This is a genomic window from Bartonella doshiae NCTC 12862 = ATCC 700133 (assembly GCF_000278155.1).
Taxonomy (GTDB): Bacteria; Pseudomonadota; Alphaproteobacteria; order Rhizobiales; family Rhizobiaceae; genus Bartonella; species Bartonella doshiae.
Window position 1 is genome coordinate 230,685 of the sequence record NZ_JH725096.1, and the last position, 57,671, is coordinate 288,355.

Consider the following 57,671-nt stretch of genomic DNA (forward strand, 5'->3'; position numbering starts at 1 on the left):
GATAGTTAGAGGGGCTGTAACTTGATGCACCCCAAAATTTCTTGTTACGGTTGCGTAATTTGGTATCAATCCACAACCACCAAATGCGGAATGCTTTATCATCATTTTTGGTAATTTGTACCATAATAAACCACAACGGAACTGCAATAAGCCACAAAAAGATATTTATAGTCATAGCAACAGCAGCAACACTTATAACCATAAATATGAGGGGCATCATTGGTACACCCCAAACTGTTGGAACGCGCGTTGCTCCTTTAAACAAAGGAAATTCTTTTTGCCTTTGCGGTTTCATGAATAACTCCGATTAGGTGATGTGGAATAATATATGAGTAATATAAAATGCTGTACTAGCAATGATAACACTGAAAGCCCATCGTACGAATGTTGCTCGCGCGATGATGCGAAAAATACAAAGGATGAATAGAAGTAAAAAAAGAACAGCACCTACAATAGGAACAATCATACTTAGCCCGTATTGTATACCTATGAAAACATCTACATTATTAACTTTTTCTTTGGCAAACGCAGATTGCGTTGCTAAAGCTGTGATCAGAGTTACAAAAGAAGCACTGATTTTATGGTCAGATTTTGTTTGAAGAATATTTGGTCTTTTAAAATTTTTTATTCTCATTACGATTGAAGTAATCATAAACAATATCCTTTTTTACAGTATAATAAAAAATTATCATGGGTATATTTACAATGGATAGAGAATAGATGCAGACTTCGATTTTTAACAAACCTTTTTCATATTTGTTTCAATTAGTTAGAGGAAAACAACAGCTTAGCAAGTTCAGCAGCTGAGCCAGCGACAATAACGCCAATTGCCCATCGTATAAAAGTGTCTTTTTCGATGTATCGTCCAGCATAACCAATTGCTAAACCTAAAAGTATGACAGTAGCAGCAATAGGAATAATTATTTTTAATTGTTCCTCAAACTTCTCTAAAACACCTTTAGCATTTGCAAGCTGTGCATATGCAGGATGCGTTATAAAAAACACAGACATAGCTACAATAGTTGTGGCGGCTTTATTGTTAATCTTCATATTGTTTATCAAAGTTTTCATAAACAGTGTTCTTTCTTTGCAGCATAAAATTAATACTTAAAATTATTTACTATTAGCTTTATTTCTTAATAAAAATAGTAACTTATATTATGCATTTGCTTTAAATAACATCGTGGCAAGTTCAGCAGCTGACCCAGCAACAATAACGCCGATTGCCCACCGTATAAAAGTGTCTTTTTCGATGTATCGTCCAGCATAACCAATTGCTAAACCTAAAAGTATAACAGTAGCGGCAATAGGAACAATTATTTTCAATTGATCCCGAAATTTCTCTAAAACACTTTTAGCATTTGCAAGCTGTGCATATGCAGGATGTGTCATAAAAAACACAGACATAGCTATAATAGTTGTGGTGGCTTTATTGTTAATCTTTAATTGTTTCATATCGTTTATCCCAATTAATATTAAAGTTTTTAAAAAGAGTTTTTTCTATAGTAGAAGTAATGTTTCCACCATGTGGCATACAAAAATTAGCTTTTTCCGAATAAAAAATGTTTTTGTTATAGGGCTTCATTATTTTGTGAATAATAGATTCGCAAGTTCAGCAGCTGATCCAGCGACAATAACGCCGATTGCCCACCGTACAAAAGTGTCTTTTTCGATGTATCGTCCAGCATAACCAATTGATAAACCTAAAAGTATAACAGTAGCAGCAATAGGAATTATGATATCCAATTGGTCCTTGAACGATTTTAAAGTATCTTGCGCTTTTTTTAAACCGTTTGCTTGAGCAAATGCAGGATGCGTCATAAAAAATAGGGTCGTAATAGTAATAACTGTGGCGACTTTATTACTAGCTTTCGATTGAAGAATATAGGGTTGTTTCATGTTGCTTATCCTAATCAATAAATACACATGGCCTTTTTTAGTAGAAGTAATGTTTTCACCATGTGCACACAAAAATAGTTTTTCCTGAATAAAAAATGTTTTGTGTTACAGGGTTTCACTATTTTGTGAACAATAGATTCGCAAGTTCAGCAGCTGACCCAGCGACAATGACGCCGATTGCCCACCGTACAAAAGTGTCTTTTTCGATATATCGTCCAGCATAACCAATTGCTAAACCTAAAAGTATAACAGTAGCGGCAATAGGAACAATTATTTTCAATTGATCCCGAAATTTCTCTAAAACACCTTTAGCGTTTGTAAGTTGCGCATATGCAGGATGTGTCATAAAAAACATTGTCAAAGTTGCAGCAGTTGCAATGATTTTATTATGAACTGTCATTGGAAGAATCTTTAATTGTTTCATATTTTTTATCCTCATTAAGTTTAAAACTGCCATAAACCACTCCTCTTTCATGAAGAAACTTAAAAAGATATTTTGGGTCAGCCCAAGTTCTTAGTTTTCCTCTCTGTGTTAGAAGTGTATATCTATTTGGTTCTCCGGTTACTGGATCATCTGCAACAAACGTAAAATACCACTCTCTTTCTGAATGCATCACAACTGTAATTTCACGTGCTGCTTTCTGATTGAATGCTCTATCAACGCTGTTTTGTTCTATCATTTTCATTATTTCTGCCCTCAATTAGAAGAAATTTCGTTCAATCTTACTAATTAGAGCTTTAATATTTCTTTATCTACCTTTCATTACCGTATCTTATCAAAATTGTAGTTCTCATTCGTAAATGCAAAAATCATTATTCCTATTGTTTCTTCAATGGAAAGGCGCCTTTTGTTGTAAAAGCATCAAGGACACCACTTGATTGATGGGCAAATGCATCTGCAAGTTCTTCTGGAGAATCAGAAAAAGATTCTGTTTTAACCGTTCGTTCTGGTTCTCCTGCGTGAAGTTTTACAAATTTTTGCGATTCATTCCCTACGGATACGAGAGCAGGAACCTGCACTGCGGCATATGAAGTAATTTTTTGCATATAGAATTTTGTAAAACTGTTTTTGAAATCTCTCATACTGTAACAGCTCAGCGCTGCTTGTAATGCAGTTTGTTCAGAACTGTATTTCATTCTCGTACGTTCATAGCAATGCGTCAGAATAATCTGCAGAGCTTTGAGATTTTTACAGGGATCAAATAAATCAAAAAGGGACATATTAAGCCATTCCAAGTTTTTGACATTTATTTGTCCCAAACCTATGTCAAAATTATGTCCATCATGTTTAAGTTTTTCAGCAATGGTGATTGCTTCTGAAAGTGTAGAAGGTTGGTGTGATAGTTTATGATTGCCATTGATACCTATTGCATAAATGTGTCCCTGAGACTCTTGCATAACAATAGCTGAAAGTGTTGTAGGATGAATAGCGGGTGCACATGCAGCAGCAAGCATCATGAAATCTGGAATAGTCATAAACGATACACCCAGCGATTGAGATTTTTATTGATATAATTGCTCATTTTATGCAGATTTTCTGCTTGGTGCCATATAGTGTCGCTAGAGATTCGCGCAGTAAGGCTTTTTAGTGCAAAATTTTGTTTTTCACGATTATAGATTTTATTATTTTCAAATATATTTTTGGCGAATGTTAATTGGTATTTAGTCGTATTAATATGCGGGGTGAAAGCGGATATATCACGCCAATCACTATTACATGTACTGGCTTTATGAGAGAAAATATTATTGCTAAATAATAACCATTTCTTCTGATTTATTGAGGGTAACTGCACAGTATATTTTTCTGCGTATTTTGCTTTTTTTTGGGGAGTTTGATTTGAGACAGAGATCCACTGTATGTAAAAGTATTTTTTATTGGCGGTACGAACTTCTCTACAGTTACAGGTAGAGGGCTTGTTCTTTGTTATGTATTGCCATAATTTATAAGATGGCGATTTATATTCACTTTCGATGGCAGATTTGTAAGAATCAGGAAGGTGTAAAGGAGTGCATGTACTCAAAACCTTTTCAGCAATCGAATCGAAAAGAGGTACAGTAGTGTTAACTGAAGCACAAATGGAAAAACTTTTGCAGTTCAAAGCACATCTCCGTGAGAGTGATATATTCATCGCAGTTTTATTTCTGATAATAAATGGGCAAAAATTGTACATAATTATGTTTAAAATATGGCAAAGCATAATTCTTTTTTTGCAAGGGGAGTAAAAAGGTGAATGATCTCAAAAATATGAATCTTGATGAGCTACAGGAAATGCGTCTTCAGATTGATGTTGAATTGAAAAAACGGCAAGCAAAAGAGAAGTTAAATGCGCGGCGAAAAATCCTTGAAATTGCCAGTGCGCATGGAATTAATATTGCAGATCTTGTGAACAAAGAACGTTATTATAGAAATCCCAATAACCAATGGGAATTATGGAATGGGCGCGGGCGTAAACCTAAGTGGGTTAAAGCATGGTTAGAGAGCGGCTATTCGCTTGAAGAACTAGAAGTAACATAGCACATATATTTCATTTACAAGGCTAAGGTTCTTAAGAGATGTGAGCTTAGCCATGTGTATTTATCGATAGTTTGTGGATTAATGTGTCAAATATCGAATCGATATATTAAAATATTGTGGTGGTTGAATAGAGCCATGTAAAGTGTGAATAAATTTGTTTCACTATATACAGGTGTAGTGTTTATAGAGATGCATGTTTGCAATACAAATTTATAGGGCATTTGGGGTGCTTTTATGTATTTGTGATCTGGGATTTTTTCTTTGAAGCTTTATAGAGAACATTTACCTCAGTTTTTTTGTTTGCGTGATTTAGAGTTGTTTCGAAAAACGAATTCTTCTTACGGGTGGAATTTTTGTTTTTATATGTTTTTGCAATATTTGTTGTTGAAATTACCGTTGTATACCTCAATGGAAAAGAGGATTGTTGAGAATCGAAAAGGTTAGGCAGTTTTCTAACAGTTGTTTATTTACTTTGACAATATGGTAGATTTTGATTGTGTGGTAGATGGTAGATTTACATACATAATGCATTGTGCACTATAGTGATTGGTTGAGGACAATTTCATTGATGCTCATAGTGTGTTCTTTGAAACTCTTGTTCCTCAAATAGGCAAAGAGTTTATTTTGCACAAAGAGAGGTATGATTATAGGTAGCAAAAAGAGTATAAGGTACAGTTTATGCTTAGAGTGGGAGCCCACGTAACAGACGTGGGGCATTCGGAGTTAGACCAGCTGCTTCCTGAATGAAATATTTTTTCATTTTGGGCATTTTATTGACAAACCCAAGGCCTACATCGCGGAACATTCGCAAGAGGAGGTTATCATTAGAAAAGAGTTGGTTTAGCCAATCATTGCTCAGAGCCATACGTACAGTTTCAAAACGTCTCCAGCTTTGATAGCGTTCAAGTGTAGTGAAGGATCCAATATCGAGACCCAATCGTGCTGTTTCAATAATGATTTCGGCAAGTGCGGCGCTATCACGTAATCCTAAGTTGAGTCCTTGTCCTGCAATCGGATGGATTGTGTGAGCAGCATCACCAATGAGGGCAAAACGAGGTTTAACGCATTGGCGTGTTAGAGAAAGCGTGAGAGGGAAAGCTTGACGTTCGCCATTCCAAGAGAGTTTTCCAAATCGATGACCTATACGTTTTTCGATTTCTGTTTCGAAAATAAATGCATCAGTTTTGAGGTAATATTGAGCCGTTTTATGGTATTCATTCCAGACAATAGCAGACCGATTTCCTTTAAGAGGAAGTAGAGCGAAAGGTCCAGCAGGTAAAAAATGCTGGATTGCTTGACCATGATGAGGCTTTTCATGTTCAATTGTGCATATGATTGCTGTTTGTTTATAGGGATGAGAAAAGATTTTAAGTCCCGCTTTTGCGCGTAATTTTGAATGTGCTCCGTCAGCCGCAATCAGCAATTTTGTTTGCCAGTTTTCTTCATTGCTTAAGGTGATAATTGTTTGTTGATTTTCTTGGTAAAAATCAATGACACGTATGTTTTTGGTTACAGAAATATTAAGATCTTTGGCACGTTTTTTTAAAGCAGTGATGAGATCCCTATGTTCTACCATAGTTGCAAAGGGTTCATTGGGGGTAACCTCTCCCTCAAAGGTTAAAAGAGTTGGCTTGACAGGATCATTTGTGTATGCATCCGTAATTATCATGGAATGAATGGGTTGAGCATGAGGCTTTATATTTTCCCAACATTGTAATTGTTTGAACATACGAGTAGAAGCAGCAGCAAGGGCAAATGCACGCATATTGGAAGAGGGTTCTTCCTTTTCAGGAGCGGCATCAACAATGTTTATTTTCAGGTCAGGGGCTGCTTGTGTAAGTGCTATTGCGAGCGTCATACCGACAACGCCACCTCCTGCAATAAGAATATCGCATTGTTTTATATTTTTGTTGGGGTTTACAGCTCTGTTGGGATCAGAATACACAATGCTTTTTTCCGTTTTTTATGATTTGTTCGTTCCTATAAACGAAGGAGGTACTTTTCTTTTATATCATCTTTTATACAATATTATAAAGGAAATTATTATGATGATTGTGGTTAAAACGGTTTTAATATTTTGCGATCATAATTTATAACTTTAAACATAAAGATTTTGTATATGGAATAGATGAATGCACCGAAGTTCTTCTCCTTATGATTTATTAAAAGCGCAAAATTCTCAAAGCTCACGGCTTATTGAAATGTTTTTGCGCCAGATTGGTGTTTTCATTGGGCTTGGGCTTTTGGGTTTTCTCCTTTTTTGCGTTTTAGCATTGGCTACTTGGAGTGTGACGGATCCATCATTGACGCATGCAAGTGCAAATGAGATTAAAAACTTTATGGGATGGTTTGGTGCCATTTTTTCAGATTTTTTTATGCAGTTTTTTGGTTTGGCAAGTCTTTGCGTTTTGTTGCCGCCATTATTTTGGTCGTTTCTTTTATTGGCACAGAAGAGTATCCATAATTTGATTTTTCGTCTTTTTTTGTGGATTGTATCAACGATTTTCTTTTTGATTGCTTTTGCTTTTATGACACCTATTGCTTCTTTTACATATTGGCCGTTGCCAATAGGATTAGGAGGTGTTTTGGGTGATAAAATTTTAAATGCTGCTTTTTTCTTTTTCCCAGTCTTGTCCTCTCCATTTCAACGTGCGCTCTTGGGCATTGTGTGTGTTCTTTTAGGTTTTTTGACGGCTGCTTTTGCTGGCAATGTGGTATGGCGACGCCCAACAAGAAAAAGAAAAGAAAAAAGCAGACAGAAAACTGAAATTATAGAACCAGTTTTTGATTTACCAGAAGAAGATGATGAAGAATATTCTGTAGAGAGAGTACAGTACGGTTTTTGGGCTACGACTGTGGGGGCTATCTTACATCTTTTTTATTTTCTACAAGCTCGTTTTTTTCGTTTTTTTTTCTTCAAGAAGACGTCTGTAAAACAAGAAAAGTCTTTTGATAGGATTGATCCTATTTTCTTTGATGAAAAAACAAAAGGGGAGAACAGTTTTCAAGATAAGGAGCACATTTCTCCTGTTAAAAGACATGTTCTCAAAACTGTAATGGCCTCTTCAAAGGAAGGTTTTCTGCTTCCACTTTTGGATTATCTTTCAATTGCCCCTCCGACAGCAAGGGATGCAAAACTTTCTCCTGCTGCTCTCAAAGTAAATTCTCAAGAACTGGAGAAGGTTTTGTTAGATTTTGGGGTTAAAGGAAAAATTCTTGATGCGCGTCCTGGCCCGGTGGTAACTTTATATGAATTCGAACCAGCGGCTGGTATTAAATCTTCTCGTATCATTGGGCTTTCAGATGATATAGCGCGTTCAATGCGTGCAGTGTCAGCGCGTGTTGCTGTGGTTCCAGGACGTAATGTGATTGGGATAGAATTGCCAAATGCGACGCGTGAGATGGTTTATTTAAGGGAAATTTTGCAAGCACAGGAATTTATAGAAAGCAAAGCAAAACTAGGGCTTGCGTTGGGTAAAACAATCGGTGGAGAAACAGTTATTGCAGATTTAGCAAAAATGCCGCATCTGCTGGTGGCAGGTACAACAGGTTCAGGAAAATCTGTTGCCATTAATACAATGATTTTGTCGCTGCTTTATCGCATGACACCTGAGCAATGTCGTCTCATTATGGTTGATCCGAAAATGTTGGAACTTTCAGTTTATGATGGAATTCCCCATTTGTTAACTCCGGTGGTAACAGACCCTAAAAAAGCGGTTATTGCACTTAAGTGGGCGGTGCGTGAAATGGAAGAGCGCTACAGCAAAATGTCAAAAGTTGGTGTTCGCAATATTGATGGATTTAATGCGCGTCTCAAAGAGGCAAAAAGCCAGGGTGAAACAATAACGCGCACCATTCAAGTTGGATTTAATCACGAGACTGGAGAACCTGTTTACGAAACAGAAATACTTGATTTTAATCCCATGCCCTATATCGTTGTCATTATTGATGAAATGGCGGATTTGATGATGGTGGCCGGTAAAGATATTGAAGGGGCTGTACAGCGTTTAGCACAAATGGCGCGTGCTGCTGGTATTCATGTGATTATGGCCACGCAGCGCCCTTCTGTGGATGTAATTACGGGGACGATTAAAGCTAATTTCCCTACGCGCATTTCTTTTTCTGTGAGTTCAAAAATTGATAGTCGGACAATTCTTGGGGAACAGGGAGCTGAACAGTTGTTAGGACAAGGAGATATGCTTTTCATGATGGGAGGAGGACGTATCCAACGTGTCCACGGTCCTTTTGTTGCTGATGATGAAGTTGAGCAGGTGGTGATGCATCTTAAAGCGCAAGAACGACCCGATTATTTAGAAACCATTACACAAGAAATTACAGAGAATAATACAGATATTTCTTTAACTTCTCCTTCAGAAAATGATCCCTATCGCCAAGCAGTTGCTGTTGTGCTTCGTGACCGTAAGGCTTCGACCTCTTACATTCAACGTCGTTTAGGCATTGGCTATAACCGTGCTGCTTCGTTGATTGAGCGTATGGAAGAAGAAGGCGTCATTGGTCCAGCTAATCATGCCGGGAAACGGGAAATTTTGGTGTCTTCTGAAGAGGAAATTTTTTGAAGAATGCAATCTTTTGAGAGTTTTTCAGACAATATTTTAAAAAGAAGATATTTATGCGGCATTTGTTGCATGTGTTTAAAATAAATATGTATTGCTTAGGAGCATTTTCTATGAAAACATCTGTTTTACCACAGAGAAAAATATTTGGGTTTACGGGGATCTTTTTCTTTTTCTTTTTCTGCCCAACTTTTTTTGCTTTTTCGCAAACATCCAATAAAGTGGCATGGGCACAGAATATTATTAATCGTTTTGCGGCGATTAAAACAATGACTGGTGATTTTATCCAGTTTAGCCCAAAGGGAAAAATGTCCAAGGGGACTTTTTATTTAGAACGTCCAGGGAAAATTCGTTTTATGTATAAAAAAATACCTTTACAGATTATTGCAGATGGAAAATTTGTAGGTATTAATAACCGCGCTTTGAATACGTGGAATTTTTCACAACTCGCTCAAACTCCGATGCGGTTCTTGTTAGGTGATAAAATTGATGTATCATCATCAGGACGTTTGGTTGGATTGCGTGAAGATCCAGAAGCGGTGACAATTGTTCTGCGTGATAAAGCTATTGGAAGAGGGCAAATAAGAATGGTTTTTGATTCTAAAGGTACTGCTTTACGGCAGTGGACAATTGTTGATCAACAAAATTTGGAAACTACTGTTCAAATCATGAATGTACGGACGGGTGTTCGGTTTGCTGATGGAATGTTCACACTTCCCACGAAAAAATAGTGCTGTGTCAATGGGCGGGAATTGAAGTGAATGTTTTTTCGGATTGCTACTTGGAATATTAATTCTGTTCGTTTGCGTATTGAGCAGGTTTTGCGATATTTAGATCTCTTTGCTCCAGATGTTTTGTGTCTACAAGAAACGAAGTGTCCAGATGCTTTGTTTCCCTATGAAGCTTTTGAAGCAATGGGCTATAAATATAGAGCGTTGAGTGGACAAAAGTCTTACAATGGTGTGGCGATTGTTTCACGTGTGCCTTTTGAAAGTGTTGAAAAGCGTTCCTTTTGTCAAAAGGAAGATTGCCGATATATTTCAGTAATTGTTGAAGCTTATGGGAAGAAAATACGAATCCATAATTTGTATGTTCCCGCTGGAGGTGATGTACCTGATGCGAATATCAATGAAAAATTTCGTTATAAACTTGATTTTTTAGAAGAAATGTTTTCTATTCAAGCAGATAAGGGAGATGGTCTTTCTTCTCTTTTGGTAGGTGACTTGAATATAGCTCCTTTACCAGATGATGTTTGGTCGCATCGGCAATTATTGAAGGTTGTAAGCCATACACCGATTGAAACTGAATGTTTACAAGCTTTATGTCGTCAAGGGGGGTGGGTTGATCTAATGCGTATGCGTTTTCCTGTTCCGGTGAAGCTTTATACATGGTGGAGTTACCGCGCTCGCGATTGGGCACTTGCTGATCGTGGGCGGCGTCTTGACCATATTTGGTCTTCTCCAGATTTAGTACCTTTTGTTACTGATCTTGCAATTTTTCGTCAGGCACGGGGGTGGGTGTCTCCTTCTGATCACGTTCCAGTACAAACTGTATTTGATTTTTCATCCTAAATTTGAAATAAGTAGATAAATTTGAAATAAATCGGTAGAAGAGTGATTCTGAGTGAGTGGGAACATTTATGCAAATCAGAAATCTAAAGCGGGTTGCTTCCATAGGTACATTTTTTAGTGTTTTTTTGTGCTTTTTAGTGCTGTCAGGGTGTATGGTTGGCCCTAATTATAAAAAGACATTTTTTAAAGTACCTTCCGCGTGGGGACAGCAATCAGAACAAACATCCAAGTACCCTGTTGTCCTTGCAGGGTGGTGGCGGTCTCTGAAGGATCCTGTTTTAAATGCATTAGTGGATTATGCGATTTCTGGAAATAACAATGTTGCCATCGCAAAAGCGCGCGTTCGCGAAGCGCGTGCCAGTTTAGGGCAAGCTGCGGGATCTCTTTCTCCTAGTTTGTCAACTTCAATTTCAGGAACGCGCAGTTCTAAATCATCTGATAGTTCTTTGAATCAATATCTTGGTGGTTTTGATGCAAGCTGGGAGCTCGACTTTTTTGGTGGACGTAAGCGCGCAGTTGAAGCAGCACGGTATGGTCTTGATGCGGCTGAGGAAGATATGCGTGCCACAATGGTAACGCTATTGGGAGATGTTGCAACAAATTATGTTCAAGTGCGTGGTTGGCAACAAAAATTAGAAATTGTGCGGCAAATCGCTTCATCGCAACGAAAAACTTTTGAACTGATGCGTGTCAAATTGTCAGCAGGAGATGCTTCAGAGCTTGATTTTTCAAATGCACAAGCGCAAGTGGCAAGTACAGAAGCAGATGTATCACAGATGGAAATGAATTTGGCCATGAGTATTCATCGTCTGTCTGTTTTAACTGGTCAGGTTCCTTCAGCTTTGCAAGATCTTTTACAAAAAAGTGCTAAATGGGCAAAGATTCCACAACCGCAATGGCCTATACCGGCAGGAATTCCAGCTGATATTTTGTTAACACGTCCCGATTTACGGCGGGCAGAGCGTCAATATGCACAAGCTACAGCGCGAATTGGTCAGCGTGAGGCAGATCTTTATCCATCCCTTACTTTAACCGGTAATATTTCAACATCAGCAACGGCAATTGATCAATTATGGAAAAATTCAACAATTGGTTGGTCTTTTGGACCTAGTATTCGTTTTCCCTTTTTTAATGGCGGTCAAGTCGTTGCTTCTGTTGCAGCAGCACGTGCACAACGTGATCAAGCTTTTATTTCTTATAGGGCTGCTGTATTGGGAGCTTTGGAGGAAGTCGAAAATGCGCTTGTGAGATTGGCAAAAGAACATAAACGTTTAGAAGAACTTGTTGCTGCTAATACAGCTTCTTTGCGTTCATTAAGATTAGCAAAGCGCCTTTTTGAAAATGGAAATACTAGTTTCTTTGAATTGTTAAGTGCTAATCGTTCCTATTATTCTTCGCAAATGACACTTAAAGATAGCCGTATTGCTTTGGTTACCCAGTATATCGCACTGATGAAAGCGTTGGGTGGTGGTTGGGATGGTACGGTTGATGTGTCACGTCCGGAGGTTGTTGATGGTATTACAAATACACGTACGAAGGTAGGAAAATGAAAAAAGATTTAGTTAAAAACGTCATTATGAAACGCAAAAAGCTTTTCTTATTTTTAGCGGGTGTCGTTATTCTCATTTTTCTGTTGTGGTTGCGTTCTCTCATTTTTGGAACATCTTCACCAACTTACATGACAGCGGTGGTAAAGCGTGGGGATATTGAAGAAAGTGTTTTAGCTTCTGGTCTTGTACGTCCTTATCGATTGGTAGCTGTTGGTGCACGTGCGACAGGACGTGTAGTATCCATGCGTGTTTTCCCGGGGAGCGTTGTGAAAGAAGGGGATCTTTTGGCAGAGATTGATCCTACCGATCAGGAAAATGATCTGAAAAGAAAAAAAGCAGCGTTATCGCATTATTATGCAAATTTATTAGAACAGGAAGCTCATCTTTCTCTTGCTCAGAAGAATTTTGATCGTCAGAAAAAAATGTTTGAAGCACGCGCAATTTCACGGGCTAATCTTGATGATGCATCAACACAAGTAAAAGTACGCGAAGCACAAATTGCTCAACTTCGAGAGCAAATTATACAAGCACAAATTGATGTGGACAGTGCACAGGTTAATTTAGATTATACTCGGATAACCGCTCCTTCAGACGGAACAGTTTTAGCAACTGTTGTTGAAGAAGGGCAGAATGTGAATGCAGTTCAGTCTGCTCCAACAATTGTTATTTTAGGTGATTTGTCAAAGATGACGATCAAAGCGCAAATCTCAGAAGCTGATATTCTTAAAGTGAGTGCTGGGCAACCTCTTTATTTTACAGTTTTGGGCAATTCGCAACGCCGTTATGAAGGCACTTTAGAAAGGATAGAGCCGGCGCCTGAATCAATTCGCGCTGATGTAAGCATTAATCCTGGAGTCATGGGAGGGTCTAGCTCTCTCGTATCATCGGCTATCTATTATAACGGAATTGTGCATGTTGATAATGCAGACAATTTTCTGCGTACTTATATGACAGCTCAAGTTCATATTATTTTGGGGCGTGCTAAAAATGTTTTGTTAGTTCCAAGTGATGCTTTACGTGATGAAACAAAAGAGGGTAAGGCATGGGTTTCCCTTTTAGTAGGCCGAAATAAGGTGGTTTCAAAACAAGTGTTAGTGGGACTTAATAACAAAGTTGTGGCAGAGATTGTTTCAGGGCTTCATGAAGGAGATGTGGTTATCACTGGTTCGAGCGATGGGGTGATGCCTGATATTCCTGATGAACATAGCGAATATGAGAGCTAAAGCATGAAAACAGAGCAAGCAGATGCCGTCATTGTTTTGGAAAATATTGTACGCAAGTTTCCCGCGGGTGAAACATTTGTCACTATTTTAAAAGGCGTTAATCTTACCATTAAACGCGGTGAAATGGTAGCAATTGTGGGAGCTTCCGGTTCAGGAAAATCCACATTGATGAATATTCTAGGGTGCCTTGATAGAGCAAGTTCTGGGCGCTATCGTATTTCAGGAAAAGAAACATCTTCCCTTTCTGCTGATGAATTATCAGCTTTGCGGCGCAATCATTTCGGATTTATTTTCCAACGTTATCATTTGCTTAATGAATTGACGGCGCTTGGTAATGTTGAAATTCCAGCTATTTATGCAGGATGTGCCCCGGAAACGAGAAAAAAACGTGCCCAAGAGCTTTTAACACGCTTAGGTATGGGGGATCGTATAAATCATCGTCCAAATCAGCTTTCAGGTGGTCAGCAACAGCGTGTATCTATTGCAAGGGCATTGATGAATAATGCAGAGGTTATTCTGGCCGATGAGCCAACTGGTGCATTAGATAAACAAAGTGGACAAGAAGTATTACGCATTTTGGATGAGCTGCATCAAGAAGGGCGCACCATTGTTATTGTAACGCACGATATGCAGGTGGCCGAAAGAGCAGATCGTATTATAGAAATTAGTGATGGAGAAATCATTGCTGATAATATATCAAAAGTTACAAAAATAAAAACAAAAACGAATGATCAATCTTTTCATGAGAAACAAAATTTAAAAGATCAACAATTTCTCAGTTTTTTTCGTTCTTTTTCTGAGCGGTTTCGCGAAGCATTTATTATGGCGTTGTTGGCAATGAATGCACACCGAATGCGGACTTTTTTAACGATGCTTGGAGTGATTATCGGTATTGCTGCAATTATTGCAATGGTGGCTTTGGGAAATGGTACACAAGAAAAAATCTTAGAAAATTTTAAAAGTTTAGGTTCTAATACATTGACAATCTTGCCTGGAAAAGGCCTTTCTGATCCACAATCGGATAAAATAACCAGTTTGGTTGAAGCGGATGCAGAAGCTCTTTCAGGGTTGCCTTATGTTTCTGGTGTAACACCACAGGTTTCAGCAAGTTCTACGGTGCGTTTTGGGGCAGTCGAAGCCAATGCTATGATTAGCGGGGTAGGAGAACAATTCTTTCAGACACATGGATTGAATGCTGTTCAAGGTCGGTTGTTTGATCAGAAAAGTGTACATAATCGAGCAGTGGATCTTGTGATAGAAAAAGCAGCTATACCTATTCTTTTTCCTCATAGTCATGAGAGTCCACTTGGAAAAGTGGTCCATGTAGGAAAAGTTCCTGCACGTATTATTGGTGTGGTAGATCCCCAAAATAATGGAGGTGCATCAAATACGTTACAACTTTATTTGCCTTATACAACCGTGCAAACACGTTTTATTGGAACAACACAGGTTCAAGCAATTACAGTAAGAATTTCCGATGATGTTGATTCTCATTTAGCAGAGGATATGATCCAGCGTTTTTTAGTGATGCGTCATGGTGAGGAAGATTTTTTTATTAGAAATTCTGAGTTTTTTCGTGAACGTATCATGGAGAGTACACATATTTTAACGCTTTTGGTTTCTTCAATTGCCGCTATTTCGTTGATTGTGGGTGGTATTGGGGTGATGAATATTATGCTGGTTACAGTTTCGGAACGCATCAATGAAATTGGAGTGCGTATGGCAGTTGGTGCACGTCAGAGTGATATTTTGCAGCAATTTTTAATTGAAGCAATTTTGGTTTGTATCATTGGAGGTGGTTTGGGAATTCTGTTTGGACTTTCTATCGGTGGTTTGTTTATACTCTTTAAGGCACCTATCCATCTGATTTATACACTTGATTCAATCGTCGTATCCCTTACCTTTTCAACCCTTATCGGAATATGTTTTGGTTTTTCTCCAGCGCGGCAAGCTTCACGACTTGATCCTGTTGTTGCTCTCTCACGCGATTAAGTGTCGAAATTGCAGAAAATTATAGTGGTTATTGTATTATAAACTTTGATTTATAAGGATAAATTATCTTTTTGTACTTTTAATGAGACATTCGAATATCATAGGATTCTCTTATTTCAAATTCTTTTATGATGAATCTAAGAAGCATTTGTTTACACGTCATAAAAGTAATCCACTTGTGAATAAATATCTTTGAAGAAAAGGGTAAAAATGATTCTTATGAAGTATCTCAATGTAAGATTTGGTTGCGTCGCTATAGCAAATGTAATGTCATCATGATGTTTTGGGTGCGCTCCTCTTAAGCGTAAAGATGGTAATTCCCAGTAAATTTTCGTTATACCCTTCAAGGGTCGTGCTATGAGATGGGGTTGGGGATAATGAGAGATATTTTTTACAAGCGTGTGTGCAATGAGCAATACAATATTGTTCGTGAAGTGCATGATTCCTTTAAATAGTGCGGTAAACAAAAGTGTGAGGCAATATGTGAATTTTCTTATTGAAAATACATTGCTGTGGATGTTTTTGAAAATCATAAAATTGAATGAAAAGGTGACAGTAAAGATAAAAATGGGTTTTCATCTTTATGGTTTTGTGTTTTTTCATAAATGAGGTTGTCTATTCGTGTGAATATGAGGTGGTATATTCATGAAATAGGAGTTTTGCTTAAAAAGCTCTTTATGATAAGCCATGTATCGATTTTTTGTTATGCCTAATCCTTAGTGATGAGATGCTTTCTTTTTTAAGACTGCCTTCTGCAATCACAGTATCTTTCTTAAAAGCAGCTTTTAGTATAGCGTCATAATCATCTAGTATGAAGCTGTTTCAACTTTTTGATTGTATTTTAAAAGTGTTATTTCCGAATAAATTAGTAAAAACTTCAGTGATATAGCATTGTTTTTTTAAGAGAGGGGGTTTGAAGAAAAGATTCAATTTTAACATTTACTCTGTTGCAATGTGTTGATTGCAGAAAGTTTATTTCTATATCTTGTTGTGATTTACATTGTTGCAAAGTGGTTTGAAATTGCAAGCATCACTGTGATGCCTATGATCTATGATTGAAAATGTCGTATGCGTATAGTTAATATCGTGAAGAGATTTATTGAAAAATGCGCAGAAAATCCGTGTGCTAAGATCAAAATGCGGTTCTCATGTATACTTCGAGAGTTTTGATATATTGAAATATAAGAATACGTATTTGATTAGCTTGTTGTATAGGGCTTTCAATATCGTTCTTTTTAACTGGGTAAGCAATGAAATTAATATCAGGCATTAAATATTTTAGTTCGCGTAAAGAGCGCCACATGTGATAATCGTGGGTGACGATATAAAGTGTTTTATAGTGGTATTGTTTGATCCAATCTGCACTTTCCTCTGCGTTTCCTTTTGTATTAATCGCTTTATGGCCTATGTCAACGCAGCAGGCGAAGAGCTGGGGAGTTATATGCGTGTTGCGTATGTATCTATTGAGATTGGTTGCCGTGTTTACGCCACTGATTAAAAGCCGCGAACCAAGCCCTTGTTGCAAGAGATTAAGTCCCGTCTCTATTCGGTTTTCTCCACCGGTAAGAACGATGATTGCATCTGCTTTTGGCAAAGGGGTTGGTGGTTGAAGCCGTTCGGTTTTTTCAGAAAAAACAACAAAACCAGCGCAGAAGAAAAGAACTATACTTAAAAGAAAAAGTGCTGTGGGTGGCAAATAGCGAAATAAACGGTGAAGACGCCATATTCCGCATGAGGTATGCTTTGGAGGAGATGATTCTAGAGTATTTTTTATCAATGATTGGGAATCGTATAGATTGTGGGTCATGAAATTAAAATAAGCCGTTTTCGCATTGATCAATTTTTTTTAATTGTGCCAAAATAGTTATGCGATTTGTAAGCATTGTCAAAAAAGAAACGAAAAAAATAAGTCCAATAATTTTTCCATAAGGGATGGAACTGATGGAAACATGCCCAAACAAAGCGGTCACTTGGCTTGCTTCAGTTTTTCCTAGGCTGTAGTTGGTCCAGAAGGAAAAAACAGTAAATACAAATATACTTATAGCACCACCGTATAATGCACCGCGTAGTGCAGTTTTTAAAAAATGCCAATCAAATTGTTGGGAAATGAAAAGGCTTTCTGTACCAAGAAAATATAAGACATTAATGATATGCGCATTCTCTGCTAGCGCATTGCGTGTCGCAAAAATAATTGTGAGTACAAGTGATCCTAGAACCAGAGTTAAAATTATAAAGCCAATGAAAATAGTTATCTGTGCCATTGTTGTAAAACGATCGATCCAAACACGATGATCATCAAATTGACCTCCTGGAATTTGTGTTTTGATGGCTTGACTGATCGCGTTAAAATCGATCTTTTCATTCTCTTTTAGTGTTACAATAATGAGTCGAGGAAGTGGTAATTCCCTTAAGCTTAAACCTGTCCCAAACCATGGTTCGAGTAATTCTTCAGTGGCTTTTTGGTTAACAATTGTGGCATCCTGTACGCCATGAAATGTTTTCACCAATTTAACTGCATCGCGGAGGGATTTTTCAATATCAACATTTTCAATGGGGTGTATTTGAATTGTCGCTTCATAGCTAATTTGATTGCCCCAATTATAAGCAGCTCGTTGCATTAAATCAACACCGATTAATGTTAGACTTGAGAGAAATGTCATAATGGCAATCACTGCAACTAATGCTTTTCCAGAAATATTGTCACTGGGAATAATCGCTGTTGTATTTTTTTTATTTCGTGTAAAAATTAGCAAAGATTTATTCATGAATTGTCATCCGTCCGTTATGGAGAAGCATACGCCGTGCTGCGACTTGTTCCATCAGCGCAATATCGTGGGTAGCAATGATGACAGCTGTTCCAAAACGGTTTAATTCAATAAACAAACGTAATAAACGCTTTGCTAAAGGGGGATCAACGTTTCCTGTTGGTTCATCAGCTAAAAGAATTTCAGGTTGATCAATCAGTGCACGTGCAATCGCTACTCTTTGTTTTTCTCCGCCGGAAAGAACCGGTGGAAGAACATGAATATGATTTCCAAGGCCTACCCAACAGAGAAGATCTTCTACTTCACTGCGATATGTTGCTTCTTCTTGCCCTTTAATGCGTAAAGGTAAAGAGACATTTTCATAGGTGGTCATGTGATCAAGGAGACGAAAATCTTGAAAGACAACACCGATACGTTGTCGTAATGCAGGGAGCTCTTGTCGTTTGAGCAATGCTGTATCGTTTCCAAAAAGATCAATATGACCGCGGGTTGGTTTAAGCGCCAAAAACATAAGACGCATCAACGATGTTTTACCGGCTCCAGAGGCGCCTGTGAGAAATTGAAATGATCCTGGAGGAATATGAAAACTAATATCACGAAGAACCTCAGGCCCCATTCCATAGCGCAGGCCGACGTTTTCAAAATGAATCACTTGTCGTCACCACTTCTGCTTCTTATTTGTATGCCTGTAGAACTTTTTGCTCTCATTGTTTTAAGTTTTTGCAGACGCATATACTCTACAGTCTTCAATGCTTTCCCTGCAATCATTTCCTGTTTATGTTCAGAAATATTGTCTATTTTCAGAGACATTGAGAATATCATTTTTTGTTACGCTTCCCTTTTTTGAAAACTATTTTAGCAGGAATATCGCGGTGATTCTAGCAGAAACACGCAAATCATTTGACGTGTTTTGCATTCAGCTATGATTTTTCTTTGTTTTTGCAGTGAGTAAAGGGTATTTTGTGCTTATTGTATCCATTTGTTGTAGGTACATATACTTTACAGTTTTCAATATTTCTTTTGCAAATTTTACCGATTTATATTGAGAAGTGTTGTTTGTTGTAGAGATCTTGAGAATATTATTCTCTGTAGCATTTTCTTTTTGAGTAAAATTCACGGTGGCTCTGTCAGAGATGCTAGAGCCACCATGGATATTTTGATTTAAGCTGTAGCCTTTTTGTTTTGGCAGTTGGCAATCAGATCATCAATGACTTGTGGTTCAGCAAGGGTTGAAATATCTCCTAGATTATCAAAATTATTTTCCGCGATTTTTCGTAAAATACGTCTCATAATTTTTCCTGATCGCGTTTTGGGTAATTGAGGGGCAAACTGAATTTTGTCCAATAAGGCAATAGCACCGATTTCTTTTCTGACATGTTGAATTAGATCTTTGTGCAATTCTTCACTTGGAGTTATACCTTCCATTAAGGTGACAAAACTGTAGATTCCTTGCCCTTTAATGGGATGAGGATAGCCAACAATTGCTGCTTCTGAAACAGCATGATGAGACACAAGGGCTGATTCAATTTCAGCTGTTCCTAACCTATGTCCAGAGATATTGAGAATGTCGTCAACACGTCCAGTAATCCAATAATAGCCATCGCTATCACGTCTACAGCCATCGCCTGTAAAATATTTTCCTTTATAGGCTGAAAAATAGGTTTGAATAAAACGCTCATGGTCATTGTAGAGGGTGCGCATTTGACCAGGCCATGAGTCAATGATACAGAGATTACCTTCACCTTCACCTTCTAAAATATTTCCTTGGTTATCAATGATTTGTGGTTGAACACCAAAGAAAGGTCGTGTAGCTGAACCTGCTTTGAGCGCTGTTGCACCAGGCAAAGGTGTAATCATATGCCCTCCTGTTTCTGTTTGCCACCATGTGTCGAGAATAGGACAGTGGTTGTTGCCAACCTTATGGTAAAACCATTCCCATGCTTCTGGATTAATCGGTTCTCCTACAGTTCCTAGAAGACGTAAGGACGTTCGTTTAGAGTTTTCTAAAAAAGAATCACCAGCACCCATTAAAGCGCGAATGGCAGTTGGTGCGGTATAGAGCGTATTCACTTTGTGTTTATCAACGATTTCCCAAAATCTGCTACGATCAGGAAAAGTAGGGATACCTTCAAACATTAAAGTGGTTGCACCATTGCATAGAGGTCCATAAACTAAATAAGAATGGCCGGTAATCCAGCCAATATCTGCGGTGCTCCAGTAAACTTCATCAGGATGATAATCAAAAACATATTGATGTGTCATCGAGACATAAACAAGATAGCCAGCTGTTGTATGTAAAACACCTTTGGGTTTTCCTGTTGAACCAGAAGTGTAAAGAATGAAAAGTGGATCTTCAGCATTCATCTTTTCTGGTGGACAATCTGTTTGGGCATGAGAAATTTCTTCATGGTACCAAAAATCACGCCCTTCTACCCAATTTATTGTTCCACTGGTGCGTCGTATGACTATGACTTGATCGACATGCACATGATGGCGTGCTGCTATTTCAATAGCATGATCAACATTGTCTTTTAAGTTAATGCGTTTTCCTCCACGCAAGCCTTGATCTGCGGTAATAATGAAGGTTGATTCGCAATCAATAATGCGTCCTGCTATTGCTTCAGCAGAAAATCCAGCAAAAATGACCGAATGAATGGCTCCAATACGAGCACAGGCTAACATAGCGTAAACCGCTTCGGGGATCATTGGGAGATAAATGGTAACTTTATCGCCTTTTTTAATTCCATGGTTTTTTAAGATGTTGGCAAAACGACAGACATGTTCATAAAGCGCATTATAGGTTATTTTTTTATCATGATGTGGATTATCTCCTTCCCAAATGAGAGCAATACGATCACCATGATTTTTTAAATGGCGATCGATGCAATTATAGGCAACATTTGTTATTCCATCTTCGTACCATTGAATAGAAACGTTACCATCAAAAGAAGTATTTTTTACTTTTGTATACGGTTTAAACCAGTCAATGCATTGGCCATGTTTGCCCCAAAAGGTTTCTGGATCATGGATACTTTCTCGATACCATTTTTGGTAAGTATCATCATCAATAAAAGCATTTTTTTTGATATCTGTCGGTATTGGATATATTTTTTCAGACATAGTTCCCTCTCTTTATTTATTATTTTTATTTAGAAAAATCTGCCGCTGTATTTTGCCTCTTTTTAGCAGAAATTTCTTATAAGCTTTTCTTTAAATGAAAAACTTTATTTAGAGACTAAAATAAATTGCAAAGCTTTGTATAGTTAATTTTTTAAAGTTTAACGCAAATTATATTTATGCGCGCATTTTTATACTGTTTTTATGATTATTTTGTTGTAGAATGCTTAAATGTAGTCTTGTTTTGTCATGGAATTAGACTGAACGTTTTCCAAATAAAGCAGAGCCAATGCGAAGAACATTGGAGCCAAATTGAAGAGCTGTTTTAAAGTCATTGGACATTCCCATAGAAAGTTTTGTGAGACCAGCTTTTTGTGCTAATTTTGCTAAGAGTGCAAAATAGGGACCTGGATTCTCTTGGACTGGGGGAATTGCCATAAGACCAATAATATCAAGGCCATAGAGTTCTTTGCATTGGGTAACGAACTGTGTAACTTCTTGTGGTGCAAGTCCACTTTTTTGGGGTTCTAATCCAATATTGACTTGGACATAGCAGGGGAGATGTTTTTTTTGCTTTTGCATTTCTTCAGCTAAACTTTTGGCTATTTTTTCGCGATCAACAGTTTGAATGACATCAAAAATTTTTACTGCTTCTGCTGTTTTATTTGATTGTAAAGGGCCGATGAGATGAAGTTCAATGGTTTCAAACTGTTGACGTAGATGAGGCCATTTTTCAGCCGCTTCTTGTACGCGGTTTTCTGCAAAGAGAGATTGTCCAGCTTGTAAAAGGGGAAGAATGCCTTCAACAGAAACAGTTTTTGAAACAGCAATAAGTTGAACATCTTCTGCAGGACGCTGTATGTCTTGGCATGTTTGAAAAATCTCTTTTTGAATGTTTTTCCACGCTTCAATGGAAGAGTTGATGGGGGGAGTAGTGCATATACGCATATTTTCTCACTTTCTGTTTTTATTGAGGGGTTTTTGTTTGCGGGTTTAGCAATGATTTATAAGAGTTTTGTAAAATACTTAGTGAAATATTTACTGAAAATGTTGACGACGGGGTTAATCCATGGTGAAGCATAAAACAAGTTTTTTGATTTAATTTTATTATAAAGAGTATAATGGGAATGACGATTGAACGTTATAATTTAGGTGAACGCTATAATCCACGTGCTCAAGAACAAAAATGGCAAGCGATTTGGGATGAAAAGAAAATTTTTCAGATGGCCCAGGAAGATCAGCGTGAAAAATATTATGTTTTAGAAATGTTTCCTTATCCTTCTGGTCGCATTCATATGGGGCATGTGCGCAATTATGCCATGGGGGATGTTGTTGCACGCTATAAACGGGCAAAGGGATTTAATGTGCTTCATCCTATGGGATGGGATGCTTTTGGGATGCCGGCTGAAAATGCTGCATTGCAGAATAAAGTGCATCCAAAAGAGTGGACTTATCAGAATATTGCAGTCATGCGTGGTCAATTAAAACAATTAGGGCTTTCTCTGGATTGGACGCGTGAATTTGCAACTTGCGATGTGGACTATTATCACCGTCAACAAATGTTATTCCTCGATTTGTATCAAAAGGGGTTGGTTGCTCGCAAAGTGGCTAAGGTGAATTGGGATCCGGTTGACCATACCGTTTTGGCAAATGAGCAGGTTGTTGATGGGCGGGGATGGCGTTCTGGTGCGCTGGTTGAACAGCGTGAATTTACGCAGTGGTTTTTTAAAATTAGTGATTTTAGTGAAGATCTTCTGGCAGGACTTGAAGAGCTTGAACAGTGGCCAGAAAAAGTCCGCACTATGCAAAAAAATTGGATTGGTAAATCACAAGGCTTATTGATTCGGTGGGCTTTGAAGTCAACAGAGGAGGTTGATGAAGAGAAGGCGGAGTTTAAAGAGGTTGTCTGTTATTCAACACGGCCTGATACGCTCTTTGGAGCCTCTTTTTTGGCACTGTCTGTTGATCATCCTATTGCACAAGCCTTAGCGAAAGAAGATAACAAACTGAGCGATTTTATCGAAAATTGTCGCTGTGGTGGAACAACAACTGCAGCTCTTGAAACAGCTGAAAAACAAGGCTTTCGTACGTCGTTGTTGGCTGTTCATCCCTTTGATTCAACAGTACACATTCCCGTTTATATCGCCAATTTTGTACTTATGGATTATGGAACAGGAGTTGTTTTTGGTTGTCCTGCTCATGATCAGAGGGATTTGGATTTCGCACGTAAATATGATCTTCCCGTGCAACCGGTTGTTTTGCCAAAAGATATGGATGCGAAGGATTTCGTGATTGCTGAAACGGCTTATACTGGTGATGGGGTGATGATCAACTCCAGTTTTTTGGATGGTTTAACACCACAACAGGCTTTTGAAGAAGCAGCAAAAAGGCTTGAGAGACAAATGCTTAATGGTCAACCTCAGGGAGAAAGGACCGTGCAATTTCGTTTGCGTGACTGGGGAATTTCGCGTCAGCGTTATTGGGGATGTCCAATTCCTATGATTCATTGTGCAACTTGTGGGGTTGTTCCTGTACCGCGTGCTGATTTGCCCGTTGTGTTGCCTGATGATGTCACTTTTGATCAGCCTGGCAATCCGCTTTTGCGTCATGAAACATGGCAAATCGTTTCTTGTCCTGTCTGTGGTCAATCTGCAAAACGCGAAACCGATACTATGGATACATTTGTTGATTCTTCTTGGTATTATGCGCGTTTTACCGCACCTTGGGCACAAGAGCCCGTAGATAAAAAGGCGACAACGGAATGGTTACCTGTGCAACAATATATTGGTGGAATTGAACACGCTATTTTACATCTTCTCTACGCACGTTTTTTTATGCGTGCCATGAAATTGATTGGTCATGTCACTGTAGATGAGCCTTTTAAGGGGCTATTTACCCAAGGGATGGTCGTTCATGAAACCTATCGGGATGGTCAAGGTTGGGTTTCTCCAGAAGAAATTTCAATTGTTGAAAAAGAGGGAAAACGCTTCGCTTATAAATTAACAGATCAAAGTGAAGTGAAGATTGGTTTGATTGAAAAAATGTCAAAATCAAAAAAGAATGTCGTCGATCCTGATGATATTATTGCATCCTATGGAGCCGATACAGTGCGTTGGTTTGTGTTGTCGGATTCTCCTCCTGAGCGGGATGTTATCTGGACAGAATCTGGTGTGGAAGGAGCACATCGTTTTGTACAACGCGTTTGGCGCTGTGTAGCTTTGAGTGCACCAGTTTTAAAGAATGTTGTTCCATGTGCAGGGCATCAGGGAGCAGCTTTGGAACTTTCAAAAGCCGCGCATCGCACACTTTGTGCTGTAGAGGATGATTTGGAAAAATTTGCTTTTAATCGGGCGATTGCACGCCTCTATGAACTCTTGAACATTATGGTGCCTTTATTAAATAAAGTGGTAAGTATGGAAGAGGAAATGAAGGCATCTTTACGTCAAGCAATGGATTTTTTCCTTGCAATGATTGCGCCGATAATGCCTCATTTAGCGGAGGAATGTCATGCTGCTTTAGGAGAAACATCACTGCTTTCTGAGCTTTCGTGGCCAGTTTATGATCCTGCATTAACTGTTGAAGATTGCTATATTTTGCCGGTACAGATTAATGGTAAAAAACGGGGTGAGGTTACTGTTTTAGCAACAGCAAATGAGGCGATGATTCAAGAAGCTGTTTTGGCTCTTGATTTTGTTAAGGCGCATCTGGTTGAAAAAACTGTTAAAAAAATGATTATTGTTCCAAAAAGGATTGTTAATGTCGTTTTTTAAAAGCTTTATCCTTATAATTTTAGCTGGTTTATGTACATTTTTATCTGGATGTAGAATTGAACCACTTTATCACGAAATGTCGCAGATTTCGATGACAATAGACTCTGCTTCTTATGGAGATGCTGTGTCCGATGGTCAGCTTGCTGGTAAAAATTCTGTGGGGCTTACTGCAAAGCTTGCCTCTATAATTATTGAAGAACCTGTAGATCGCTTTGGTCAAATGGTGCGTAATCATTTGTTGTTTCTTCTTAATGGAAAGGGCATTAAACCTTCAGCTCCAGCTTATCAATTGGCATTGGAAACATCGGTGATGACGCGCAACTCTGTACATATAGAGATGGGGCACGAGAGCAAAAGAATTCGACCTACCATGGGAACCGTGGTGGGGGAAGCTTCTTATCGCTTACGAGATATGAAAAATGTTCCCATTGCACAAGGAATGGGAACGATACGTGCCTCTTTTGAACGTCTTCACCAAGAATATGCAACTTTGCAAGCAGAAGAAGATGCCAAAAAGCGTGTGGCAGAAGAACTCGCTGAACAGATTTTTATGCTGATTTCAGAAGATCTTGTAAAACATTAAGCGATATTTTGACTGGTTTTTTTCCAATCATTGAGGAATATTTGCAAGCCTTTGTCGGTTAAAGGATGTTGGACTAGCGTTTTTAAGACTTTTGGTGGAACCGTTGCAACGTCTGCTCCGCTTAGTGCTGCTTCTTTGACATGATTAACGGTGCGGATGGAGGCTGCCAAAATTTTTGTTTTATAGTCGTAGTTGTTATAGATTGTACGAATTTCATGAAGAAGTTCGCAACCATCTGTTCCGCAATCATCGAGTCTACCGATGAATGGTGAAACAAATGTTGCGCCTGCTTTGGCGGCTAATAAAGCTTGATTAGCAGAAAAACAGAGTGTGAGATTTGTCTTTAATCCTTGTGCTGTAAGCGCTTTACATGCTTTCAACCCATCAAGCGTTAGAGGAAGTTTAATGCAAACATTGTCAGCAATTGTTGCTAATACATTTGCTTCTTTCATGATGCTGTCAAAGTCTGTTGCTGCGACTTCTGCAGAGACGGGTCCATTGATAAGGGTACAAATTTCTTTTGTCACATCAAGAATATTGCGTCCCGATTTTAAAATAAGAGAGGGATTGGTGGTGACACCATCAACCAAGCCTAAATCTTGTAGTTCTCGGATCTCTTCAATATTGGCGCTATCCACAAAAAATTTCATCTCCAACCTCCTTGGTTTTTTCATTCTTTCTTCAAAGTTTGCGATGTTTCACCTTATTTTTGTTATGCGCTATTGTTTATTGCAAAAGCAAGGGGAAGGATGACTGTCTTAGTATGGTAAGATGAATTTGAGATGTAAAAAGGAAAAAATTTAAGTGTTAAGAAGAGAATAAATGTAGAAAAATATGCTTATATGTTCCCTTGAGGAATGTGTGCATGAATGTGGTCATCTTGGATAAAATGTTGTTGGTTATGATGCGATGAGAGGTCATATGAAAAAGGATTTCTTATAAAGGTATCAAAAAAGAAGAGATGCAAAACACTGTTGGTATAAAGTAGTCATATAAGTTGGTGCAAAGGATAAAGTCTAAAGTGACAGAGAAAAAGATTGTTTCAGTTGTGGTTCCTCTTCCTGTTGCGCATGCTTATAGTTATAAAGTTCCTTCTTCTATGAAGGTAGAGGTTGGTTCTTTTGTTCGCGTTCCGGTTATGGGGCGTGAAGTTTGTGGTTTTGTGGTAGATGTTGGAGAGCAGACAGCGAAAGCTGGTGAAATAGCTGCTCCTCCTGCTGTAGCGCCGGAGAAACTCCGTTCTCTTCTCCATGTTTTTGATTGTCCGCCATTAAAGACTGAAATGATTACATTTTTGCGTTTTGTCAGTCATTATACAATGGCGCCTTTGGGTCTTGTTGCACGATTGGTTTTGTGTGTATCGGCTGCTTTAGAACCAGAAGCACAAATGCCAGGTTTGCGCTATTGTGGAGGTGAAGTAGAGCGTTTAACGTCAGCACGATCACGGATTTTGGAATTGGTGCGCAATGGTGAGGTCTGGACACGTTCTGGTCTTGCGCATGCGGCGGGAACTTCTGTTTCCGTTGTTGAAGGCTTAAAATCTCTTGGGATTTTTGAAGATGTTATGATACCGGCACCTGCTCTTGTCGCGATGCCTGATGCGGATTTTTGCCCTCCCGTTTTGGAGGGAGCACAAAAGGAAGCAGCAGCACTTCTGCGTGAGGGGGTGTTGTCTTCTCAATTTCAGGTTTTTCTGCTTGATGGTGTGACTGGGTCAGGAAAGACAGAAGTTTATTTTGAAGCCGTTGCTCAAGCGTTGAGGTGTGGCAAGCAGGTTTTAATTTTGTTACCGGAAATTGCTTTAACACAACAATTTTTAGATCGTTTTCATGCACGTTTTGGAGCTTCAGCGGTAGAGTGGCATTCAGAGTTATCGCCGCGTCGTCGAGAGCGTGTGTGGCGGCAGGTTGCAGAAGGGCGGGTGCGAATTGTTGCAGGAGCACGCTCAGCGCTTTTTCTTCCCTTTCTAGATCTTGGACTCATTGTTGTTGATGAAGAACATGATGGTGCTTATAAACAAGAAGAGCGTATTTTTTATCATGCCCGTGATATGGCTGTTGCACGGGGGTCTTTTGAGCATTTTCCTGTTATTTTATCTTCTGCTACACCCTCTATTGAAAGTCAGGTCAATGTTTTGAAGGGACGATATCGGAAGGTACATTTGCCGTCACGTTTTAAAGCAGCAGCTTTGCCATATTTACAGGTGATTGATATGCGCCAAGGGGGGATGGATAAGGGACGTTTTATTTCCTTTACTCTTGAGCAGGCTTTGAAACAAACCCTCGATAAGGGAGAACAGGCTCTGCTTTTTCTGAATCGCCGTGGTTATGCACCTCTTACATTGTGTCGTGTTTGTGGGCATCGTTTTCATTGTACAGATTGTTCCAGTTGGTTGGTGGAACATCGTGCGCAAGGACAGCTTAAATGCCATCATTGTGGTTATCATCAACCGCTTCCAGAAGCATGTCCTGAATGTGGAACTTTAGATCACCTTGTGGCTTGTGGACCAGGTGTGGAAAGAATAGCTGAAGAAACACAAAGGCTGTTTCCTCAAGCCCGTTTGTTGATTCTTTCAACAGATCTTAAAGGGGGAATAAATCAATTACGGTATGAATTGGAAGCAATCGCAAAGGGAGAGGTAGACATTATTATCGGAACCCAGCTGGTAGCTAAAGGACACCATTTCCCTGGTCTTTCTCTTGTCGGTGTGATTGATGCTGATCTTGGGCTTGCCAATGGCGATTTACGTGCAAGTGAACGTACCTTTCAGCTGCTATCTCAGGTGACAGGAAGAGCAGGGCGTATGGGAATAAAAAGTTTAGGATTGTTACAGACTTATCAGCCTGATCATCCGGTGATACAAGCTTTGCTTTCCCATAAGCCAGAAGATTTTTATATGCGCGAGATTGCTGTACGACAGCATTATTGTCTTCCACCTTATGGGCGGCTTGTAGCTTTAATTGTGTCTTCAGAACAGCGCCAAGCAGCAGAACATTATGCACGTGCGCTGCGTCAAGCTGCGCCACAGGAGAATAATATTACGTTGATGGGACCTGTGGAAGCACAAATGGCTCTTGTGCGGGGGCGTTACCGTTTTCGACTTTTGTTACAGGGGCAACGCTCTTTTGATATGCAAGGATTTATACGTGCAATGTTTGCAAGAGTACCAAAAAAACCTGCTGCTGTACGGGTGCAAATTGATATCGACCCGCAAAGTTTTCTCTAAAATGCAATATTTAATAATTTATTGTTTTTCATGTTCAATGAAAGTTTCAAATGTTGTAGAATTTTCTCATTTCAAATTTGCTTAATTTATTAGTCAATCAAAAACCATTTGCCAAAAACCATGTTCTTGTACGTCACAAAAAAGATTTGTGTGTGGATAAAGTCATTAAAGAAATGTTTCTGATGAATCATTTCAATGTAAGAATTGTCACAATATTTTGAACTGACAAGTATAATGATAATGTTGGTTTGAGTGTAAAGATAGTGATGCCCAAAAGATTTTGGTCAAAAGCTAGGGTGTTCTTAAAACATAGAGCAATTTTTGCGTGATGTATCCCGTTTTTTTAAAATTATGCATAGATTGTCATTGGTTTTTTATGCGTTTTAGTAAGGGTGAAACTCTATGATAATGCTGATGCATTTTTGATGGATGAGTCTTTTAAAGAGAATGTCCTATTTTAAGGGGTAAGAAAAGCATTTTTCTTCAGGTTTTAAAGTGTTTGTGAAAGAAAGAGAGAAGACACTTGAAAAATCTGTCAAAGAATGTCAAAACAACACAGAAAAAACATGATGGTTTTGCGCTATATTCTGAAAAGATGTTTTGAGTATTTTATTTGAATTTTTTCAGAAAGCATTCATTTGTGGTGTTGCGAGTCAGTTATGTCTATGCTAGAAACCGAGGAGTTTTTTTGTTCTATGTTTTAAGAAAAATATTCTTAAAACATAGAGTGTCTGATCCATTTCATCTGGTAACTATCTTTATCTGATAACTATCAGAGATTCGCTCAAGGGAAAGAGGCAGTATTTCGTGTCGGATTCGTTTTCTCTTATTCCTCTGCCATTGGTAGATCAACGCTATGCGCAAGCACTTTTTGATTTCGTTCAAGAAGCGGGATCTGTTGAAAAAGTTGAAAAGGCAGTGGCGTCTTTTTTGGTTGTGTTGGATCAAAATGAAGAGTTAAAACGCTTTGTGCAGAGCCCGTTCTTTTCAGTAAAAGAACAGAGTAAGGTAATGCATTCTCTTCTTGAGCGTTTTAAATTTGCTGATGAAGGTGCTGGTCAGATTGTTCGTAATTTTTTACGCGTTATCACTATAAATCGTCGGCTTTATGCCCTGTCTGGTATTTTACATGCTTTTCAGCGCCGCGTTGCGCTCTCTCGTAGGGAAATTACGGCGCAGATTATTTCTGCGTATCCGTTAAATTCTCAACAGAAACAAGAGTTGCAAGTGGCTTTGGAAGGTGTCGTTGGGGGGGAAGTTTTGCTACGCATTTCTGTTGATCCAACAATTCTCGGCGGACTGATCGTTCGCGTAGGATCATTTCAGATTGATACGTCCCTTGTGGCGAAATTATCTTCGCTTAAGCTTGCATTGAAAAAAGAGGTCAGCTGATGGATATTAGACCATCTGAAATTTCAAAAATTCTCAAAGAGCAAATCAGAAACTTTGATCAAAAGGCTGAAGTTTCCGAAATTGGTTGGGTTCTCTCTGTGGGTGATGGTATCGCCCGCGTTTATGGTTTGGATAATGTCCAAGCGGGTGAAATGGTTTCCTTTTCAAATGGCATACGCGGTATGGCATTGAATTTGGAAGTCGATAATGTCGGGGTTGTGATTTTCGGATCTGATCGTGATATTCGTGAAGGGGATTCTGTTAAGCGATTGGGAACTATTGTGGATGTTCCTGTTGGTCCAGCTTTGCTTGGTCGTGTTGTTGATGCTCTCGGAAATCCTATAGATGGCAAGGGGCCTATTAAGGCAACAGAACGTCGTCGTGTTGATGTCAAAGCTCCAGGAATTATTCCACGTCAATCTGTGCATGAACCGATGTCAACAGGATTAAAAGCGATTGATGCGCTTATCCCTATTGGTCGTGGACAACGTGAATTGGTGATTGGTGATCGTCAAACAGGAAAAACAGCAATTTTGCTCGATACCTTTTTAAACCAAAAACATTTCCACGAAAAAGGTGTTGGGCGTGATCAAGATAAAGTCTATTGTATTTATGTTGCTATTGGTCAAAAACGTTCAACAGTTGCACAGTTTGTTAAAGCGTTAGAAGAACGTGGAGCACTTGAATATTCCATTATTGTAGCTGCTACGGCTTCTGATCCTGCTCCATTGCAATTTATTGCACCTCTTGCTGGTTGTGCAATGGGGGAATATTTTCGCGATAATGGTCAACATGCTTTGATTGGTTATGATGATTTGTCAAAACAGGCTGTTGCTTATCGTCAGATGTCTCTTTTGTTACGTCGTCCGCCTGGTCGTGAAGCTTATCCAGGAGATGTTTTCTATCTCCATTCTCGTCTTTTGGAGCGGGCTGCAAAGTTGAATGCTGAAAATGGTTCTGGGTCTTTGACAGCTTTGCCTGTTATTGAAACGCAGGCAAATGATGTTTCTGCTTATATTCCAACCAATGTTATTTCAATTACTGATGGGCAGATTTTTCTAGAGACGAATTTATTTTATCAGGGAATTCGTCCTGCTGTAAATGTTGGTCTTTCTGTTTCACGTGTTGGATCTTCTGCACAAATTAAAGCAATGAAGCAAGTTGCAGGTTCGATTAAAGGTGAATTAGCACAATATCGCGAAATGGCTGCTTTTGCACAGTTTGGTTCAGATTTGGATGCATCAACGCAGCGTCTTTTAAACCGTGGTGCACGCTTGACAGAGCTTTTGAAACAGCCGCAATTTTCTCCTCTGAAAACAGAAGAACAAGTTGTTGTTATTTTCGCTGGTGTGAATGGTTATCTTGACGCTTTAGCTGTTTCTGATGTTGGACGCTTTGAGCAGGGGCTTTTAACACTTCTGCGGAATGACCACCATGATCTTTTAAAGGCAATTGCGGATCAAAAGCAAATAACCGATGAGATTAAAGATAAATTGACTGTTGTTCTTAATACTTATGCGAAAACTTTTTCGTGATAAATTGAGGAAATATGTGAATGGCGTCATTAAAAGATCTTAGAGACCGTATCGCTTCGGTTAAGGCAACACAGAAAATTACCAAAGCCATGCAAATGGTTGCAGCGGCAAGGTTACATCGAGCCCAAGAGGCGGCAGAATCCGCACGTCCTTATGCTAGGCGAATGGCTGCTATTTTGGCTAATGTTGCTGCTGATGTTGATGCCATTGATGCTCCTCCTCTTATGCGAGGGACTGGTCGTGATGATGTACATCTTTTGGTGGTCTGTACTGCTGAACGCGGTTTGTGTGGTGCTTTTAATGTGCAAATTGCTCGTCGTGCGCGCGAACATATTGAGACTCTGCTTTCTACCGGTAAAGTTGTGAAAATCTTAACTGTAGGCAAAAAAGGTGCGGATATTCTGCTCCGTGATTACAAAGCTTTTATGGTTGATCATATTGATTTGCGTGCTGTAAAGCGGATTAGTTTCGCAGAGGCGGCTATGATCAGTCAGCGGATTGTTGATCTTTTTCATAAGGGTGTATTCGATGTTTGTACACTCTTTTACTCTGAATTTGTTTCTGTGATCAATCAACGTCCAACGGCTTTTGGCTTAATCCCTACAGTTTCTGCAAAAGAGACTGTTGAAGCAGTGGATGTCGCTGAAAAGACGGACAGAAGCCAAGGTTTGCAATCGACTGTCTATGATTATGAACCTGATGCAGTCTCTCTTTTGGATGAGTTGGTACCGCGTAATCTTTCCGTGCAAATTTTTCGGGCTTTGCTCGAAAATGTTGCGGGTGAAATGGGTGCGAAGATGAGTGCTATGGACAATGCATCGCGTAATGCGGGTGAGATGATTAATAAATTGACAGTGACTTATAATCGTCAGCGTCAGGCACAGATCACAACAGAATTGATCGAAATTATTGCGGGCGCTGAAGCGCTTTAAAATGAAAAGGTAAGGATTGATGGTAAAAGCAGTGACGTCAAGCAAAGGAGCAGAAAAAGTTGAGAAGAAAAAACCTGCTGCTCGTTCAGGCGTGAAAAAAGCCGCCTCGAAATCTCAAGATAGTGTGAAGAATTCTTCTGCTTCTGTGCATGCTTCTCCTAAAGATGCGCAAACAAAAGGAGCCGTTGGTGAGATCAAACAGGTGATTGGTGCTGTTGTTGATGTGCAGTTTGAAGGCGCGTTGCCAAATATTCTGAATGCATTAGAAACAGAGAATTTAGGCAATCGTTTGGTTTTAGAAGTTGCACAGCATTTAGGTGAAAATACGGTGCGTACTATTGCCATGGACACGACAGATGGATTAACGCGTGGTCAAAAGGTTTTTGATACAGGAACACAGATTCGTGTGCCTGTTGGAGAAGCGACGCTTGGTCGTATTATGAATGTGATTGGAGAGCCGGTTGATAACGTAGGCCCAATTGCGACAACAAAGACGCGTTCTATTCATCAGGATGCCCCTGAATATGTTGAACAATCAACTACATCAGAAATTCTTGTTACCGGTATTAAAGTCGTTGATTTGTTAGCACCTTATTCTAAAGGTGGTAAAGTTGGTTTGTTTGGGGGAGCTGGGGTTGGTAAAACCGTTCTTATTATGGAACTTATTAACAATATTGCAAAAGCACATGGCGGATATTCTGTCTTTGCGGGTGTTGGAGAACGGACTCGTGAGGGAAATGATCTTTATTATGAAATGATCGAAAGTCGTGTAAATGTTAATCCCAAAGAAAATAATGGTTCAACAGAAGGATCAAAATGTGCTCTTGTTTATGGGCAAATGAATGAGCCACCAGGAGCACGTGCACGGGTGGCGCTTTCAGGTTTGACCATCGCGGAAAGTTTCCGTGATGAAGGGCAAGACGTACTTTTCTTCGTTGATAATATTTTCCGTTTTACGCAAGCGGGAGCGGAAGTTTCAGCTCTTTTAGGGCGTATTCCTTCGGCTGTTGGTTATCAACCAACTTTGGCAACGGATATGGGGGCTTTGCAAGAACGTATTACCAGTACAAAAACAGGATCTATCACTTCTGTTCAGGCTATTTATGTTCCTGCCGATGACCTAACTGATCCTGCACCTGCAACGTCCTTTGCGCATTTGGATGCTACAACGGTTCTTTCGCGTTCGATTGCTGAAAAGGGAATTTATCCAGCAGTTGATCCGCTCGATTCTTTCTCACGCATGTTGGATCCATTGATTGTGGGTGAAGAACATTACACTGTTGCTTGTCAGGTTCAGACCATTTTGCAGCGCTATAGATCGCTCCAAGATATTATTGCTATTCTTGGAATGGATGAACTTTCTGAAGATGACAAGTTGTTGGTGGGGCGGGCACGTAAAATTGAACGTTTCCTTTCGCAACCTTTCCATGTTGCTGAGGCCTTTACCGGTTCACCCGGAAAACTTGTATCTTTAGAGGATACAATCAAGGGGTTTAAAGGTTTATGCGCAGGCGATTATGATGATTTGCCAGAAGCAGCTTTTTATATGGTTGGCTCGATTGATGAAGCACTTGAAAAAGGAAAGCGTCTCATTGCAGAAGCCTCTGCATAAGGAAAATTGGTAATGAACGCTTGTTATAGATAAGACAAGAGATCCTTGAGTGGATCTTGTGGAGGTCGCTGTGGATAACACTAAAGTAGAGCATTTTTTGTTTGAGCTTGTATCGCCTGAAAAACTTGTCTTTTCAGAACAGGTGCAATCTGTTGTGCTTCCTTCAGCGTCAGGTGCTCTTACGGTTATGGCGAATCATGCACCTTTGGTTGCGAGCATTGTATTGGGAGGTGTTCGCGTTTTGTCTTCTTCAGGGGAAAAACTGTTTGCTGTTCGTGGTGGTGTAGTGAATATTACTTTTTCAGGTTGCTCTCTTTTAGCAGAAAGAGTTGTTGCTGTTGAACATCTTTCCTTTGATAGTTTGGAACAGAAGATTTTACAGGTGCGCGCGACTTTAGAAGGGGAGGAAAGCGATAAAATAAGCCATAAGTTAGAAGACTTTTTTCATCAATTGACAACTGTTGGTGGTGTGTCGACGGAGGCATAACAGAACATGCAGGAAAAGGCGACATGAGCGGCAAAAACGGAACGGTTGTGTCTGCTAAAAGGGTTAGACCTTTTCCTCATCCTGGTGCTGTTTTTGCAGGGCCTTTGCCAAAATGTCTTGTTTATATTTTCGCTTCTTTTATTTTGCAGTGGGCTTATGGCTTAGGGGCCAATGTTGTTCAATCTAATATTGTTCAGCTTACAGGTGATTTTCACGCAACTTTGACTGAAACAACATGGCTGGTTGCTGCTTATATGGCGCCAAATGTAAGTGTTGCGATTATGTTGATCAAAATTCGCTACCAATTTGGGCTTCGTGCTTTTGCGGAATTATCAATCCTTGGATTCCTTCTGGTTTGTGTATTGCAGCTTTTCGTTACAGATTTGCGTTCCGCTCTGATTATTCGTTTTTTTGCTGGTATTGCTGCTGCACCATTGGCTTCACTTGCGTTGCTTTATATGATGGAAGCATTTGCACCAGCAAAGAAATTTACCATTGGTCTTAGTTTGAACTATATGAATGCAACTCTGGCTGCGCCTTTATCACGTTTGATTTCTCCTGATTTATTGGGAAATGGTGGATTTTCTAGTCTTTCAGCATTGGAAATGGGTTTGGTTCTTATTAGTTTGGGGTGTATTTTTTATCTTCCACTTACTCCCGTTGCTCGTAACAAGATTATTCGGAAACTAGACTGGGTAAGCTATAGTTTGATTGCACTTGGTCTTGGACTCAATGCTGTGATTATGTCTGTTGGTAAGTTGTATTGGTGGTTTGAGGCACCATGGATTGGTTGGGGACTTGCGTTGGCGGTTTTCTCTTTAGTTACTGCGACTATGGTGGAGCTTAATAGAGAAAAGCCTTTGATTGATTTACGTTGGCTTTTTAGCAAAGAAATGGTGCAATCTGTGCTCATTTTATTGGTTTTTCGTGTTCTTTTGTTAGAGCAATCAACTTTAGCAGCCGGTTTTTTAAACCTTTTTGGTTTGTTAAACCGTGAAATGGTGCCCATGTATCTTGCCGTTGTTTGTGGTACTGTTTTAGGGGGCGCTGTTTGTGTCTTTTTTTTACGTGCTGGGCGTGAAGATTATTTTTATTTGTTGTCTTTGAGTTGTTTGGCATTTGGGTCTTATTTAGACAGTTATGTAAATCAGTTTACGTGTCCAAAAGATATGATGTTGAGTCAAGGGTTGATTGGCTTTGGTTATGCACTTTTTTTACCACCTGCTCTTTTTAAGGGGTTTGTTATAGCCAATGAGCGAGGACCTAGCTATGTTTTAAGTTTTATTGCTGTTTTCTTGTTGACACAAGTGACGGGGGGGTTGATGAGTTCAGCTTTCTTTGGCAGCTTGCAGTTTTTTTTCGCTCATAAGTATTTTGAGCGCTTAACACATAATCTTGTTGTCACGGATCCACTTGTTGCAGGTGGGATGAATAGCTTGTTTGCACCTTCTTATGATGCTTCTGCTCCTCAAGCCTTTTGGGATGGGCAAGACGTTTCTATGTTGATTGAGAAGTTTAAGTTAATAGCAAACATTTTTGCTTATAGTGATGTTTTTCGGCTTTATTTTTATATTGCAACGGTTGTGTTTATTATTTTCGTTGCCAAAATATTTTTGAGATTGCGCTCTTTAAATTTATTTGGAAGCAAAGTCATATCCGTGGAGAGGAGTGAATAAAAATGATAAGAGCATTACGGTCAAGAGCGACGGTTATTGCCTTTCTATCGGGTATTGCTGGGGTTTTGCTTATTTTATGGGCTTGGAAACTTCCGCCCTTTGTCAGTAACGTTCAAATGACAGATAATGCTTCAATCAAGGGAAATGTTACGCTTGTGAGCCCACGGGTCTCTGGTGTTATTGCACGGGTTTATGTTCAAGATTATCAAAGAGTTGAACAGGGAATGATTTTATTTGAGCTCGATGATTCTGTCTTTCAGCAACAGCTTGCGCAAGCACAAGCCACTTTGGATTCAAAAAATGCAAAACTTGCAAGTGTCATTTTGCAGGCACAGTTTTTACAGGGAGAAATTAATACAGTAGAAGCTGAACTTGCACGTTCTCAACCGTTCTCTAATGTTCTTTCTGGAAGCAGAAAACAAGGACTTGGTGATGTTTCGAATTCTGTTTCTCGTCCTCTTTCGCAATTATTGGCATCACTTGAAACAAAACGCCAATTACAAAAACAATTAGATCTTGAACGGCAAAGTTTGCAGTCAGAGGTTAGCGGTGCAAAGGTTGGCGTTGAAATGGCTAAGCTTAATCTGAAACATACTAAGATCTTATCTCCAAGATCAGGGCATGTTGGATTGATAGGGGCACGGATAGGGCAATATGTTTCGCCTGGTACGCAATTGGTACCTGTCATTTCAGATGATATTTGGATTATTGCTAACTATAAGGAAACACAACTTTCTCAGATGCGTGTTGGGCAGCCTGTTATTTTTTCTGTGGATGCATTGAACAATAAGAGATTAACAGGGCGTGTGGTTCGTTTCGCACCTGCGACAGGTTCAGAATTTTCATTGTTGAAAACGGATACTGCAATTGGTAATTTTATCAAAATTGCGCAACGTATTTCGGTGCGTATTGCTTTAGATCCTGGACAGGAGGGGATTGAAAAGCTCATTCCTGGTATGTCTGTGGTCACATATGTAGATACTTCGCAACGTGCTTCTGGAGGTTAGGATTTGGATTTTTTGAGTTTGATTTCTATACCCTTTGCTTATAGCAAGTGGGCATTTACCTTAGAAGATTTTATTTGGCTTGTTATCCTTGGGCTTTTTAGATTCTTAAGATTCTTATTTTTGCATAAAAATAATCCTGATGTTTTGTACGTTGTTTTTGCCGATATGTGGTAGACTGCCCACTTTGAAGTGGGCATTGAAAGATTTTACTGTTGGTTATGTTTTTAATTTTTACGTATCAGCAAGATACCAGCTAAAATTAATCCTGTCGCTAATGCAAGGGCCGTTTTGGGGTTTTCTTTTGCTTTGTTTTTCCATACTTTTGCATGCTCATTGAGATGGTAAAACGCGTGATGTCCTTTTTGTTTCCATGTATCAAACATGTCAGAGATGTTTTCAAAGCTATCATTATGAGAACGCCAAGAACTTACTGGGACGAGTTGATTTTTTAATTGTGCGATGCGTTTTTTAATTTTAGCATTTTTGGCGCGGGTTGAAAATAGACTCATCTGTTAACTCCTTCATGTGTTATACTGTTTTAGGACAGTTGGAATTCTGTTTGGGGTTTGAGTATAACGGCTTGAAAATTGAAAGGTTGCATTCATCGTACAGCCTATTAGTAAGGGAAAGAAGTCAAGATTTTTGGTTCAATAAGGGAGTTTTTTCGTGCAGACTCTTACAAAATTTTTTCATAATGTGTGATTGATAGTGCGAGTGTTTAAAATTGAGGATTTTATGAGCAGCACGACATATTCCTTATCTAAGCCTTTAAAGCGGCGCAAATCTGTTGCTGTTAGTGTTGGCGATGTGGTTGTTGGTGGATGTAGCCCAGTTGTGGTTCAATCAATGACCAATACGGATACTGCTGATGTTGATGGAACTGTTGCACAGGTTGCAGCTCTTTGGCGAGCCGGTTCACAATTGGTTCGGATTACCGTTGATCGTGATGAAGCAGCAGCTGCTGTTCCAAAAATACGAGAGAGATTGGAACAGTTAGACATTTCTGTACCCTTGGTGGGTGATTTCCATTATATTGGTCATAAGCTTTTAAGAGAGCATCCTGCATGCGCAGAGGCGCTGTCAAAATATCGAATTAATCCTGGAAATGTTGGTTTTGGTGCAAAAAAGGATCGTCAGTTTGCTGAAATTATTAATATTGCTTGCCAATATGACAAAGCTATTCGCATTGGTGTGAATTGGGGTTCTCTCGATAATGTATTGTTAACACGGCTTATGGACGAAAATTCTAAGCAGGAAAATCCCTTAACTGTCGCTGAAGTGATGCGGGAAACGGTTGTACAGTCGGCTCTTCATTCAGCTATTTTAGCTGAAGAGATAGGATTGGGACCGGATAAAATTATTCTTTCTGCGAAAGTGAGTGATGTGCAAGATCTCATTGCTGTCTACAGCAGTTTGGCAGAACGTTGCGCGTATGCACTCCATTTAGGATTGACGGAAGCAGGGATGGGAACAAAGGGTGTTGTTGCTTCTTCTGTGGCTTTAGGGATTTTATTGCAGCAAGGGATTGGTGATACGATTCGTATTTCATTAACACCTGAACCCGGTGGAGATCGAACACGAGAAGTAAAAGTGGCTCAAGAACTTTTACAAGTGATGGGGTTCCGGCAGTTTTTGCCTGTTGTTGCTGCTTGTCCTGGATGTGGTCGAACAACTTCAACGGTATTTCAGCAATTGGCACAAAAAATTGAGGCAGATTTATGTAAAAATATGCCGGTGTGGCGTGAAAAATATCCTGGTGTTGAAAGCTTAAAGGTCGCAGTGATGGGATGTATCGTCAATGGTCCAGGAGAATCAAAACATGCCGATATTGGAATTTCTTTACCGGGAGTAGGCGAAAGTCCAGCAGCTCCTGTTTTTATTGAGGGACAAAAGGTAAAGACTTTGCGTGGAAATAATATTGCTGAAGAATTTGAAGTAATGCTTGGTGATTATATTCACACGCGTTTTGGAAAAGGTTAAAACATTTTTGACAAAGCTGAAACAGCTGCAATTATTTTATTCTGGCGCAATGGTAAATGAAGCCATTAACTTTTGCGTGTTGCACTAAAGCATGCTGCTTGTTGAAGAGGTTTTGCTTTAGCTCCAAAGGGGAGCAGAAGTTCTTCTGCTTTTGTGATGAATTCATTTCGTCTTTTTTGTGTTTCTTCAATTCCATAGAGACGAACAAAAGTCGCTTTATGCGCCGTTTCATCTTTACCAGCTGTTTTTCCTAGGGTTTCCGTTTTTGCGGTGACATCAAGGAGATCATCGGTCAATTGAAAGGCTAAACCAAGATATGTTCCAAAAGCAGCAAGTTTTTCCGTCAATTCTTTAGATGCATTGCCGATAATTGCGCCTGCTTGGCATGCAAAACTTATAAGCGCAGCCGTTTTCATACGTTGTAGAGTGATAATGTCAGTGCTCTCTAGAGGTTTTTTTTCTGCTTCAAGGTCAAGCATTTGGCCACCTAACATACCACCAAGTCCTGCTGCTTGTGCAAGAGCGGTTATCAGCTTGATTCTGGTCTCAAAAGAGAGCATGTAGGCTTTATGGGCAATAATTTCAAAGGCAAAAGTGAGCAAAGCATTGCCCGCTAAAATTGCTGTTGCTTCATCAAATGCTATGTGGACAGTGGGTTTCCCGCGTCGAAGTGTGTCGTTATCCATGGCGGGAAGATCATCATGAATAAGAGAATAACAGTGAACACATTCTAGAGCACATGCGATTTCAAGAGCATGTTCAGCAGGGATATCAAAAAGTGACGCACTTTGAATCACAAGAAAAGGACGTAAACGTTTTCCACCATTCAGAACACCATGACGCATGGCCTTAATTAATATTTCAGGACGGGCAATTTCACTTTTTTGGGCCTTATCATTTAATAATACGTCAAGGCGTTTTTCAACGGTGCGGCCATGTTTTGCAAGAAGAGTGGTAAATTCATGCATTCTTGCTTCCTTTATTTTTTGCAAGATGAAATCTTGAGATTTACAAAAGAGATGTTTTTTATTAAAAAATTAATTACTCATTTGTACTTAATGTAAGCAGAAGTTTTTGTTAAAGCCAAACAAAAATTGAATAAAATTGCATTGAAAGGCTTCTAATCAGTATATGAAATTGTCAAATTATTGATAGTATTATTGTTATTTTAACATTGCCTCTTCTTTTTTATAAGTGTATAAGAATACCAATTTTTATGATTTTTGATACAGGCTCTGTCATTTTTGGCATTGCCTCTTCTTTTTTAGTGGATTTGGAGTGTTTCTCTATGGCTGTACCTAAACGAAAAACCTCTCCGTCGAAGCGGGGTATGCGCCGTTCGGCTGATGCCTTGAAGGCGCCAACTTATATCGAGGATAAAAATTCTGGTGAGTTGCGGCGTCCTCATCACATTGATTTGAAAACTGGGATGTATCGCGGTCGTTGTGTATTAGTACCTAAGGATTGAGATTTTTATTTCTTTATCAATGGTAAGGTTTATTTAATTGCATAAAGCAGATTAGGGCATGTGAAAAGTGTCCTTTCTGCTGTTTTTTTGAGGATAATTTCCCGTGTTCTTTATGTGGAATATGCTTTCGTGTAAAGGCTAAAGCTTTCTTTTAGTTGGTGTCGAGAAATACTCTTGAAGGAACTCTTTCCAAATTGTGTTTTAGAATACATTTGACGAAGGATAAAAAGGAAGTTGAAATATCAATTCAATCAAAAGACTTAATAGCGCATGTTGAATCTTACTGCATGATAGTTATAGAAAACTTGGTTGATTTTTTCTAAAATATTCTTCTGTTTATAAAAGTTTGTTGATAAAAATAAAACCAGCATAGAGCTGGTTTTATTTTATTATCAAAGGATTTTACTCTTATTAGGCAGCAAAAACTGCACTGCTGTTTGCATTCGCTTCATCTCTTTCAGTTTTGAATTCGCGCTTTGGCTTATTAGAGAGATGCATCTCTATGAGATTGACAGCTTCTGTTTCAGAAAGATTTTTGATAACAGCAATTTCACGAGCCATCCTGTCAAGCGCAGCAGTGTAGAGCTGGCGTTCAGAATAAGATTGTTCAGGTTGTAGATTTGAACGAAAAAGATCACGCACCACTTCGGCGATGCAAAGAAGATCACCTGAATTGATTTTAGCATCATATTCTTGAGCGCGACGCGACCACATGGTCCGTTTAATCCGTGCTTTTCCTTGTAAAATTTTTAATGCGCGTTCAACGGAATCAACCGCAGATAATTTGCGCATTCCAACGGAAATAGCTTTTGCAACAGGAACTTTTACATCCATTTTATCTTTAGCAAAATGAATAACAAAAAGCTTTAATTTATGTCCTGCAACCTCTTGTTCTTCAATAGCTATAATCTGTCCTACGCCATGAGTAGGATAAACAATATATTCAGAGGTTGAAAACCCTTTAGTATTGGAGGAAATTCCGTGTTGGGACGCCATATCTTACTTTACTCCCTTTATGACCAACAAATGTGCCGGAAAATAGGCTATAAAGCCTAAACGCTGAGTGTTCTTTAACCAAGTATATTACACTAATTTAATGAGCATAAAAGTTGAGTATTTTTAAATCCAACAAAAATACCTCGCCTTACAATAAAAAAGCAAAGAAAAAATACTTAGAAAGATGATCATGTTAGAATAACACTAACATCAAACATCAGAAGAATCAATCATTTCACGTGGAAATTTTTATTTGTACATAGAATAAGTTTAAATTTTGAAGGAGCGTAGTGAAGGCTTCCTTGTTATTATTCGCCACTGCCTGGTTTTTCTGAAAAATACTTTTCTAATTTATTCGGAACGCCATCCATTTCTTTTGCCTGAGGTAGAGGATCTTTTTTTGTTGTTAAATTTGGCCATTTATTTGCATAATGAAGATTGAGTTCTAGCCATTGTTCTAATCCCGGTTCTGTATCAGGCTTAATAGCTTCTGCTGGGCATTCTGGTTCACAAACACCACAATCAATACATTCATCTGGATGAATGACGAGCATATTTTCACCTTCATAAAAACAGTCAACAGGACAGACTTCGACGCAATCCGTATATTTACAGTGAATGCAATTGTCAGTTACTACATAGGCCAAAGACGAACTCCATTTTATTTTATGACCTTTGAAAGGAAATATGCGCCTGTCTTCGTTATTTATTCTTTGTAAGTTGATCGCGTAGCGCTGCTAATTTTGCAAATGGTGAATCAAGATTAAGACGTTTCTCTTTCTGAGATGATTTATAATGTGTTTGTTTGATTCGGGGTTTGTTTGACTTGTGCGAACGTTTAGTGTGGGATATTGTTTCTTGAGAACTGCTTCCATTCGCATCTGCTTCATTCTTAAAAACTTTTTTCTGTTTGTTGTTCCACCTTTGTCCAGATTTATCACGGGGTTTTTGTGTGTGATGATTAAATTGATGGTTATAACGCCAGAGTAAAACGATTTTACCTTCTGCAGTATCATGTTTTTGTTTGGCAAAATTGCCAACAAGTTCAGCTGCTGGTACACTCTCTAGGGTGTCAGATTGTGGTGCGACAGAAGTAGGCAAAGTATCCTTTTCTTCCTCTGTTGGTTCCGATATATCCATCGTTTTCCATAGGTCACCAACGCATTCCGCAGCAGGAACATCTTGTGTTATTATGCGTGTATGTGAAGAGGTTTTATTTTTAAGGGAGGGGTGTTCAAGAATAGCAATGCTGTTTGGATGTGATTGATAGCCAAGTCCTTTAAGAATTTCTTCCATATCAGTTCCATTGGCTCCAAGAATAGACATCATCGTTGGCGTGACAAAAAAACTTTTGCCATCATATGCCCCTTCAGGTTTTGGTTCACTCCCTTGTTTCCAATGAAGGGCTGGGCGGATCAGGTTAGCAAGACGCTCTAGAATATCAATGCGTACAGCACGCTGCCCTAAGATTCGATAACCAGCTAGCTGATAAAATTGGCGGTTATACGTGGGGTCAACAACCAAGGAGGTTCGCCCAGCTGATAAAGCGGTAAAAATTTCGTTTAAACCTGTTTGGTTATGACCTTCATTTTGGAGATTCCATAGCAGCGTAATTGCTTGAACTGGAGCAGGCTTAAGCATTCCTGCAACATAGATATGAAAAGCACCAAAGCGAACACCTAGCCGCCGTAACACTGCGCGCGATTCTTGGTCAAGAGTTTTTACAACAGAAGCTATTTCTCGTCGCGGTATAATACCTAAAGAGTGGACAAGCTGCGAGGCAAGGTTTTTTGTTGAATCTGTTAAGGTATCAGCATTGCGCAAATCAAACAGTGGCTTTAAGGCTGTTTCAAGATGAAAGGTGGCAAAACGTTCTAACCGTGCTATTACATTATCGCGGGCTTCTCCTGAAAGTTGCGTATCTGCTAAAAGAATAAGTTTGGGTTTTAAAAAATCTTCTGTTGCAACAAGTTGTCCTACGGGTTGCCCAATCCAGCGTACAATTCCATCAGAACTGAGTGTAAAATCTCCATTGGCACAAGCACAAAAACGCGTTGCACGTTTCGAAAAGGCAATAACTAAGTCTTCATTCTCTGTTAAGCTTTGTGTATTTTCTGCTTGATCAGGGTTATTCTTATTGGCGTAAAAACGAAACCCTTCGAATTTTCCTTTTCCATGTTTTTCAATAAGAATATCATCTTGAAAAATATCCTTCTGTTGAAAAATATTGCTGTCCATGATCTTTTTCTTTCTCAGTACCGTATTGGTAAAAAGGTTATTTTCTACAATTCTATAATTGTGCTGTCCCTTTAGCATGTTTGTTGCATTTGCTGCAATCATTCTTGTCGTTTTTTGGGACTCCTTTTTCATTAATTTTGAGATTCTTGGTATTTACGTCTACGCGTATTGGTTGTGCGAGAAAGCCGAAAGCATAAAATAAATTCTTCCGTTAAAAGTAAGATAAGCCAACGATCAAATAAAGCAAATGCTATTTTGAATAATTATTTATTTTTTTATTTTGTCAGAGAGGGGTGAGAAGAAAGGTTTTCCTAGTTTTTCTTGAAATGAGGTTCATGAAACTGTTGCTATTTTGTCAATAAATCGACTTATTGCAACCATAAGTTTAGTTATGTCATAAAAAACAATTGCGATTATAAAAATACACGTTAAAGTAGTGGTATGGAATTGAACAACTTGTGCGTTCTTTTTTGAAAGAGCGGTGATGTCTTTGCCAAATCAACTTTGATAATTTTAATCGCAAGGGGTTATTATGGGTAATCTTTCAAGTGCTGTTTATAAAAGTAGTAAAAATTATAGCGATGCGGATAAAAGTTTAGGGCGCAATATGATGCGTTCTGCTATGCAAGCGCCTTATCTTGAACGGCAAAAAGAGCATGATTTGGCTCTGCGATGGAAAGATAAGCGCGATGATGAAGCTATGCATCAAATTGCAGCAGCTCATATGCGTTTGGTGATTGCAATCGCTAATCGTTTTAAACGTTTCAAAATGCCATTGGGGGATTTGGTACAAGAAGGTTATGTTGGACTATTGGAAGCTGCGGCACGTTTCGAACCTGATCGTGAGGTTCGTTTTTCAACTTATGCAACATGGTGGATCCGTGCTTCTATCCAAGATTATATTTTACGCAATTGGTCAATTGTTCGGGGAGGAACAAGTTCTTCACAAAAAGCGCTTTTTTTCAATCTTAGACGTTTGCGAGCAAAATTGGTGCAAGATGATAGTGCTTTGTCAAAACAAGATGTCTTTCGCACAATTGCTGAAAAGCTTGGCGTTTCAATTCGCGATGTAGAAACTATGGATTTTCGTTTTTCTAGTTCTGATAATTCACTGAGTGTTGCTGTTTCTGAAAATGGTGATAATTCCATTGCTAAAATGGATGCTCTTGTGGATGATAGCCCACTTCCTGATGCTTTAATTGAGCAAGTGATTGATGGGCAACGGCGCACACAATGGTTGTATGATGCATTGCAAATCCTCAATGAACGAGAACTTGAAATTATCCGTTTTCGTCGTTTGAATGAAGAAGGAGCTACTTTAGAAGTCTTGGGCGAAAAGTTAGGAATCTCGAAAGAGCGAGTGCGTCAAATTGAAGCTCGCGCTTTGCAGAAATTGCGTTCTGCTTTGCTTACGGTGAATCCAGCAGATGTTTACGATGTATAAGTTGTAAGAAGTTTCTCGGGAAACAAATTCGAAATATAAAATGTGCAGTTTTGATCATGTGGGAGCGCATTTTGTTTTGTCCGCAGCTCATCCGGTTGACGCTTATAGGTATGTAAGCTGTGAACAGTTTCCCGAGAAACAGGTTGGGATATAAATCATGCGATTTTGGTTGTGTGAGAACATGATCATGATAAAGCTGGTTTAAAAGAAGAAACAAGGTCAGTGCTGGGAATGACTAAGGATATAGAGAACCTTTCAGAAAACACAACAGAATCAAAAATGCAGAAAATGGGGAAAATAGCTGATCTTACTCTGAGACAATCTTAATGCTTGTTCCTGCGTGTAACGTTTGGGTTTGCGGAAATGCATTTAGAATGCGAAAGAGCTTTTCTTTATGCGTTGTGTTTTGCATTTTATTTGCAAAGCTTGCGATACTTTCTTCCTGTTTAACGTATATAACACGGATTTTTAAAGGCTTTAGCTTGTTTAACTGTGACAATGAAAGAGGATGAAAACTTTGAATTGTTTTTTTTGCTACAGCTTCAAATTGTTGTGAATTATAAGGAGCTGCAGTGAGGAAGCGAAGGATGTATTTGTTATACATAATGACAACTATATCAAATTGCCATTGTTCATTGGTCGCATAGGCGTGAGCTGCTGGGAAACCTTGGATCATTGTGGGGAGGATAGATGATGTATCCAGCCCTACAATCCATCCGCTTTGCAAATAGTCGCTCGCAGACATTTTATCAGGACGCGGTACAGCATCAAAACGAATTGCAATTTTATCCGGTCCGCTAGCCCAAACAGTGTGCATAGAATTCTCTATTGTAAAATTGTTTGGAACAGAAAAAGTCATACGTAATTGTGGGTGAATAAATTGATTTCCGCGTACATATCCTGTACGAGGGCTTCCTCCAAAAATCATGCCATCAATAGCTTTAAGGAAAGAATCACGGTCAGTGTTTCTAGTGTAAGGTGTACTGATTTTACGTGCTTTTTCTATAGCAAGGCGAATCCGTTGTGGGGTGGTTGGATGCGTTTCTAGAAAATCTAAAGAAGCATTTGTGGTACCTGAAATGTTACGGAGAGCACTATAGGCTTCCATTGTTTGGAGAAAGCGCGGTGAAGCAAATGGATCATATCCTGCGTGTTTGAGCATTTCAATTGCAATTGAATCTGCTTGGAGTTCCTGATTGCGTGAAAATTGTGCGAGTTGTCGCTTGTTTTCGAGACTGGTGTGAAGTTTGCTTCTGGTGTGAGAAAGAAGACTTGATGACATGTGGTTTGCCATCTTCAATTCTGCTTCTTTTTGCAAACGTAAAATGCCGTGATGAGCAATAATATGTGCTATTTCATGGGCTAAAATTGCTGCAACTTCTGAGGAATCATTGGCTAATGCTAACATGCCACGGGTTATGTAGATATAGCCTCCTGGATGAGCAAATGCATTGACATTCTCTGAGTCTAAAATTGTTATATAATAGGTTTGGTGAGAACGAGGGGCAACAGCCGTGAGTTTTCGTACAATATTTGTTAACAGGTGTTCAAGCTTTGCATTACTATACGCCTCACCATAGATTTGTAAAATGCGAGGATGTTGGGTTGCACCTAACGTGGCGTAGAGATTGTTCTCGCTGATGCTTTTAGAAGATTCTAAAGAAGAAAGCATATCACTTGAAGAGTAACGTGTATGACAAGCAGAAAAAAGAAGCATTAAGCTTATGAGAGAAATTCTATATATTTTCACGAAGAAAAAAAATGTTCGTTGCAAAATCTGGTATTCCTGGCCATTGTGCACGTTATTTGCGGATAGTATTTTGACGAATTTCATGCGTATTTTGGGGCTTATCTGTTTTCTGTTTTATATTTGTGGGTATTCTATAATGAAGAGGATTTTGAGGGAAGAAGCTTTTTAGAAAGGATCCTTTTGGCTATATTAGAATTTTCTTTTATCAAAAAGCGTTATGTACGAAAGGCATAATATGTTATGGCAACATTCACAATATTATTAAATGGCGATGTCTGTATCACCGATCGTTTGCGTAATCAAATTCACAAAAGTCGCGTGATTGCTGCCGATGGTGGAATACGGCATGCTGCTGCCTTGAATGTTATGCCTGAGTTGTGGTTGGGTGATTTTGATTCTTCGGATCAGATTTTAATACAGAAATATAGCGATATTCCCCGTATGGTTTTTCCCGCGGATAAAGATATGACAGATAGTGCGCTGGCGTGTGAGAAGGCTCTGCAAAATGGTGCAAAAAAGCTTATTTTATGTGGTGCTTTTGGAGGGAAAAGAAGTGATCATAGCCTTTCTCATATAACTCAAGCTCTTATGATGGCCGAAAAAGGCATTTCAGTGTTGTTGACAAGTGGGTACGAAGAAGGATGGCCGATTGTGCCAAAACCTTTTTCTTGTGATTTGCCTGATGACTGTCTCTTCAGTATTATTGGTTTTTCTGATTTGAAAGGATTAACACTCTCAGGTGTAAAATGGCCAATTTCTAATAAAAATGTACCTTTTGGGTCCTCTTTGACGATTTCTAACCGTATTAATGGAACTTTCTATTGTCATTTATGTTCTGGGAAAGCGGTATTGTTGGCATCGGTACCTATTCCATAAAGGCTCTTGCGATATATTTAAGTAAAGGCAGAGGGGGTAGAGTTATAAGTGCTGGCATGAAGAATGTACTTTTTTAGAACGAAAGGTTTTTTATATGTTAAAATCAATTTTGAAAGTAACAGTTGTTTCAGCCATTGGTTTAAGTTCAGTGGCTTGTACTGTTAGTGATCAAAACGTTGCAGGTTATGGTGTTGGAGGAGCTGCATTGGGAGCTTTAGCAGGAACAGCGATTGCTGGAAGTAGTCCTCAAGCAGCTCTTACCGGTGCAGCTATTGGCGCAATCGCTGGGACAGTAACAGGTGCTGCAGCAAAGCAAAAGGCAGAGCGTCAGGTTATAATTCAGCAAGTTCCACAGCACGTGCACCAGAAAGCACCTCAACAAATGCCATTGTGTATATACCGTAGTCGTGCAGGTATGATGTATCGAGCGCCTTGTGTTAAAAAACCACAGGTACCACAATTGTGTACTTATCATGATGGAAAGGGCAAAATGTATAAGGCTCCTTGCTCTAAACATAGTCATTGATGGCGGTCCCGTTGCTGCGGCTTGACCGCATTTTCCTGACTTTTGGAACAATGCCCTTGCTCAACCAAGCGTGTTTATCGGTTGAGCAAGGGTCGCGTATTGCGTTAGTGGGGCGTAATGGGTGTGGAAAATCAACATTGCTCAAAATTGCAGCGGGAATGATAGAGCCGAGTGACGGCGAAATTTTTCGCCATCCTCGGGTCACTGTTCGTTATGTATCACAAAATCCTAATTGTTTGGGATTTGAAGATCTCCAAACCTATGTAAAAGCGGGTTTGGGTGAGACGTATGATGTACAATGGATCAAGACGCTCTTTGGAAAACTTGGCTTTTCAGGAACAGAGAGCTTGAAAACACTTTCTGGTGGTGAAAAACGGCGCGTTTCATTATTGCAAGCTATTGCTGCTAAACCAGATGTTCTTCTCTTAGATGAACCAACCAATCATCTCGATTTACCAACCATTGAATGGCTTGAGGATACTTTATGTTCTCTACATTCTGCTCTTGTTGTGATTTCGCATGATCGGCGATTTTTAGAAAATGTTACTCATTCAACAGTATGGCTTGATCGCGGTGTGACGAAAAGGTTGGAAAAGCGTTTCTCGGAATTTGAAAATTGGCGTGATAAGGCTCTGGAAGAGGAAGCACAAAATCAACATAAATTAGGGCGACAGATTGTTCGTGAAGAACAATGGTTACTTTATGGCGTGACAGCGCGGCGTAAGCGTAATGTAAGACGTTTGAATGCATTAAAAGAATTGCGTCGACTTCGTCGGACCTATAAAGGTCCCTCTGGAAGTGCATTGTTGGCTGCTACTAAAAGTCATGATTCTGGTCAATTAGTACTTGAGGCAAAGCGAATTTCAAAATCCTATGGTGAACGCGTTATTGTGAAGGATTTCTCTTTGCGTATTCAACGTGGAGACCGAATCGGCTTGGTTGGTCCCAATGGTATCGGAAAGACAACACTGCTTTCTGCTTTGATCGGGCAGGATGATGTTGATAGCGGAACCGTGAAGCACGGATATAATCTCTCTTTGGCATTTCTCGATCAGCAGCGTATTTTAAATGAAGAAGAAATTGTAGCACATTATTTAACGGGTGGTAGAGGCGACACTCTTCTGATTAATGGACAGGAGCGCCATGTTGTTTCTTATATGAAAGACTTTTTGTTTTTGCCTGAACAAATGCGCACACCTCTTAAAGAATTATCAGGTGGAGAAAGAGCACGCCTCATGCTTGCTCGGCTTCTTTCGCAGCCAGCAAATTTTTTGATTCTTGATGAGCCAACCAATGATTTAGATATGGAAACATTGGATTTGCTGCAAGAATTCATTGCTGATTTCGCGGGGACTGTGTTGTTGGTGAGCCATGACAGAGATTTCTTAGACCGAACTGTTACGCATATATTGGCCCCTCAGGGTGATGGTCATTGGATTTTATATGCTGGTGGTTATAGCGATATGATGGCACAGAGAAAGCAAGCTGCGTTAGCATGTAAAGAGCCTTTGAAACCTCGTACGCAGAATCATACCAGACAGGGGATATCGAGAGAAAAAACCGTATCCTGCAAATTGTCTTATAAGCAAGTTTATGCGCTGGAAAAGTTGCCTGAACAAATCGCTGCTTTGCAGGACGAAATAAAAAAAATTGAACAAGAACTTTCTGATCCAGCACTCTATAGCGGTGATAAAGCTCGTTTCGAGCGTCTTTCTACAATGCTTCAAGAAAAACAAACGCTTTGTATGCAAAAGGAAGAAGAATGGTTGGAGCTTGAACTTTTGCGCGAAGACGTAGAAAAAGAAAAGTCTTCGGGATCTCGTAAGGCTTGAAATTATCTTATTTTAATATTTTGTAAAAATACCTTATTCTGATCACTTGACGCAAACGTAAAAATCATTAATGCGAGAGGTTAGAATGTGATCTCTCCATTTGCCGGCAATCATCAGATAATCTCTGGCACGGCCTTCTTTCTCAAAATCAAGGCGCTTTAACAACGTTCCGCTTTTGATGTTTTCGGGCATGTAGTTTGCCATAATTCTATGCAAGCGATAGACACGAAAGACATGAACGATTAGGGTAGATAAAATCTCAAACATGAGGCCTTTACCTTGTTGTTTTTCATCAAGAGAAAAACCAAGATGACAGGCTTGAAAAACACCACGAACCACATTTGTAAAGTTAACGATGGCAATGATTGTGTTTTCATTTTTTAATCGTATAGCATATCGGTATGCTCGTTCTTGAATATTCTCACAAGCGAACGCATCTGCTCGTGTTTCCCAAGCTGTTAGAGTGTTGTAATCATCAGATTTTACTGGTTCAAAGGGACGTAAATAGTTCTCGTTGCGAAGGTAATAGGAAGACAATTCACCTGCATCTTCTAAACTGATCAATGTGGAAATTGTCCGTTTTGTTTTGATTTCCATAGTCTTCTCCTCCTAAAAGTGTATGCCTCCGTATATTTCTCATGTAAATTTTTTTGTGTTCTATTTTGGTTTTTATATCAGCTCTTGCCATTTGATTTGTGCAAAATACAATATAAAAGAAAAAAATTGAACAAAGGTTCTCTAAGCCAGCGCTGGATTGTTGCAATAAAGCGCAGTCTGAACGTTTGTCGATAGCGCTGGAAGAGAAATTTTTGCGTGCAAAGAAGGTACAGGTTGAAACTGGATCTTTTACGTGAAGAGGAAAAACACGCGCTTGTGTTAACTCATTCCAAGTGCTTCTTTATAAAGTTGAATAACGGCTTCTTCTTCTATTCGTTCATGATCTTCTTTTTTACGTAGTCGTATGATGCTCCGAACAGCTTTACTATCAAAACCAGATCCTTTTAGTTCAGCGTAAACCTCTTTAATATCATCAGAAATGGTTTTTTTCTCTTCTTCTAGTCGTTCAATACGTTCAATAAAAGCACGTAATTGGTTTACAGATATAGCATGTGTTTGATCGCTTACAGTGTCCATTGCGTTTTTCTCCGGATTGTATGTTTTTAATTGGTTTTCGATAATAAATTTGTGTTGGCGAGCTTGAAAAACAGAAAATTAATCAAGCTATACAGTTTTTTTACAAATTGATTTTAAATATTTTGTAAAAGTTTGGATATGTACATTGACAAAAGAGCTATAAGAAGCAGAAAAGAATAAAGACATATCTGTATACACTTGAAAGGTTTTTTAAAAAAGAGAAGAGAAGAAATGCATGTTTTGTTTTATGGCTTACGTCATAAGGGAGATTTTGTGGTTGCCAAAAAACAAGGACGAGTGTTTCAGAGAGGACTTTGGGGTTTTCTCTTGAGCGTTCTGCTCTTGTTCTCACTTGTTGATTTTGCAAAAGCTGATTTTCGGGTTTGTAATACAACCCAACAGTCTGTTGGTGTTGCTCTTGGGTATCGTACACTGTCAGGATGGGTGAGTGAAGGCTGGTGGATTGTGCCAGTTACAGAGTGTAAAACCTTGATCGAGGGGCCTCTTGCTTCGCGGTTTTATTATTTTTATGCAGAAGGTGCACAAAAAAAAGGAGGATGGCCTGGTTCTATCTCCATGTGTGTGCAAGATAGTCAATTTACTATTCAGGGGGTTCATGATTGTTTTCCCCGCGGCTATCAAAAGGCTGAGTTTAAAGAAATTGATACAGGTAATCAAACCAGTTGGATGGTACAGTTGACGGATATACCGTTGTTCAACGATTCTGTTGTGCAATCCCCTAATTTTTCAGGAGGTTCTCCACCGTGAAGCGTGCACGTAAAGTAAAGGTTATTGCAACACTTGGTCCTTCTTCCGTTTCAAGCACGATGATTGAAAAACTTTTTAGAGCAGGAGCAGATGTTTTTCGCCTTAATATGAGTCACACTGATCGTGAAACAATGAGTGATTTGGTTAAGCGTATACGTGATGTCGAAAAAAACGTTGGGAGACCAATTGGCATTTTAGTTGATCTACAAGGACCAAAATTGCGCATCGGCCGTTTTGCCAAAGGGCAAGAAGATTTGCGTATTGGGCAAAAATTTACATTAGATAATCATGATGTGCTTGGTGATGCACAGCGCGTTTTTTTCCCTCATGAGGAAGTGTTTACGGCTGTAAAACCAGGTGATCGGTTGTTGATTAATGATGGAAAATTAGAACTGCGTGTTGAAGTATGTGATAGCCATTCTCTTCAATGTCGTGTAGTTAGCGGAACCCATATTGCTGATCGCAAAGGGGTTAGTTTTCCTGATACAGTTTTGCCTTTTAGTTCTATGACATCAAAGGATAAGGTTGATCTTCAAGCAGTGTTGCAACAATCTGTTGATTGGGTTGCACTTTCTTTTGTTCAGCGCCCAGAAGATATTGTGGCGGTGCGTCAGTTGACAAAAAACAAAGTGTCTTTAATGGCTAAAATTGAAAAACCTCAAGCCTTAGAGCGCATAAAAGAAATTATTGATGTTTCCGATGGTATTATGATTGCTCGAGGAGACCTTGGTGTAGAAATTCCATTGGAGAAGGTTCCTGCCATTCAGATGGAACTTATAAAAGCCTGTCGTTTTGCGGGAAAACCCGTGGTGGTGGCGACACAAATGCTCGAATCAATGGTTACGTCATCCGTTCCTACACGGGCTGAGGTGTCCGATGTTGCGACGGCGGTTTATGCGGGGACTGACGCTGTGATGTTATCTGCTGAATCTGCATCAGGGCTTTATCCAGAAGAAGCTGTACTTATGATGGACCGAATTGCTCGGCAAATTGAACAAGATCACACGTACGTAGCTCAGGTTGGGGCACAGCATCCTGCACCGGAGTCAACGGGAACGGATGCGATTTCTCTTGCGGCGCATCAGATTGCTGAAACACTGCAATTGGCTGTTATCGTTGCTTATACTGCTTCAGGGACAACCGGTATGCGCGCTTCTCGTGAGCGTCCTAATATCCCCATTATTGCTTTATCGCCTATTGTGGAAACAGCACGGCGCTTGGCGTTGGTTTGGGGGCTTCATTGTGTGGTTACTGAAGATGCACGGGATTTAGAGGATATGGTTGATCGTGCTGCGGCAATTGCTTTTCAAGAAGGATTTTGTCGTACAGGGGAACAATTTCTTGTGACAGCAGGCGTTCCACTTGGAACACCAGGTGCTACAAATTTATTGCGTATTGCTTCTGTTTCTCAAGATGGAACAAAGGCTATTTGAATATTCATAAGTGATGTTTTTTTTCGCTGTTCCTTTATGGGAGCACTGTAACTGTATATAAAAGCTTTTGATGTGCACAGCATTTAGATTGGAAGCAATGCTAGTCTGTCGTCTTCTGAATCTGTATTTGCGCTTTATTTTGAAGAAGCTGTCCTGATAATGGAGCGGAATTTTCCAATAAATCAATCAAGAATATTTATTATGCTGGTTGGTAGAAGAGATGATTGATATTTCCGATTGGTGCGTCGGAGTCAACGGGGACAGATGTGATGCTTTTGCGGCATAACAGAGCGCTGAAGCACTTTAATTGATTGTTATTGTTGCTTACACCATTTTAGAGACGACGGATAAATATATCCACATCATTTGTCTGTTTGAACAAGCCTATTATTACTTTATCACCCATTGTGAAAACAGTACAGTGCTTTGTGTTGGTTTGGGAGAATTTATTGGTTTTCGGGCATTTACATTTAAAAGAAAAATTGCGTGATGCTCTTCTCCTTTTAAAAAGCTTTTTGTTTCTTCTTATGGTTTGCATGGTTCCTTTCATAAACATGCTACTTTTTGAGAATGATAGCATTGGTTTTTAGGCTCTGGAGTATGTTTATGAGTTTTCCTGTTCTTGCACATCAAAATTCTTTTGTTCATCTTTAAGCAATTGATTGGTAAGTTTTTCAATTCGCTCTGTAGTATCGCGCATAATTCTGCCCATGGTGCGATCTTTTTCATTATGGAGTCGTAAAAGATTTTCATAGTTCTCTTGTAATTTTTTATTTTCTCGTTTGAGTTCTTCCATTTCATCGATAATCATAATACCAGCCATAACAGATAATCGATGATCACCAATTTCACCAAAAGTGTTCTTCAAATGTGTGATATATTGATCCAATCGCGCTGCAAGTTCAGTGAGGTGGCGCTCTTGCCCTTTATCACAAGCCATACGATAAATTTTACCATCAATAGTGACGGAAACGGTTTCCATGCGTTCAAGCCTTTATCTATCAATTACGACACGAATCGTTTCCATTGCTTTAATGAGACGTTTGGAAACTTCTTTGTTTACTGCCTCTAAGCGCTCGACTTGAGCTTCAGCTTTATCAAGAGCTTGGGCAAGACGGCTACGATCAGCGTTCATTCGTTGAATTTCTTCTTCCCATTCGTTGTTTTTATCAATAACAGCGTTGCGGTTTATGATGGTAATCTCTAACGTTCTTAGCGCTTTTTCTAGTTGTTCTAGAGCGTGGGGAAGAACCGTGGTTTCGTGGTTCATAATGCTTCTGTCCTTTAGATGATTGTATCCTTTATCAGTTTTTTATGTAAAAACGAATCACTTATTTTCTTTTTTTGTGCAAATTTTATTTTTAAATATGTAGGATATTTTAGCAAGCAAAGCAGGAGATATATGCGAATTAAATGCTGGATTTTTTAAAAGTGTTGGCATACATGGTATGTGTGGATAGAGGATATGTGAGAGAAAGAATGCTTAAATGATCATTAATATATCTCACATTGATGAGTTAAAAATTTGAACTAATGATTAAAAAACTAGAAAATTATTCTCAGGAAGTTAAGAGAATACGGAAGAATCAACCCAAATTGAAGTGTTAAAAAATGGTCTATCATTCATGACAAATACTGAACAACAGAATCAGATGGCCAATGCTATCCGTTTTCTTGCTATTGATGCGATTGAAAAAGCAAATTCTGGTCATCCTGGTTTGCCAATGGGGGCGGCCGATATTGCTACTGTTCTTTATACAAAATTCCTTGCCCATGATCCCAAAAATCCTCGTTGGCCTAATCGTGATCGCTTTGTGTTGTCAGCGGGGCATGGCTCTATGTTGCTTTATGCTTTATTGTATCTCTCTGGCTATGAAGAGATCTCTCTTGAAGATCTGCGAAACTTTCGCCAATTAGGATCAAAGGTGGCTGGGCATCCAGAATATGGGCATGTTGCAGGAATCGAAACAACCACTGGACCATTGGGACAGGGGTTGGCTAATGCCGTAGGTATGGCTCTTGGTGAGCGCTTGCACAATGCGCGTTTTGGCAATCTTATCAATCATTACACTTATGCATTGGTTGGGGATGGATGCCTCATGGAAGGTCTTTCCCAAGAAGCAATTTCACTTGCTGGACATTTAAAACTCCATAAATTAATAGTGTTGTGGGACGATAATAATATCTCTATCGATGGTAATATTTCCCTTGTGGATAGTACAGATCAGATAGCGCGTTTTAAAGCATGTGGTTGGAATGCCTTCAACGTTGATGGACACGACCAAAATGCAATTGCGCGTGCTCTTGAAATCGCACGGGCATCCGATAAACCAACTTTGATCGCCTGTAAAACAACAATTGGATTTGGTGCTCCCAATAAAGCAGGAACCAGTGCGGCTCATGGCTCTCCTTTAGGCACACAGGAAACTGCTCTTACCCGTATGTCTTTGGGGTGGGATACTGAGCCTTTCGTTATTCCCGCAGATATTCTTGATAATTGGCGTTTGGCAGGGCTTAATGCTGCTAAAAAACGGCAAGAATGGGAAGCAAAATTTATGGCTCTTCCCGTGTTAGAGCGGGTGGAATTTGAAAGAGTGATGCGCGGTGATCTTGCAGGAGGATTTGAGAGTGCTATTGATGATTATAAACAGAAATTGATCAAAGATCGTCCTTGTGTTGCTACGCGGAAAGCTTCGGAAATGGCTCTCGAAGTGATCAATGAAGTTGTTGAGGAAACCATTGGAGGTTCCGCTGACTTAACTGGGTCCAATAATACAAAAAGCAGTCAGATGCAGAGTATCTCTGCTGATGATTTTTTAGGGCGCTATATCCATTATGGAATTCGCGAACATGCGATGGCAGCAGTGATGAATGGTCTTGCTCTTCATGGTGGATTTATACCTTATGGAGGAACATTTTTATGCTTTTCTGATTATATGCGTCCCGCAATGCGTTTGTCTTCTCTTATGAATTTGAGGGTTATTTATGTGATGACCCATGATTCAATTGGCCTTGGTGAAGACGGTCCTACACATCAGCCTGTAGAGCATTTGGCTGCATTACGCGCAATGCCCAATCATTTCGTTTTTCGTCCCGCTGATGCTATAGAAACAGTCGAATGTTGGCAATTGGCTTTGAAAGCACGTAAAACGCCTTCCACTTTAGCTTTGAGTCGGCAAAATTTACCGCTTTTGCGTCAAGACGATACAGAAGAAAATCTTTGTATGCTTGGTGCTTATGAGTTTTTGACAGCTAGTGATGATGCTCAAGTGACTTTGTTTGCCTCCGGTTCAGAATTGCAAATTGCTGTAAAGGCGCATGCGCAGTTAGAGGAAAATGGAATTCCAACACGTGTGGTTTCTGTACCGTGTTTTGAACTTTTTGCGCAACAATCTCTCTCGTATCAGCGTGCCCTTATTGGTGAGGCACCAGTTAAAGTTGCCATTGAAGCTGCTATTCGACAAGGATGGGACCGCTTTATTGGAAATGATGGTGTATTTATTGGTATGGAGGGGTTTGGTGCAAGTGGGACGATTGAAGCGCTTTATGCACATTTTGGTATTACATGTGAAAATGTAGTAGCAATTGTGAAGGAAAAGCTTGAAAAAATAAATGAGGAAAGTGAAAAATGACTGTTCGCGTCGCAATTAATGGGTTTGGTCGTATTGGAAGGAATATTTTGCGTGCACTTGTAGAAAGTGGTCGAAAAGATATTCAGGTTGTAGCCATTAATGATTTAGGAGCAGTGGAGACGAATGCCCATTTGTTACGTTATGATTCCGTTCATGGACGTTTTCCTG

General features: G+C 39.4%; 54 protein-coding genes and 1 pseudogene (2 of these 55 cut by a window edge). 28 read left to right on the forward strand and 27 right to left on the reverse strand.

Going from position 1 to position 57,671, the window contains the following annotated elements; all coding sequences use genetic code 11:
* The 9 genes from MCS_RS05755 to MCS_RS07970 all read right to left on the reverse strand — a co-directional run.
* Positions 1 to 295: the 5' portion of a VirB3 family type IV secretion system protein gene (locus MCS_RS05755; protein WP_004856338.1), read on the reverse strand. The gene continues 14 nt to the left of window position 1, outside the view; 295 of the gene's 309 nt are visible here — the first part of the coding sequence; it begins with the start codon at positions 293 to 295; its stop codon lies beyond the left edge, outside the window.
* Positions 296 to 307: 12 nt separating this feature from the next.
* The gene (locus MCS_RS08465; protein WP_004856339.1) at positions 308 to 652 is read right to left on the reverse strand and encodes a hypothetical protein; all 345 of its coding nucleotides are present in this window, start codon (positions 650 to 652) and stop codon (positions 308 to 310) included.
* Between the two features lie 113 nt (positions 653 to 765).
* Complete coding sequence (gene trwL, locus MCS_RS05765) at positions 766 to 1,071, reverse strand: VirB2 family type IV secretion system major pilin TrwL (RefSeq protein WP_004856340.1); 306 nt, start codon at positions 1,069 to 1,071, stop codon at positions 766 to 768.
* 87 nt (positions 1,072 to 1,158) lie between these two features.
* Complete coding sequence (gene trwL / locus MCS_RS05770) at positions 1,159 to 1,455, reverse strand: VirB2 family type IV secretion system major pilin TrwL (RefSeq protein ID WP_004856341.1); 297 nt, start codon at positions 1,453 to 1,455, stop codon at positions 1,159 to 1,161.
* A gap of 129 nt (positions 1,456 to 1,584) precedes the next feature.
* Positions 1,585 to 1,899: a VirB2 family type IV secretion system major pilin TrwL gene (gene trwL / locus MCS_RS05775; protein ID WP_004856343.1), complete on the reverse strand. Its 315-nt coding sequence runs from the start codon at positions 1,897 to 1,899 to the stop codon at positions 1,585 to 1,587.
* Positions 1,900 to 2,017: 118 nt separating this feature from the next.
* Positions 2,018 to 2,323: a VirB2 family type IV secretion system major pilin TrwL gene (trwL, locus tag MCS_RS05780; protein WP_004856344.1), complete on the reverse strand. Its 306-nt coding sequence runs from the start codon at positions 2,321 to 2,323 to the stop codon at positions 2,018 to 2,020.
* Positions 2,286 to 2,585 (reverse strand): KorA family transcriptional regulator, encoded by a 300-nt coding sequence (korA, locus tag MCS_RS05785; protein WP_004856345.1) that lies wholly within the window; start codon positions 2,583 to 2,585, stop codon positions 2,286 to 2,288. Before korA ends, trwL (MCS_RS05780) begins: the two co-directional genes overlap by 38 nt.
* 133 nt (positions 2,586 to 2,718) lie before the next feature.
* Positions 2,719 to 3,375 carry a lytic transglycosylase domain-containing protein gene (locus tag MCS_RS05790; RefSeq protein ID WP_004856346.1) on the reverse strand — a complete coding sequence of 219 codons (657 nt, stop codon included), beginning with the start codon at positions 3,373 to 3,375 and terminating at the stop codon, positions 2,719 to 2,721.
* Complete coding sequence (locus MCS_RS07970; protein WP_024864193.1) at positions 3,372 to 3,998, reverse strand: hypothetical protein; 627 nt, start codon at positions 3,996 to 3,998, stop codon at positions 3,372 to 3,374. Before MCS_RS07970 ends, MCS_RS05790 begins: the two co-directional genes overlap by 4 nt.
* A gap of 128 nt (positions 3,999 to 4,126) precedes the next feature.
* Here MCS_RS07970 and MCS_RS05800 point away from each other — a divergent pair, with 128 nt between their 5' ends.
* Positions 4,127 to 4,414 carry an H-NS histone family protein gene (locus MCS_RS05800; RefSeq protein WP_004856348.1) on the forward strand — a complete coding sequence of 96 codons (288 nt, stop codon included), beginning with the start codon at positions 4,127 to 4,129 and terminating at the stop codon, positions 4,412 to 4,414.
* Positions 4,415 to 5,096: 682 nt separating this feature from the next.
* On the opposite strand, the gene MCS_RS05805 is transcribed toward MCS_RS05800, so the two are convergent.
* Complete coding sequence (locus MCS_RS05805; RefSeq protein ID WP_004856349.1) at positions 5,097 to 6,359, reverse strand: ubiquinone biosynthesis hydroxylase; 1,263 nt, start codon at positions 6,357 to 6,359, stop codon at positions 5,097 to 5,099.
* A 187-nt stretch (positions 6,360 to 6,546) separates the two neighbouring features.
* Here MCS_RS05805 and MCS_RS05810 point away from each other — a divergent pair, with 187 nt between their 5' ends.
* From MCS_RS05810 to MCS_RS05835, 6 genes are all read left to right on the forward strand, one after another.
* Entirely contained in the window at positions 6,547 to 8,991 is a 2,445-nt protein-coding gene (locus MCS_RS05810; protein ID WP_004856351.1) for an FtsK/SpoIIIE family DNA translocase, read from the forward strand.
* 110 nt (positions 8,992 to 9,101) lie between these two features.
* Entirely contained in the window at positions 9,102 to 9,719 is a 618-nt protein-coding gene (locus MCS_RS05815; protein ID WP_004856352.1) for an outer-membrane lipoprotein carrier protein LolA, read from the forward strand.
* A 30-nt stretch (positions 9,720 to 9,749) separates the two neighbouring features.
* Complete coding sequence (locus MCS_RS05820; protein ID WP_004856353.1) at positions 9,750 to 10,559, forward strand: exodeoxyribonuclease III; 810 nt, start codon at positions 9,750 to 9,752, stop codon at positions 10,557 to 10,559.
* A gap of 68 nt (positions 10,560 to 10,627) precedes the next feature.
* On the forward strand, positions 10,628 to 12,109 hold the full coding sequence (locus MCS_RS05825; protein WP_004856354.1) for an efflux transporter outer membrane subunit: 1,482 nt from the start codon (positions 10,628 to 10,630) through the stop codon (positions 12,107 to 12,109).
* Complete coding sequence (locus tag MCS_RS05830) at positions 12,106 to 13,332, forward strand: efflux RND transporter periplasmic adaptor subunit (protein WP_004856355.1); 1,227 nt, start codon at positions 12,106 to 12,108, stop codon at positions 13,330 to 13,332. The genes MCS_RS05825 and MCS_RS05830 overlap by 4 nt, the downstream gene beginning before the upstream one ends.
* Before the next feature lie 3 nt (positions 13,333 to 13,335).
* Positions 13,336 to 15,324 carry a MacB family efflux pump subunit gene (locus MCS_RS05835; protein WP_004856356.1) on the forward strand — a complete coding sequence of 663 codons (1,989 nt, stop codon included), beginning with the start codon at positions 13,336 to 13,338 and terminating at the stop codon, positions 15,322 to 15,324.
* A 1,132-nt stretch (positions 15,325 to 16,456) separates the two neighbouring features.
* On the opposite strand, the gene MCS_RS05845 is transcribed toward MCS_RS05835, so the two are convergent.
* From MCS_RS05845 to MCS_RS05870, 6 genes are all read right to left on the reverse strand, one after another.
* Complete coding sequence (locus tag MCS_RS05845; protein ID WP_004856358.1) at positions 16,457 to 17,131, reverse strand: YdcF family protein; 675 nt, start codon at positions 17,129 to 17,131, stop codon at positions 16,457 to 16,459.
* A gap of 4 nt (positions 17,132 to 17,135) precedes the next feature.
* Positions 17,136 to 18,089 carry a cell division protein FtsX gene (locus tag MCS_RS05850; protein ID WP_004856359.1) on the reverse strand — a complete coding sequence of 318 codons (954 nt, stop codon included), beginning with the start codon at positions 18,087 to 18,089 and terminating at the stop codon, positions 17,136 to 17,138.
* Positions 18,082 to 18,741, reverse strand: coding sequence for a cell division ATP-binding protein FtsE (gene ftsE, locus MCS_RS05855; RefSeq protein ID WP_004856360.1), 660 nt, complete (start codon positions 18,739 to 18,741; stop codon positions 18,082 to 18,084). Before ftsE ends, MCS_RS05850 begins: the two co-directional genes overlap by 8 nt.
* On the reverse strand, positions 18,738 to 18,899 hold the full coding sequence (locus MCS_RS08355; RefSeq protein ID WP_154645803.1) for a hypothetical protein: 162 nt from the start codon (positions 18,897 to 18,899) through the stop codon (positions 18,738 to 18,740). The genes ftsE and MCS_RS08355 overlap by 4 nt, the downstream gene beginning before the upstream one ends.
* A gap of 351 nt (positions 18,900 to 19,250) precedes the next feature.
* Positions 19,251 to 21,209 (reverse strand): acetate--CoA ligase, encoded by a 1,959-nt coding sequence (gene acs, locus MCS_RS05865; protein ID WP_004856361.1) that lies wholly within the window; start codon positions 21,207 to 21,209, stop codon positions 19,251 to 19,253.
* Between the two features lie 252 nt (positions 21,210 to 21,461).
* On the reverse strand, positions 21,462 to 22,154 hold the full coding sequence (locus tag MCS_RS05870) for a YggS family pyridoxal phosphate-dependent enzyme (protein WP_004856362.1): 693 nt from the start codon (positions 22,152 to 22,154) through the stop codon (positions 21,462 to 21,464).
* Between the two features lie 179 nt (positions 22,155 to 22,333).
* On the opposite strand from MCS_RS05870, the gene leuS reads away from it, so the two are divergent.
* Positions 22,334 to 24,976: a leucine--tRNA ligase gene (gene leuS, locus MCS_RS05875; protein ID WP_004856363.1), complete on the forward strand. Its 2,643-nt coding sequence runs from the start codon at positions 22,334 to 22,336 to the stop codon at positions 24,974 to 24,976.
* Complete coding sequence (lptE, locus tag MCS_RS05880; RefSeq protein ID WP_004856364.1) at positions 24,963 to 25,559, forward strand: LPS assembly lipoprotein LptE; 597 nt, start codon at positions 24,963 to 24,965, stop codon at positions 25,557 to 25,559. Before leuS ends, lptE begins: the two co-directional genes overlap by 14 nt.
* Here lptE and fsa read toward each other — a convergent pair.
* Entirely contained in the window at positions 25,556 to 26,209 is a 654-nt protein-coding gene (fsa, locus tag MCS_RS05885; protein WP_004856365.1) for a fructose-6-phosphate aldolase, read from the reverse strand. The genes lptE and fsa overlap by 4 nt on opposite strands.
* 371 nt (positions 26,210 to 26,580) lie before the next feature.
* Between fsa and MCS_RS05890 the strand changes: the two genes are divergently transcribed.
* The 8 genes from MCS_RS05890 (at position 26,581) to MCS_RS05925 (ending at position 37,426) form a co-directional block, all read left to right on the forward strand.
* Positions 26,581 to 28,785: a primosomal protein N' gene (locus tag MCS_RS05890; RefSeq protein ID WP_004856366.1), complete on the forward strand. Its 2,205-nt coding sequence runs from the start codon at positions 26,581 to 26,583 to the stop codon at positions 28,783 to 28,785.
* An 807-nt stretch (positions 28,786 to 29,592) separates the two neighbouring features.
* Entirely contained in the window at positions 29,593 to 30,177 is a 585-nt protein-coding gene (gene atpH / locus MCS_RS05895; protein WP_004856367.1) for an ATP synthase F1 subunit delta, read from the forward strand.
* Positions 30,177 to 31,712: a F0F1 ATP synthase subunit alpha gene (atpA, locus tag MCS_RS05900; RefSeq protein ID WP_004856369.1), complete on the forward strand. Its 1,536-nt coding sequence runs from the start codon at positions 30,177 to 30,179 to the stop codon at positions 31,710 to 31,712. Before atpH ends, atpA begins: the two co-directional genes overlap by 1 nt.
* 20 nt (positions 31,713 to 31,732) lie before the next feature.
* Complete coding sequence (locus MCS_RS05905; RefSeq protein WP_004856372.1) at positions 31,733 to 32,644, forward strand: F0F1 ATP synthase subunit gamma; 912 nt, start codon at positions 31,733 to 31,735, stop codon at positions 32,642 to 32,644.
* Between the two features lie 19 nt (positions 32,645 to 32,663).
* The gene (gene atpD, locus MCS_RS05910; protein ID WP_004856374.1) at positions 32,664 to 34,256 is read left to right on the forward strand and encodes a F0F1 ATP synthase subunit beta; all 1,593 of its coding nucleotides are present in this window, start codon (positions 32,664 to 32,666) and stop codon (positions 34,254 to 34,256) included.
* Between the two features lie 70 nt (positions 34,257 to 34,326).
* Positions 34,327 to 34,743 carry an ATP synthase F1 subunit epsilon gene (atpC, locus tag MCS_RS05915; protein ID WP_024864197.1) on the forward strand — a complete coding sequence of 139 codons (417 nt, stop codon included), beginning with the start codon at positions 34,327 to 34,329 and terminating at the stop codon, positions 34,741 to 34,743.
* 23 nt (positions 34,744 to 34,766) lie between these two features.
* Positions 34,767 to 36,419, forward strand: coding sequence for a hypothetical protein (locus MCS_RS05920; RefSeq protein WP_004856377.1), 1,653 nt, complete (start codon positions 34,767 to 34,769; stop codon positions 36,417 to 36,419).
* A gap of 2 nt (positions 36,420 to 36,421) precedes the next feature.
* Complete coding sequence (locus tag MCS_RS05925) at positions 36,422 to 37,426, forward strand: HlyD family secretion protein (protein WP_004856379.1); 1,005 nt, start codon at positions 36,422 to 36,424, stop codon at positions 37,424 to 37,426.
* Between the two features lie 224 nt (positions 37,427 to 37,650).
* On the opposite strand, the gene MCS_RS05930 is transcribed toward MCS_RS05925, so the two are convergent.
* Positions 37,651 to 37,935 (reverse strand): hypothetical protein, encoded by a 285-nt coding sequence (locus tag MCS_RS05930; RefSeq protein WP_004856381.1) that lies wholly within the window; start codon positions 37,933 to 37,935, stop codon positions 37,651 to 37,653.
* Positions 37,936 to 38,161: 226 nt separating this feature from the next.
* Here MCS_RS05930 and ispG point away from each other — a divergent pair, with 226 nt between their 5' ends.
* Entirely contained in the window at positions 38,162 to 39,406 is a 1,245-nt protein-coding gene (ispG, locus tag MCS_RS05935) for a flavodoxin-dependent (E)-4-hydroxy-3-methylbut-2-enyl-diphosphate synthase (protein ID WP_004856383.1), read from the forward strand.
* 65 nt (positions 39,407 to 39,471) lie between these two features.
* On the opposite strand, the gene MCS_RS05940 is transcribed toward ispG, so the two are convergent.
* A complete protein-coding gene (locus tag MCS_RS05940; protein ID WP_004856385.1) occupies positions 39,472 to 40,374 on the reverse strand; it encodes a polyprenyl synthetase family protein in 903 nt (300 codons plus the stop codon).
* Between the two features lie 320 nt (positions 40,375 to 40,694).
* Between MCS_RS05940 and rpmF the strand changes: the two genes are divergently transcribed.
* Complete coding sequence (gene rpmF, locus MCS_RS05945; RefSeq protein WP_024864198.1) at positions 40,695 to 40,874, forward strand: 50S ribosomal protein L32; 180 nt, start codon at positions 40,695 to 40,697, stop codon at positions 40,872 to 40,874.
* Positions 40,875 to 41,285: 411 nt separating this feature from the next.
* On the opposite strand, the gene MCS_RS05950 is transcribed toward rpmF, so the two are convergent.
* From MCS_RS05950 to MCS_RS05960, 3 genes are all read right to left on the reverse strand, one after another.
* Positions 41,286 to 41,870 (reverse strand): CarD family transcriptional regulator, encoded by a 585-nt coding sequence (locus tag MCS_RS05950; RefSeq protein ID WP_004856389.1) that lies wholly within the window; start codon positions 41,868 to 41,870, stop codon positions 41,286 to 41,288.
* Positions 41,871 to 42,178: 308 nt separating this feature from the next.
* On the reverse strand, positions 42,179 to 42,517 hold the full coding sequence (fdxA, locus tag MCS_RS05955; RefSeq protein ID WP_004856391.1) for a ferredoxin FdxA: 339 nt from the start codon (positions 42,515 to 42,517) through the stop codon (positions 42,179 to 42,181).
* Positions 42,518 to 42,572: 55 nt separating this feature from the next.
* On the reverse strand, positions 42,573 to 44,108 hold the full coding sequence (locus MCS_RS05960) for a hypothetical protein (RefSeq protein ID WP_004856392.1): 1,536 nt from the start codon (positions 44,106 to 44,108) through the stop codon (positions 42,573 to 42,575).
* A gap of 532 nt (positions 44,109 to 44,640) precedes the next feature.
* Here MCS_RS05960 and MCS_RS05965 point away from each other — a divergent pair.
* A complete protein-coding gene (locus tag MCS_RS05965) occupies positions 44,641 to 45,552 on the forward strand; it encodes an RNA polymerase factor sigma-32 (protein WP_004856394.1) in 912 nt (303 codons plus the stop codon).
* Between the two features lie 307 nt (positions 45,553 to 45,859).
* Here MCS_RS05965 and MCS_RS05970 read toward each other — a convergent pair whose 3' ends face one another.
* Entirely contained in the window at positions 45,860 to 47,386 is a 1,527-nt protein-coding gene (locus MCS_RS05970) for a M48 family metalloprotease (protein WP_024864199.1), read from the reverse strand.
* 156 nt (positions 47,387 to 47,542) lie between these two features.
* Between MCS_RS05970 and MCS_RS05975 the strand changes: the two genes are divergently transcribed.
* The 3 genes from MCS_RS05975 to MCS_RS05985 all read left to right on the forward strand — a co-directional run bounded on the left by MCS_RS05975 (position 47,543) and on the right by MCS_RS05985 (position 50,536).
* Positions 47,543 to 48,178, forward strand: a complete 636-nt coding sequence (locus tag MCS_RS05975; protein WP_004856398.1) for a thiamine diphosphokinase — start codon at positions 47,543 to 47,545, stop codon at positions 48,176 to 48,178.
* Positions 48,179 to 48,272: 94 nt separating this feature from the next.
* Positions 48,273 to 48,704 (forward strand): hypothetical protein, encoded by a 432-nt coding sequence (locus MCS_RS05980; protein ID WP_004856401.1) that lies wholly within the window; start codon positions 48,273 to 48,275, stop codon positions 48,702 to 48,704.
* On the forward strand, positions 48,704 to 50,536 hold the full coding sequence (locus MCS_RS05985) for an ABC-F family ATP-binding cassette domain-containing protein (protein WP_004856403.1): 1,833 nt from the start codon (positions 48,704 to 48,706) through the stop codon (positions 50,534 to 50,536). Before MCS_RS05980 ends, MCS_RS05985 begins: the two co-directional genes overlap by 1 nt.
* Before the next feature lie 42 nt (positions 50,537 to 50,578).
* Here the strand turns inward: MCS_RS05985 and rimJ are convergent, their stop codons facing one another.
* Positions 50,579 to 51,133, reverse strand: coding sequence for a ribosomal protein S5-alanine N-acetyltransferase (gene rimJ, locus MCS_RS05990; protein WP_004856405.1), 555 nt, complete (start codon positions 51,131 to 51,133; stop codon positions 50,579 to 50,581).
* Between the two features lie 279 nt (positions 51,134 to 51,412).
* The gene (locus MCS_RS05995) at positions 51,413 to 51,670 is read right to left on the reverse strand and encodes a DUF2312 domain-containing protein (RefSeq protein ID WP_004856407.1); all 258 of its coding nucleotides are present in this window, start codon (positions 51,668 to 51,670) and stop codon (positions 51,413 to 51,415) included.
* A gap of 235 nt (positions 51,671 to 51,905) precedes the next feature.
* Between MCS_RS05995 and MCS_RS06000 the strand changes: the two are divergent.
* From MCS_RS06000 to MCS_RS08360, 3 genes and pseudogenes are all read left to right on the forward strand, one after another.
* Positions 51,906 to 52,438, forward strand: a pseudogene (locus tag MCS_RS06000) (DUF1036 domain-containing protein).
* A complete protein-coding gene (gene pyk / locus MCS_RS06005; protein ID WP_004856411.1) occupies positions 52,435 to 53,871 on the forward strand; it encodes a pyruvate kinase in 1,437 nt (478 codons plus the stop codon). Before MCS_RS06000 ends, pyk begins: the two are co-directional and overlap by 4 nt.
* A 307-nt stretch (positions 53,872 to 54,178) precedes the next feature.
* A complete protein-coding gene (locus tag MCS_RS08360) occupies positions 54,179 to 54,361 on the forward strand; it encodes a hypothetical protein (protein WP_147290505.1) in 183 nt (60 codons plus the stop codon).
* Between the two features lie 114 nt (positions 54,362 to 54,475).
* Here the strand turns inward: MCS_RS08360 and MCS_RS06010 are convergent, their stop codons facing one another.
* Both MCS_RS06010 and MCS_RS06015 read right to left on the reverse strand, forming a co-directional pair.
* Entirely contained in the window at positions 54,476 to 54,853 is a 378-nt protein-coding gene (locus MCS_RS06010) for a cell division protein ZapA (protein WP_004856413.1), read from the reverse strand.
* Positions 54,854 to 54,865: 12 nt separating this feature from the next.
* The gene (locus MCS_RS06015) at positions 54,866 to 55,141 is read right to left on the reverse strand and encodes a DUF4164 domain-containing protein (protein ID WP_004856414.1); all 276 of its coding nucleotides are present in this window, start codon (positions 55,139 to 55,141) and stop codon (positions 54,866 to 54,868) included.
* Between the two features lie 355 nt (positions 55,142 to 55,496).
* Between MCS_RS06015 and tkt the strand changes: the two genes are divergently transcribed.
* Positions 55,497 to 57,503, forward strand: a complete 2,007-nt coding sequence (gene tkt / locus MCS_RS06020) for a transketolase (protein WP_004856421.1) — start codon at positions 55,497 to 55,499, stop codon at positions 57,501 to 57,503.
* Positions 57,500 to 57,671 carry the start of a type I glyceraldehyde-3-phosphate dehydrogenase gene (gene gap, locus MCS_RS06025; RefSeq protein WP_004856422.1) on the forward strand. The gene runs 836 nt beyond the window's last position, so only the first 172 of its 1,008 coding nucleotides appear in the window; the start codon lies at positions 57,500 to 57,502; the stop codon falls past the right edge of the window. Before tkt ends, gap begins: the two co-directional genes overlap by 4 nt.

Bases quoted from the DNA above. Each gene is read 5' to 3' on its own strand.
- MCS_RS05920 (WP_004856377.1), top strand. From the start codon at position 34,767: ATGAGCGGCAAAAACGGAACGGTTGTGTCTGCTAAAAGGGTTAGACCT.
- MCS_RS05950 (WP_004856389.1), bottom strand. From the start codon at position 41,870: ATGGCGTCCCAACACGGAATTTCCTCCAATACTAAAGGGTTTTCAACC.
- korA (WP_004856345.1), bottom strand. From the start codon at position 2,585: ATGAAAATGATAGAACAAAACAGCGTTGATAGAGCATTCAATCAGAAA.
- MCS_RS05960 (WP_004856392.1), bottom strand. From the start codon at position 44,108: ATGGACAGCAATATTTTTCAACAGAAGGATATTTTTCAAGATGATATT.
- ispG (WP_004856383.1), top strand. From the start codon at position 38,162: ATGAGCAGCACGACATATTCCTTATCTAAGCCTTTAAAGCGGCGCAAA.
- MCS_RS05790 (WP_004856346.1), bottom strand. From the start codon at position 3,375: ATGACTATTCCAGATTTCATGATGCTTGCTGCTGCATGTGCACCCGCT.
- acs (WP_004856361.1), bottom strand. From the start codon at position 21,209: ATGTCTGAAAAAATATATCCAATACCGACAGATATCAAAAAAAATGCT.
- MCS_RS05930 (WP_004856381.1), bottom strand. From the start codon at position 37,935: ATGAGTCTATTTTCAACCCGCGCCAAAAATGCTAAAATTAAAAAACGC.
- leuS (WP_004856363.1), top strand. From the start codon at position 22,334: ATGACGATTGAACGTTATAATTTAGGTGAACGCTATAATCCACGTGCT.
- MCS_RS05970 (WP_024864199.1), bottom strand. From the start codon at position 47,386: ATGAAATTCGTCAAAATACTATCCGCAAATAACGTGCACAATGGCCAG.
- MCS_RS05980 (WP_004856401.1), top strand. From the start codon at position 48,273: ATGTTAAAATCAATTTTGAAAGTAACAGTTGTTTCAGCCATTGGTTTA.
- MCS_RS05820 (WP_004856353.1), top strand. From the start codon at position 9,750: ATGTTTTTTCGGATTGCTACTTGGAATATTAATTCTGTTCGTTTGCGT.
- MCS_RS05825 (WP_004856354.1), top strand. From the start codon at position 10,628: ATGCAAATCAGAAATCTAAAGCGGGTTGCTTCCATAGGTACATTTTTT.
- trwL (WP_004856344.1), bottom strand. From the start codon at position 2,323: ATGAAACAATTAAAGATTCTTCCAATGACAGTTCATAATAAAATCATT.
- trwL (WP_004856340.1), bottom strand. From the start codon at position 1,071: ATGAAAACTTTGATAAACAATATGAAGATTAACAATAAAGCCGCCACA.
- MCS_RS08465 (WP_004856339.1), bottom strand. From the start codon at position 652: ATGATTACTTCAATCGTAATGAGAATAAAAAATTTTAAAAGACCAAAT.
- MCS_RS05835 (WP_004856356.1), top strand. From the start codon at position 13,336: ATGAAAACAGAGCAAGCAGATGCCGTCATTGTTTTGGAAAATATTGTA.
- MCS_RS05985 (WP_004856403.1), top strand. From the start codon at position 48,704: ATGGCGGTCCCGTTGCTGCGGCTTGACCGCATTTTCCTGACTTTTGGA.
- MCS_RS05995 (WP_004856407.1), bottom strand. From the start codon at position 51,670: ATGGACACTGTAAGCGATCAAACACATGCTATATCTGTAAACCAATTA.
- trwL (WP_004856341.1), bottom strand. From the start codon at position 1,455: ATGAAACAATTAAAGATTAACAATAAAGCCACCACAACTATTATAGCT.
- tkt (WP_004856421.1), top strand. From the start codon at position 55,497: ATGACAAATACTGAACAACAGAATCAGATGGCCAATGCTATCCGTTTT.
- MCS_RS05815 (WP_004856352.1), top strand. From the start codon at position 9,102: ATGAAAACATCTGTTTTACCACAGAGAAAAATATTTGGGTTTACGGGG.
- MCS_RS05845 (WP_004856358.1), bottom strand. From the start codon at position 17,131: ATGACCCACAATCTATACGATTCCCAATCATTGATAAAAAATACTCTA.
- lptE (WP_004856364.1), top strand. From the start codon at position 24,963: ATGTCGTTTTTTAAAAGCTTTATCCTTATAATTTTAGCTGGTTTATGT.
- MCS_RS05850 (WP_004856359.1), bottom strand. From the start codon at position 18,089: ATGAATAAATCTTTGCTAATTTTTACACGAAATAAAAAAAATACAACA.
- MCS_RS05940 (WP_004856385.1), bottom strand. From the start codon at position 40,374: ATGCATGAATTTACCACTCTTCTTGCAAAACATGGCCGCACCGTTGAA.
- MCS_RS05810 (WP_004856351.1), top strand. From the start codon at position 6,547: ATGCACCGAAGTTCTTCTCCTTATGATTTATTAAAAGCGCAAAATTCT.
- atpA (WP_004856369.1), top strand. From the start codon at position 30,177: ATGGATATTAGACCATCTGAAATTTCAAAAATTCTCAAAGAGCAAATC.
- MCS_RS06015 (WP_004856414.1), bottom strand. From the start codon at position 55,141: ATGAACCACGAAACCACGGTTCTTCCCCACGCTCTAGAACAACTAGAA.
- MCS_RS05925 (WP_004856379.1), top strand. From the start codon at position 36,422: ATGATAAGAGCATTACGGTCAAGAGCGACGGTTATTGCCTTTCTATCG.
- trwL (WP_004856343.1), bottom strand. From the start codon at position 1,899: ATGAAACAACCCTATATTCTTCAATCGAAAGCTAGTAATAAAGTCGCC.
- MCS_RS05905 (WP_004856372.1), top strand. From the start codon at position 31,733: ATGGCGTCATTAAAAGATCTTAGAGACCGTATCGCTTCGGTTAAGGCA.
- rimJ (WP_004856405.1), bottom strand. From the start codon at position 51,133: ATGGAAATCAAAACAAAACGGACAATTTCCACATTGATCAGTTTAGAA.
- MCS_RS06010 (WP_004856413.1), bottom strand. From the start codon at position 54,853: ATGGAAACCGTTTCCGTCACTATTGATGGTAAAATTTATCGTATGGCT.
- MCS_RS05830 (WP_004856355.1), top strand. From the start codon at position 12,106: ATGAAAAAAGATTTAGTTAAAAACGTCATTATGAAACGCAAAAAGCTT.
- rpmF (WP_024864198.1), top strand. From the start codon at position 40,695: ATGGCTGTACCTAAACGAAAAACCTCTCCGTCGAAGCGGGGTATGCGC.
- MCS_RS05975 (WP_004856398.1), top strand. From the start codon at position 47,543: ATGGCAACATTCACAATATTATTAAATGGCGATGTCTGTATCACCGAT.
- fsa (WP_004856365.1), bottom strand. From the start codon at position 26,209: ATGAAATTTTTTGTGGATAGCGCCAATATTGAAGAGATCCGAGAACTA.
- MCS_RS05870 (WP_004856362.1), bottom strand. From the start codon at position 22,154: ATGCGTATATGCACTACTCCCCCCATCAACTCTTCCATTGAAGCGTGG.
- atpD (WP_004856374.1), top strand. From the start codon at position 32,664: ATGGTAAAAGCAGTGACGTCAAGCAAAGGAGCAGAAAAAGTTGAGAAG.
- MCS_RS05965 (WP_004856394.1), top strand. From the start codon at position 44,641: ATGGGTAATCTTTCAAGTGCTGTTTATAAAAGTAGTAAAAATTATAGC.
- MCS_RS08355 (WP_154645803.1), bottom strand. From the start codon at position 18,899: ATGTCTCTGAAAATAGACAATATTTCTGAACATAAACAGGAAATGATT.